The sequence below is a fragment of the Streptomyces sp. NPDC050546 genome (genome assembly GCF_044457425.1).
In the GTDB taxonomy this organism is placed as follows: domain Bacteria; phylum Actinomycetota; class Actinomycetes; order Streptomycetales; family Streptomycetaceae; genus Streptomyces.
The window spans coordinates 114692-172362 of the sequence record NZ_JBITGX010000015.1; the positions used below are offsets into that span (position 1 = coordinate 114692).

The window sequence follows — 57671 nt, forward strand, 5'->3', positions numbered from 1 at the left end:
CCTGGTCGTCGCCTGTCCGTGCGCACTGGGCCTCGCGACACCGACCGCGCTGATGGCCGCGACCGGCCGGGGCGCTCAGCTGGGCGTGCTGGTCACCGGCCCGCAGGCCCTGGAGGGGCTGCGGCATCTGGACGCCGTCGTGCTCGACAAGACCGGCACCCTCACCACCGGGCACATGACCGTCGCCCGGGTCACGGCCGTATCCGACGGGCTCGGGAGAACGGCGGCACTGCGGCTGGCGGGGGCGGTGGAACAGGGGTCGGAGCATCCGCTGGGGCGGGCCGTCCGCGCCTGCGCGCGGAAGGAACAGGACGGGCGGAGGCTGCCGGACGTGAGCGAGTTCCACGCGCTGCCGGGGCGCGGAGTGCGGGGGCGCGTCGAGGGACGGCTCGTCGAAGTCCTCGCTCCCGACGACGACTTGCTCGGCGCACTGGCGGATGCCCTGGCCGGGGCCGAGGCTGCCGCTCGTACGCCTGTGGTGGTCCGCGTGGACGGCACGGCCGAGGCCCTGATCGAGGTCGGGGACGTTCTGCGGCCCGGCAGCTACCGGGCCGTGGACCGGCTGCGGCACCTCGGCGTACGGCCCGTCCTGGCCACCGGCGACCGTGAGGCGCCCGCCCGGGCCGTCGCACAGGCACTCGGCATCGAGGAGGCGCACGCCCGCCGCAGCCCCGAGGACAAGGCCGCTCTCGTAAGGGACTTGAGGGAACAGGGGTACCGGGTCGCGGTCGTCGGTGACGGTGTGAACGACGCGGCCGCGCTGGCGGGTGCCGATCTGGGCATCGCCATGGGCGGCGGCACGGACGTGGCGGTCGGCGCCGCCGACGTCACGCTCGTGCGCGGCGACATCGAGGCCCTGGCGGACGCGGTCCGGCTCGCCCGGCGCACGCTGGCGACGATCCGCGCCAACCTGGTGTGGGCCTTCGGCTACAACGTCGTCACCGTGCCGCTCGCCATGGCGGGCCTGCTCAACCCGATGCTCGCCGCCGCGGCGATGTCGGCGAGCTCGGTGCTGGTCGTCGCCAACAGCCTGCGGCTGCGCGCCTGGCAGCCCTCGCGCTCAGCCTCCCCCGCCGCCCGGAGAGATGCCCGATGACCGGACAGCGCCCCTGGCGCCCGACCCGCCGCCTGCTCGCCGACAGCCTGCTCGCCGCGGTCGCACCCGTCGCCGCGTGCGGGCTCGCCCTCGGCGGACTGAGTGTCTGGACCGCCTACGGCAACGCCGGCACCCCGGCCTCGATCACGGTCACCGACGGCAAGGTGTTCGCGCCCACCGGTACCACCCCGGACACGGCGGCCTTCTTCCGCATCACCAACAGCGGAGGCTCACCGGACCGGCTGCTCAAGGTGACGACCGCCGAGGCCGGCGACCGCGGGCTTACCCTGAGCCGCCACGTCATGACCAGCTCCAACACGGCCTCCGACCGGACGGTGTCGTCGGTGGGAATCCCGGCCGGGAGGAGCCTCGCGATGTCACCGGCGGGCTTCGACGTGATCGTGCCGGTGAGGAAGGGCGGCTGGCGGGCCGGCGACCTCGTCGCCTTCACGCTGCACTTCGAACGCGGCGGGGCTGTGAAGACCCTCGCGGCGGTGGTCCGTCCGGGACAGGACAGAGGCTGAGTAGCCGGTATGACCGCTGGGTGGTGTGCGCGCACGGTGCGGGCCGCGGTGTTCGCGGCCGTCTGCGTGCTGCTCGCCGCCCTCGGGCATGCACTGATGTCGGGCGCCACCGCGCCGGGGCGGACACTGGCCGCCGGGTTCGCCGTCACGAGCGGCGTCGGCTGGGCACTGGCGGGCCGTGAGCGGGGCTTCCCACTGGTCGTGCTCGTGGTCGTCGTCGTCCAGGGGGCGCTCCACTCGGCCTTCTCATGGGGCCGGTCAGCGAGCCCGGTGGACATGGGCTCCCTGCACCTGGGCCACGCGGCACACACCGCGCACCTGGGCCACACGGCCCACGGCACGGGCGACACGTCGTCGCTCGGTATGCCCGCCGCTCACCTGCTGGCCGCACTGCTGACCGGTGTGTGGCTGGCGTTCGGTGAGCAGGCCGCGTTCCGACTTCTGCGGGCGGTCGCGGGCCGGCTGGCCGCTCCGCTGCGGCTGCCGCTGTCGCTGCCCGCCCCGCCCCGCGGGCCCCGTCTGCGGCCGGCGCGCGAGCGTGCGGAGCGGGTCCCGCGTCTGACCTTCGCGTACACGATCACCTCTCGGGGGCCTCCGGCCGGGACCGCTGTCCTCTGAGACAGCCGGATCCATCCCACCACCGTCCCGGGACCCTTCGGCCGTGGCGCGTTCACGCGTGCCGCGTCGCCGAACCGATCCCGGATCACCCGAGAAGGACACCAGGTGATCACTCCTGTCCGCGACGACCGTGCCACGGCCTGGGCTCTCGCCGCCCGGACCGGCGACCCCGACGCCGTCGACCGCTTCGTACGCGCACTCCATCCGGACGTCGTCCGCTACGTCACGTACCTCTCCGCCGACCGTCAGCTGGCCGACGACCTGACGCAGGACACGTTCCTGCGGGCGCTCGGCAGCCTGCACCGGTTCGAGGGGCGCTCGTCGGCGCGCACCTGGCTGCTGTCCATCGCGCGCCGCACGGTCGTCGACAGCCTGCGGTACGCCGCCACACGGCCGAAAGCGGCCGACGTCCACGACTGGACGGCATGGGCCGAACGCGCCCAGCCGACCGGCCTGCCCGGCTTCGACGACGGCGTGGCGCTGCTCGACCTGCTGGACGCACTGCCGGGCGAGCGCCGTGAGGCGTTCGTCCTCACCCAACTGGCAGGGCTGCCCTACGAGGACGCCGCGCAAGCCGGCGGCTGCCCCGTGGGCACGATCCGTTCGCGGGTGGCCCGGGCCCGGGCCACCCTCGTCGCGCTGCTGAACGAGGGAAATTGATCCGAAGAAGCGGGGAACTGGAGCCCGACCCCGACCGACTAATAGCCCGACAGAACAGTTCGAGGGCGCGGAGATCGGTGTGACACCAGAGATAGAGAATGCCCTCGCCGCCGTCAGAGCCGAATTCGGCGCGGAATCGATCACCCGTGTCGAACAGATGCTGGAGCCGGGCGGGGGCGGGCGGCATCCGCTGCAGAAGGCAGCCAAATGGATCATGCCGGGCCTCTCGTCCACGCCCTGGCACGATCCCTACGCCTACGCCGAACTGACCCCCATAGTCCAGGAGTTGGAGGCCCGTCACCGGACCATCAAGAGGGAGCTGCACACCGCATGGGAGGCACGCCGGGAGGCGTTCGCCGACTACGAGCACTATCTGACACGCCAGGAGAACTGGCAGGCCCTGTACCTCTACCGCAAGGGCGGCCTGGTCGAGGAATCCGCCAGCGCAGCTCCGACCGCCTATCAGGTAGTGAGGGAATTCGCCGTCGACACGGGCAGGATCTGCCCTCTCCTGGAATGCCACTTCTCCACCCTGTTGCCAGGCGCCGTCATCGAACCCCACTGCGATCTGTGGAACTTCAGCATCAATCTGCATTTCGCCGTGGACATCCCCGAAGGGTGCGGCATCACGGTCGCGGGGGAGACCCGCTCCTGGCAGGAGGGGAAATGCCTGCTCTTCGACTACTCCTTCGAGCATGAGGCACGTAACCACGGCACCAGGCCACGGACCTGCCTGCTCATCGATCTCTGGCACCCGGAGACGACCGTTCCGGAGCGTCGGGCGCTGGTCGCCCTCATCACCGAGATCCGCCGGCTCATGGGGGAGAGCGGGGGTGACCGATGACGGCCGCGACAGAACCCGGAAGGACCACGCCGCGAAAGCCGCTCGGGCTTCCTCTGCTCGTGCTGGCCTCGGCGCAGCTCGTCATCTCGCTCGACTACAACATCGTGTACGTCGCGCTGCCCCGCATCGGCACCGGGCTGGGCTTCTCCGGCCACGACCTGCAGTGGGTGGTGAGCGCCTATGTCGTGGCCACCGGGGGCTTCCTGCTGCTGGGTGGCCGGGCCGCGGATCTGCTCGGCCGACGCCGGATGTTCGTCCTGGCGGCTCTGCTGTACGCGGGATCCTCCCTCGTGGGCGGAGTCTCGGAGTCACCCGGCGTCCTGATCGCCGTCAGGGCGGTCCAGGGGATCGGCGGCTCTCTGCTGTTCCCGGCGACGCTGTCCCTGATCAACACCCTGTACGCCGAAGGACCGGACCGGAACCGCGCCCTGGCGGTATGGAGTGCCGCCGGCGCCGGCGGGCTCTGTTTCGGCTCGCTCCTCGGCGGGTTCCTGGTGGAGGCGTTCGGCTGGCCGGCCGTGTTCTTCGTCAATGTGCCGGTGGCCGGAGCCCTCGCGGTCGCCGCGTGGTCGCTCTTCCCCGGGGACGGCCCGCTCGACCGCTCGCGGCACTTCGACGCGGCGGGCGCGCTGACCGCGACGGGCGGGGTCACACTCCTGGTGTTCCTGCTGGTGCGGGCGCCGGTGGACGGCTGGGGCACTCCCACCGCCCTCACGGGCGCGGCGCTCTCGGCCGGTCTGCTGACGCTGTTCGCCGTCGTCGAGACGCGGTCCCGTGATCCGCTCATGCCGGCGAGACTGTTCGCCCGCCCCGGCCTGCTCACGGCCATGGGGGTGACCGCCCTGTTCGGCGCGACGTTCAGCTCGGTGCCGTACTTCCTGACCCTGTACTTCCAGACCGTCCACGGCTACAGCCCGGTCGCGACCGGGCTCGCGTTCCTCGTGCCCGCCGTGGTGGTCGCCCTCGGCACGCAGGCGGGCGAACGGGCCGTGTCCGCCTTCGGGACGCGCCGCATGCTGGTGGCCGGCCTGGCGCTGGGTGCCGTCGGGGCCGCGGCACTCGGCCTGGCGCTCACCTCGGACGGCTCGTATCCCGCGCTGCTGCCGGGGATCGTGCTGCTGGGACTCGGCCAGGGAGCCGCGTGGACGGGGATGTGGATCGCCGCGTCCGCCGGAGTGGCCCCCGAGGACCAGGGCATCGCCTCGGGGCTGGCGTCGACCACCCTCCAGGTGGGCGGGGCGGTCGGCCTCGCCGTACTGGTCGCCGTCGCCGGGGGAGTCGGGCAGAACGGATCCGGCCCCGGGCTCCTGGACGGCATCCGCACCGCTGTCTTCGTGACCGCGGGCGGTATCGGCTGCGGCGCGCTCGCGTTGCTCCTCCTCCGCAGGCCCACTGGCACCACCGCAGCCGTCTGAACCCACGGAAGGACACCCCGTCATGGAGATCAAGGAACAGCCCGGCGACGCGATGGGCGCGACGGTCGAGGGCTTCGACCACACCACCGCCTCGGACGCCGACATCGCGGCGCTCAAGGACACCGTCTACAGACAGAAGATCGCGATCCTGAAGGGCCAGGACCTCACCCCCGAGGAGTTCCTGGAACTCGGCGAGCGGCTCGGCAGGCCCGAGACGTACTACGAGCCGATGTACCGGCATCCGGAGGTCCCGGAGATATTCGTCTCCTCCAACGTGCCGGAGAACGGCAAACAGATCGGCGTACCGAAAACGGGCAAGTTCTGGCACGCCGACTACCAGTTCATGCCGGACCCCTTCGGAATCACCCTCATCCACCCCCAGGTCATTCCGCGGCAGAACCGCGGCACGTACTTCATCGACATGGGCCGGGCATACGAGAAACTGCCCGAGGACCTGAAGAAGGAGATCACCGGAACGTACTGCAGGCACTCCGTGCGCAAGTACTTCAAGATCCGGCCCGATGACGTCTACCGGCCGCTCTCCGAAATCATCGACGAGGTCGAACGGAAGACCCCGGCCGTCCGGCAGCCGACCACCTTCACCCACCCCATGACCGGCGAGACGGTCCTCTACATCAGTGAGGGCTTCACGGTCGGTATCGAGGACGAGAGCGGCCGGCCGCTCGACGAGGAGCTGCTGAAGCGGCTGTTCGACGCCACCGGCCAGCTCGACGAGGCCTTCGAGCACGAGAACATCCACCTGCAGGGCTTCGGAAAGGGCGACCTGCTGGTCTGGGACAACCGCAGCCTCGTCCACCGCGCCCGGCACACCACCACACCCGAGCCGACCGTCTCCCACCGCGTCACCGTGCACGACGAGCGCGGGCTCCACGCCGGGACGGAGGCGGCGGCATGACGGACGAAGCTCTGCTGGCCCAGGTACTGACGCCCTACAAGGAGCACTGCAAGTACCTGCGTTCGGCCGGCGTGACGGAAGCGGACGGCCGGGCTTTCGCCCGCTGCGAGTTCGAGATACCCGAGTCGTGCTACATCGACGACACCGGACACCTGAATTCCGTCGAGGTGAACATCTGTTACAACCAGATGATGTATTACCTCGTCGCCAAGTCCGTGAAAGAAGGAATCGGTACGGGGTTCGCATCCTGGACGCTGGACGACTTCTGGAAGCACCAGCTGCCGGACATTCTCATCGCCCGCTTCTCGGCGCGTTTCCGGCGCCCGGTCGACCCCCGTGCCTTCTCCGGGGAGATGGAGTTCCGGTCCGTCACCCGGCGCACCCGTGCCGACGGCACCCCGTTCCTGCACGCCGAGACCGCCTTCCGCTACCAGGACGCCGCATCGGGCCGCTGTGACGGCGAGGCGACCCTCGCGTTCGTCAACGTCCCCTGAACGCCGAAGGGTTCGACCATGAAGACGCTCGTCCAGACCACCCGGCACCACGCCGAGCGCCGACCGGACCACCCGGCGGTGCTCTGCGAGGGCCGCAGCCTGACCTACGCCGGACTCCACCGCGAGAGCAACCGCGTCGCCCACGCCCTGCGCGCCGCCGGGCTCACCCCCGGTGACCGGGTCGCCTACCTCGGCAAGGAGTCCGAGCACTACTACGAGATCCTCTTCGGCTGCGCCAAGAGCGGCACCGTCCTCGTCCCGGTCAACTGGCGGCTCACCGCACCCGAGGTCAGCCACATCCTCCAGGACTCCGGCACCCGGCTGCTGTTCGTGGAGGAGGAGTTCGCGGCGGCCGTCGAGTCGGAGCCCGAAACCGTCGTCCCCCTCGGCTCCTTGGAGGAATGGCGCGCACCGCACCCGCACCATGACACGGAGTTCGAGGCCACCTCCGACACCCCCGTCGCCCAGCTCTACACCAGCGGCACCACCGGACTGCCCAAGGGCGTCGTCCTCGCCCACCGCAGCTTCTTCGCGATCCGCGACGCCCTGGCGAGCGAGGGCCTGGACTGGATCGACTGGCGGGCCGGCGACATCGCCCTGATCGGCATCCCCGGATTCCACATCGGCGGACTGTGGTGGGCCACGCAGAACTTCAACGCCGGTACCACGGTCGTCGCGATGCGTGCCTTCGCCGCCCGCCCGGCCGTCGACCTCATCCGCGACCTCGGCGTCACCACCGCCTGCGTCGTGCCCGCCATGCTCCGCATGATGCTGACGGAACCCGGCGTCGGCGCCGAGGACTTCACCACCCTGCGCAAGACGGTCTACGGCGGCTCCCCGATCTCCGAGGCCCTGCTGGAGGAGAGCCTCGCCGTCCTCGACTGCGAGTTCGCCCAGATCTACGGCCTGACCGAGACCGGCAACACCGCCGTATGCCTGCCCCCGGCCGCCCACGTCCCCGGCAGTCCCCTCATGCAGGCCGCGGGCCGTCCCTACCCGGGAGTCCGCACCAAGGTGATCGACGGGGAAGGCCGCGCACTGCCGCCGGGCGCCCTCGGGGAGGTCTGCCTGGCCACGCCCGCGCACATGGTCGAGTACTGGGGACTGCCCGACAAGACCGCCGAAACGCTCGTCGACGGCTGGATCCACACCGGGGACGCCGGATACGTCGACGAGGACGGCTATCTCTTCATCCGCGACCGGATCAAGGACGCCGTCCTCGTCGCCGGGGAGAACGTCTACCCCGCCGAGATCGAGAACGTCCTGGAAAGCCACCCCGCGGTCGCCGAGGCGGTCGTCGTCGGCGCCCCCGACGAACGCTGGGGCGAGTACGTGCACGCCTTCGTCGTCCCGACGACCGGACAGCAGCCCAGGCCCCGCGACCTGCACGCCTTCCTCGTCCCGCGGCTGGCGAGCTTCAAGCTGCCCGCCCGCTACGAGTTCATCGACAGCGTCCCGCGCAACCCCAGCGGCAAGATCCTGCGCCGGGAACTGCGCGACCGCTTCTGGGGCGACTCCGTCCGCAAGGTCAACTGACCGGCCGCCACGGCCCATCGGCCCATCGGCCCATCGAAAGAGAACGACATGCCTGCTCCCCTCACGCTGGAGGGCTTCCGCGCCGACCTGGCGGAGTTCCTGCACCAGCGGCCCGACGAAGTCGACCTCGACGAGAACCCCTTCCACGCGGGACTGGACTCCCTGCGCGTCGTCACCCTCATCGAACGGTGGCGGGAGACCGGCGTGGACGTGACCTTCGTCGACCTCGCCGAGTGCACCTCCTTCGCCCAGTGGTGGCGACTGCTCTCCGTACCTCGGGGAGGAACCACGTGACAGCGGTGCGCCACCCGTTGCTCCCCGCACAGGAGGGCATCTGGACGGGTCAGCAGCTCGACGCGGCCAGTCCCGCCTGCAACACCGCCGAGTACGCGCACATCCACGGACCGGTGGACCCGTCCGTCTTCGACGCGGCGCTGCACCACGTGGTCGCGGAGACGGAGGCCCTGAACGCCGCCTTCGTCACCGACGACCAGGGCCGCCCCTGGCAGATCGACGCCCCGGCCGCCGACTGGCGTGCGCATACCGCGGACCTCACCGCCGAACCCGACCCGCACGCGGCCGCGCTGGCCTGGATGGACCAGGACATGGCCCGTCCCGTCGACCTGACGCACGGCCCTCTCTTCGGCCACGCCCTGCTCCGCGTCGCACCGGAGGAGTACCTCTGGTACCACCGCGTCCACCACATCGCCCTCGACGGCTTCGGCCTGTCCCTGGTCGCCCGCCGGGTCGCCCAGGTCTACACGGCCCTGACCGCGGGCCGGCCGGTCGAGGACAGCGGCTTCGGCACCCTGGCCTCGGTTCGGGACGAGGAGCGGACGTACCGCGCGTCACCCCGCTTCGCCCAGGACCGCGCCTACTGGACGGACCGCTACGCGGACAAGCCACCCGTGGCCACACCCGCCGGCCGCACGGCCCTGCCCGCGCGCACCTTCCACCGCCGGGTGGCCGACCTCGACGCCGCGCCCCTGCGTGCCGTCGCCCGCGACCTCGAGGTCACCTGGTCCGAAATCCTGCTGGCCGTGACCGCGGCCCACCTGCACCACGTGACCGGAGCCCCGGAGATCGTCCTCAGCCTGCCGGCGATGGGACGGCTCGGCTCCGTCTCGCTGCGCGTCCCCTGCATGGTGCGCAACATCCTTCCCCTGCGCGTCACCGTCACCCCCTCGGACAGCCTGCGCGACCTCGCCGCCCGGGTCTCCGCCGAACTCCGCACCGGACTGCCCCACCAGCGCTACCGCTACGAGCACCTGCGACGCGACCTCGGACTCGTCGGCGGACAGCGCCGGTTGTCCGGGCCGGGCGTCAACATCATGCCCTTCGCGTACGACCTGCGGTTCGCCGGACACCGCAGCACGGTCCACAACGTCTCCGCGGGCCCCGTCGACGACCTGTCCGTCAACGTCTACGACCGCTCCGAGGGCGGGTGCCCGCGCATCGCCGTGGACGCCAACCCCGGCCTCTACGACGAGGCGGACGTCACCGCGTTCCAGGAGGGACTGCTCTCCCTGCTCGGAGAAGCCGTCGCCGCCCCCGGCCGGCCGCTCGGGGAACTGCGTGCGCGCGAGGCGGTCCCGGTCCTGGACGGAGGGCCGCTGCCCCGCCCGGCACGTCCGGTCCTCGCCCTGATCGCCGACCACGCGGCCCGGAGCGGTGGATCCGTCGCCGTGGAGCATGACGGGCGCGGCATCACCTATGCGCAACTCCTCGACTCGGCAGACGCGCTCGCCTCCCGCCTGTCCGCTCGCGGGGTCGGCCAGGGTGACCTGGTGGCCATCGTTCTGCCGCGCGGCATCGAGGCCGTCACCGCCGTCCTGGGCGTCCTGGCGTCCGGAGCGGCCTACTGCCCGCTCGATCCGACGGCGCCCCCGGCGCGCCGGGCCGAGCTGCTGGACGACGCCCGCCCCACCCTCGTGGTGACGTCCGGCGCCCACGCCGGCGACTTCACGGACCGGACGACTCTGCGACTCGACCAGCCGGAACCCGAGTCCGCGGCCGCCTCGCCGACGACACCGGCACCGGCACCGGACGGCCTGGCCTACGTCATCCACACCTCGGGCTCCACCGGCCGCCCCAAGGGCGTGGAGATCGGCCACCGTGCCCTGGCGCACTTCGTGTCCGGCGCCACCCACCGCTACGGCCTCCACCGCGGGGACCGCGTCCTGCAGTTCGCCCCGCTCCACTTCGACACCAGCGTCGAGGAGCTCTTCCTCACCCTCTGTGCCGGCGCCACCCTCGTGGTCCGCACCGGCGACATCACCGAGTCGGTCCCCGGGTTCCTGGACGCCTGCGCCCGGCTGCGGATCAGCTTCCTCGACCTGCCGACGGCCTACTGGCACGAAGTCGCCTACGCCGTCTCGACCGGTGCCGCGACCCTGCCGGCCGAGGTATGCACCGTCGTCATCGGCGGGGAGCCGGCCCTGCCCGCCCGGGTCGACGGCTGGCGCGAGGCCGTGGGGACGTCGATCCGGCTGCTGAACACCTACGGCCCGACCGAGGCCACCGTGGTCGCCACCGTCGCCGACCTCCACGACCCCGCCCTCGCCCCGGGGGACGTCCCCATCGGTCTGCCGCTCCCCGGCACCCGTGCCGCGGTCGCCGACGGCGAACTGCATCTCCTGGGCGACAACCTGGCGCTCGGCTACCGAGGGGCACCGGTCCCGGACGCCTCCCGCTTCGCCTCCCTCGACCGGCTCCCCGGGGCGCCCCGCGCCTACCGCACCGGTGATCTGGTGCGGATCGGTGACGACGGGCAGCTGCGCCATCTGGGCCGTGCGGACGCCGAGTTCAAGATCAGCGGACACCGGGTGCACCCGGCCGAGGTCGAGAAGGTCCTGGTGACCCACCCGGGGATCCGTGACGCCGCTGTCGTCGGGCAGGTGCTGGGCGACGGAACACGGCGGCTGAGCGCGTACGTCGTCCCGGACGGGCCCGCCCCGGCCGTGGCCTCGATCCGGGACCGTCTGCGGGCGGTGCTGCCCGCCGCGATGATCCCGGGGGCCTTCGAGTTCCTGGACCGCCTGCCCCGGACGAGCTCGGGGAAGATCGACAGGAGGGCGCTCGCCACGCCCGGCGAGCAGCCGGCGCTGACCCACAGCTCGCTGGAGCGCACCATCGCCGCCGTCTGGCAGCACATGCTCGGCGGGGCCGCCGTAGCCGCACAGGACGATGTCTTCGACCTCGGCGCCCAGTCGCTCCAGGCCATCCAGGTCGCCAACCGCCTAGGAGTCGCCCTGCGCCGCGAGGTGAAGGTGGCCTGGCTGTTCCAGCATCCGACCCCGGCCGGGCTGGCCCGGTACCTGGAGGGGCAGGGGCAGCCAACGACCGCGGGTCTTCCGGCGGCCCTGCTCACCGACTCCGTCCTCGACCCGGACATCCGGCCCGGCGACGGCCCTCGGCCGTACGGCACACCCGACAGGGTGCTGCTCACCGGCGCCACCGGCTTCGTCGGCGTACACCTGCTGGCCGAACTCCTCACCGGCACCGACGCGGAGGTCGTCTGCACGGTCCGGGCCCCGAGTGCGGCCGAGGCCACCGCCCGCCTTCACCAGGCCCTGGAAGCCCACCTGATCCACCTCGGCGACCAGGCGCGGAAGCGCATCACGGCGGTGTGCGCGGACCTGGCCCGCCCCCGACTCGGCGTGGACGAAGAGACGTTCAGCGAACTAGCCCATACCTGCGGGGCGATCTTCCACAACGCGGCGACCGTCAGCATCATGCGCGAGTACGCCACCCTCAGCGCCGCCAACACCCGCTCCACGAAGGACCTGTTGCGCATGGCGGCCGTACGGTCGATCCCGCTGCACTTCGTTTCCACCCTCTCCGTCGCCCCGCCCCTCGCCCTCAGCCCCGAAGTGCCGGAGGAGTTCCTTCCGCCCCACCCCGGACTGCGCCACGGCTACCAGCAGTCCAAGTGGGCGGCCGAGCGCCTGCTCGAACAGGCCGCCGAGCGCGGTCTGCCGGTCACCGTGCACCGGCTGGGCCGCGTCGTCGGCCCCTCCGCCACCGGCTACGTCAACGACCGGGACTTCCTGTGGAGCGTGCTGAGCGCGGGGGTGCCCGCGGGCATCGTGCCCGACCTGTTCGAGGAGGAGGTCTGGACGCCGGCCGACCACGTCGCGAAGGCCCTGGTCCACCTCTGCCTCGGCCAACGACTCCCGGTCGCAACGGTGTTCAACCACGCCCACAGCGCCCCCGTGCGACTGGGCGATGTCTACGACTGGCTGGAGGAGTACGGCTACTCCCTGCGGAACATGCCGCTGGAGCAGTGGCGGGACGAGCTTCCCCGCACGTCCGGCGCCGCCGAGACCACGCTCGCCTTCTTCGACTCCTGGGACACTGAGCCCGACCTGCGCCTGGGGCGGGTCCGCGCCGACAACGTCGTGAGCGGCCTGCACGGCAGCGGCATCACCTGCCCGTCCGCCGACCGGGACCTCGTCTTCCGCTACCTCGATCACTGCGTCACCACCGGAGCGCTGCCCGCCCCGGTGGCTGGGCGGGGCCATCTCGCCGCCCCCGCAAAGTAGTCGGCCCCTTCGGGAACTCCGGGGCTCCGCCCCCCGACTACTGCACCAGAACCCACCACAGCTCACGAACTGCCCGCAACAAGGAGCAAGCATGTCGACGAAACGGCCGGTCGCCGTCGCCCTGGCCGGTGCCCTCTGCCTCATCACCACGGCTTGCGCCGGCTCCTCGACGGACAAGGACGGCGCCACAGGCGGCAACGCGGCCGCCGCGCGGTCCGGCTACCCCGTGACCCTCGACAACTGCGGGGTGTCCCAGAAGTTCACCCAGGCCCCCGGCCGCGTCGTTGTCATGAACGGAGCCTCGGTCGCCGAGGTCTCCACCCTGCTCGCCCTGGGCCTCGGCGACAAGATCGTCGCCAACCAGCAGAGCTACGGCATGTCCGAGGTCCCGGGGCGAGCCAAGGCGATCAAGTCGCTGCCCAACGGGGACGTCAAGCTCAACGACGCCTACGACATCCCGCGTGAGGCGATGATCGGGCTGCGCCCCGACCTGGTGCTGTCCACGACCTCCTACGGCTTCGACGAGAAGAACGGCTTCGCCACCCGCGAGCAGCTCGACCAGGTGGGCGCCAACACCTACGTGTCCCCGCAGGGGTGCGACCAGGACACCTCCAAGATGACCATCGCCGACAGCTACACGCTGCTGCGCGACATGGGCAAGGTCTTCGGCAGAAGCGACCGGGCCGAGAAGCTGATCGCCGCCTCGGAGAAGAACATCGCCGGCGTCTCCGCCAAGGTGAAGGGGGAGAAGAAGCCCAAGGTCATGGTCCTGTTCTCCAACATGGCCATGGGCGGAAACGACTTCAGCTCGGTCGTCGCCAAGGGCATCTACAACGACATCCTCGCCAAGGCCGGCGGCTCCAACGCCTTCCAGAACGCCTCCAAGACCTCCTTCGCCGACCTGAGCAAGGAGAAGGTCGCCGCCACCGACGTCGACGCCCTCGTCGTCATCGGCTACAACGACCCGAACCCGGCGGCCTACGCCGAGAAACTGCTGAAGGAGTTCCCCCAGTGGCCGGCCGCGAAGAACAAGAAGTACGTGGCGCTGTCGGACTCGATGTACCTCGGCCCGAGCAACGACCTGGCCGTGGAGAAGATCGCCGAGATGCTGCACCCCGGCAAGGTCTGAGCGGCCCGCGGTTGTACCTGGCCGTCGGCGCGCTGCTGGTGGTGCTCGTCGCCGTCATGGTGGTGGCGGTGAGCATCGGGGCGGTCAACATCCCGGTGGCCGACGTGTGGCGGATCCTCCTGCACCACGTCACCGGGCAGGGCGCCACCGCCGACCCGGCGACGGACCAGATCGTCTGGAGCTTCCGGGCCCCGCGCGTCGCCCTGGCCGCCCTGGTGGGCGCGGGCCTCGCCATCGCCGGGGCGGTCCTGCAGACCCTGGTCTCCAACCCGCTCGCCGACCCGATCGTCCTGGGCTTCTCCTACGGTGCCTCGCTCGGGGCCGTACTGGTCATCACCCTCGGCGGTGCCGCACTCGGCGGGCTCGCCGGCCTCGGGGTGTCGGGTGCCGCGTTCGTCGGTGCCCTGGCGGCCGGGGCCCTGGTCTTCGCCCTCGGACAGCGGCGGGGCCGCCTGGCCCCCACCCGCCTGGTCCTGGCCGGAGTCGCCGTCGGCTACGTCCTGCTGTCGATGACCAGCTTCGTCCAACTGCTGGCCACACCCACCGAGTTGCGGACCGTGATGTTCTGGATGCTGGGCAGCGTCGCGGGCGCCCAGTGGGACCAACTGCCCACAGTGACGGTCGTGGTCCTGACGAGCACCGTCGTACTGACCCTGTTCGGACGGCGGCTCAACGCCCTGCTGGCCGGCGACGAGTCCGCCACCGCGCTCGGCGTGGACGTCAACCGGCTGCGCGCCGTCCTGCTGGTCATCAGCGCGCTGCTCACCGGCACCGTCATCGCCGTCGCCGGCGGCATCGGCTTCGTCGGCCTGATGATCCCCCACCTGGTCCGCCTCACCGTGGGCGCCGACCACCGCAGGCTGCTGCCCCTGACCGCACTCCTAGGAGCCGTCTACCTGGTCGTGGTGGACCTGCTCTCCCGCACCGTCAACCGCCCCAACGAACTGCCGCTGGGCATCCTCACCGCCCTGTTGGGCGCCCCCTTCTTCCTGTGGCTGCTGCGCCGCGACAAGGGCCTGGACACCGTATGAAACTGACCGTGGACAACCTCCACATCACCCTGGACCGCAAGCCGATCCTCCGCGAGGTGAGTCTGGAGGCCGCCAAGGGCGACATCGTCGGGCTCGTGGGGCCCAACGGCAGCGGCAAGTCCACCCTGCTCCGCGCGGTCTACCGCTCACTGCGCCCGGCGGACGGCGTGGTCAGGGTGGGGGACGACGACGTCTGGGAGCTGTCCGCGCGCACCGCCGCCCGCCGCACGGCGGCCGTGCTCCAGGACGCCGGTACCACCACCGGCCTGACCGTGACCGAGATCGTCGCCCTGGGCCGCACACCGCACCACGGCCTCATGGGCCGGGACGGCACCGAGGACCGCCGGGCCGTGACCGAGGCGGTCGACCGCTGCGGCGTCGCACCCTTCGCGGACCGCGACTACGCCACCCTCTCCGGAGGCGAACGCCAACGCGTCCTCCTGGCCCGCGCCCTCGCCCAGCGCCCGCACCTCCTGGTCCTGGACGAACTCACCAACCACCTCGACATCCGTGCCCGTTTCGAACTCCTGGACCTGATCCGCAGCACCGGGGTCACCACGCTGGCGGTCCTGCACGACCTCGACCTCGCCGCCCGGCTCTGCGACCACCTCGTCGTCCTCCACGAGGGCGAGGTGGTGGCGGCAGGACCCGTACTGGAGGTCCTGACGCCGGACATCCTGCGCGGTGTCTTCGGCGTACTGGGCAGGACCGAGCGGCACGAAGACGGCGTCGTCCGCATCACGTACGCGGCCCGGCCGCTTGCTCCCGGCCGCCCGTCCGGAACGGCGTACCCCCAGGCCCCGGCCCCTGGCGTCAGGGATCCGTCAGCATCGGCCCCCTCGCCGTCAGCGTCGCGTCATGAAGGGTCGGAGCACCCCGCGAGCCGGGCATAGCCTCACCGGAGAGCCCCGGTACGCGTCCCGCACCGGGGTGTCCGTCACCCGGCACCTTCCAGGAGGCGTCCCATGCCAGAAGTCTTGCCCGGTGAAGACCCGGAGCCTTCCGATCGCCTCCCGGCCGGACCTCTGTTCGTGCCCGTCCGGCCGGGACCAGGCGGGTGCGTGGCCCGTCTCTTCCGCACACCACTCGGTGAGCGCACGAGCGTCGGATTCACGTCCCGGCGCGCACTGGCCGAGACGCTCGGCCCCGGCCAGGAGTGGATCAGGCTCGCCGAGCCCGCGCTGCGCGCGCTGACCGCACCGCTCGGCGTCACCAGCCTCACGGTCGACCCGCAGCTCTGCGCACCGGCCCCCGCACGGACCGGCACCCGTGCCCCTGCCGGCGCACCGGCGCAGTCCATGGCCGCGCCGCCGCGCCCGCAGGCCGCCGAGCCGCCACTGGCACTGTTGATCGCGGGAGAGGGGATCACCCGATGACGACCGTCCACGAACCCGCGGTCACCGCCGGCACCGCCGCCGGCCTGTCGGTGTGGCCCGCCTCCACCACCGAGCCCCGCCCGGGCGACCTGACCGTCGGCGGCATACCCCTCGCGCAGCTGGCGGACCGCTTCGGCACCCCCGTCTACGTCCTGGACGAGAGCGAGGTCCGCGACCGCTGCCGCACCTACCGGACCGCCTTCCCCGACGCCGAAATCCTCTACGCGGCCAAGGCGTTCCTGTGCCGGGCCATGGTCCACTGGATGGAGGAGGAAGGCCTGGGCCTGGACGTCTGCTCGGCCGGTGAGCTGGAACTCGCGGTCACCACGGGCTTCCCGCCCGAGCGGATCGTCCTGCACGGCAACGCCAAGTCGCCGCGCGACCTGGAGACCGCCCTGCGCCTCGGCGCCGGACGGATCGTCATCGACAGCCCCTCGGAGATCGCCCGGCTGGCGGCCGCGGTCGGACCCGGCGCCATCAGAAGGTCATGGTCCGGGTGGTGCCCGGCATCAGCGCCGGCGGCCACGCCAAGGTCCGTACCGGCACGGACGACCAGAAGTTCGGCCTGTCGATCTCCGACGGCTACACCCAGCACGCCATCGCCCGCATCCTCGACCAGCCCCAGCTCGAACTGACGGGCCTGCACTGCCATCTGGGTTCACAGATCACCGGCGTCAAGCCCTACCTCTCCGCCGTACGCCGCATGGTGGGGCTGATGGCCCGGCTGCACGAGCAGCACGGCCTGGTCCTGCCGGAGCTCGACCTCGGCGGCGGCCACGGCATCGCCTACCGCCCCGGCGACGAGGCCCTCGACCTCACCACCCTGGCCCGCAAGGTCCGCGCGGAGCTGGCCGAGGCGTGCGCGTCGGCCGGCCTCACCGTGCCGCGCCTGATCATCGAGCCGGGCCGGGCCATCGCCGGCCCGGCGGGCATCGCGCTGTACCACGTCCTGTCCGTCAAGCGCACCGGCGGCCACACCTTCGTGGCGGTCGACGGCGGCATGAGCGACAACCCCCGCCCGGCGCTGTACGGGGTGCGGTACGCGCCCCGCCTGATCGGCCGGCGCGGCAGTGCGTCCCCGGCCCTGGTGACCGTCGTCGGGCGGCACTGCGAGGCCGGTGACGTGATCGCCGCCGACGTCCCGCTGCCCGACGACGTACGCCCCGGGGACCTCCTCGCCGTGCCCGTCGCCGGCGCCTACCACCTGTCGATGGCCAGCGGCTACAACCTGGTCGGCCGCCCGCCGGTGGCCGCCGTGCGGGACGGCCGTGCCCGGCTCCTCGTACGCCGGGAGTCCTTGGACGACATCCGCAGCCGGGACGTGGGCCTCTAGCCCGGCCCCCGCCCCCCGCCCACCACCTTCGGGCGAGCCTCGGCCCCGGCCCTCGCCCGGAGGTGACCAGCCTGCCCTGGCCTCCCCGCCCCGGATGCTCGTCCCGCTCCTCGTCCCAGGACGCTGTTCACGCTTCCGTGCAAAGGTGGTAGTCGCGGCACGCGCGAACACCCGCGTCCCGCAAGGAGGTGAGCCATGACGGCCCACGACACGCCTCGGCAAGAGATCCCCGTCGTCGACTGTGCCCTGTACGAGTACGGGCGTCGCAGGCCCGGACGGCTGGCGCTGGACGAGGCCATGGAGGCCACCCGCACCACCCCTGGCGGATTCGTCTGGATCGGCCTGCACGCCCCGACCGCCGGACAGCTCCAGATCGTCGCCCGGGCCTTCGGCCTGCACCCGCTCGCCGTCGAGGACGCCCTCAACGCCCACCAGCGTCCCAAGCTGGAGCGCTACGACGACACCCTCTTCCTCGTCCTGCGCACCGCGGTCTATCTCGAACACGAGGAACTGACACCCACCACCGACATCGTCGGCACCGGCGAGATCATGGCCTTCGTCGGCCGCGACTTCATCGTCGTCGTACGCCATGATCCCGCCCGGCACCTGGGCGGTGTCCGCACCGGTCTGGAAGCCGACCCCGGTCGTCTGGCCCACGGACCCGGCGCGGTGCTGCACGCGATCGCGGACACGGTCGTCGACCAGTACCTCGACGTCGTCGCCGCCCTGGAGGGAGACGTCGACCAGGTCGAGTTCGACGCCTTCTCCCCGGACGCCAGACGCGACGTCGGCCGCGTCTACCAGCTCAAACGCGAGCTTCTCGAACTGCGTCGCACCGTCACGCCGCTGGCCCAGCCCCTGGGCGAGCTCGCCGAGCGCCGTGTCCCCGGCGTGGACCGGGAGCTGGCCGCGTACTTCCGTGACGTCGCCGACCACCTGGCCCAGGCCGCCGAGCGGGTCACCGTGCTCACCGAACTCGTCGACAACGCCCTGACCATGGCCCTCGCGCAGACGAGCGTCCAGCAGAACCACGACGTGCGCCGCATCAGCGCGGCCGCCGCCCTGATCGCCGTCCCCGTCGCCATAGCGGCCGTCTACGGCATGAACTTCGACCACATGCCCGAGCTGCGATGGCTGTTCGGCTACCCGGCGGTGCTGATCACCACCGCGGCCCTGGTCACCCTCGTCTACCTGGTCTTCCGCAAGAAGCGCTGGCTCTGACCGGACGCTCTCCGGCACGTCCTCGGCGGGACGCGGAGGGCCTTCAGCCGACGTCGAAGAGATTCGGCAGCCGGAGGCGGTAGCGGGTGCGGTCGTGCCGCTTGAGCGCCTCCAACTCCGGAGCCCGGTACAACGGGGTCACGGTGCACCTCTCGGCGGTCGACCCGATCCGTTCCAGCAGGGCGTTCACGGCCTGCCGGGCCGAGCAGTTGGCGCCCTCCATGGTGGCGAGATCGATGGGCACGGCCACGTAGTCGCCGGCCAGGAAGAGGTTGGGGATCTTCGTGGCCGATCTCGGGCGGTGGTGGTAGGTCCCCACCGGGTGGATGAGCAGTTGTTCCTCGTTGACCGGGTTCGGGGTGCCCAGTCCGTCCACGGCCGGATCGAGGAACCAGGAGTGCAGCACGGAGTCCTTCAGGACCGTACGGCCGCTGTCGTTGAGCGCCGCCTTCAACTGTGCCCACACCTCGCGGGCGACTTCGGCACGGGTGCATTGCTTGGCCGTCTTGCCGTACAGGATGCCCGGCCGGTCCCACTCCGAGACGTCCACGGACAGGCAGTCCGCGACCGTGCCGTCGCCGAAGTCGGCGGGGAAGTCGTGGCCCGGCCAGTGCTGGGCCTGGGCGATCGCGGTCAGCGACCACGGGGAGTCGATGAGGTTGAGGTGGCCGTGCAGGATCGGCGTACGTTCGGTCAGATAGAACTGGATGCCGGTCATCCAGTCCGTCTCCAGCCGGTCGCACTCGGCCAGTTGGGGGTCGGCGGCGCGTACGGCGGAGTTCCAGGTGCGGCGGGCGTGCTCGACCGGCATCGCCGAGATGTAGTGGTCGGCGGTGACGGTCCGGCGCGCGCCATCCGGGTCCTCCACGACGGCTCCGGTGATCGCACCCCCGCCCAGGGTCAGGTCACGTACGGTCCAGCCGACGCGGAACTCCACCCCGAGTGACCTCAGATATGTCACCCACGGGTCGATCCAGGCCTCGTTGGTGGGCGCGTTGAGGATCCGGTCCAGTGGTCCGTCCGCGCCCCGCCCGAGGAGGTTGAAGACGAAGGCCTCCATCAGGGTGGCGACCGTACGGGTGCTGGCCTCCTCCGCCTTGGTGGCCACGATGTTGCGGGTGATGCCGACGGCGAGGATCCGCTGGTAGTCGTCGGACATCTGTCCGGCCCGTACGAACTCCCACCACGGCGTCCGCTCCCATACGTCGTCGCGGCGCTCGTCGCAGCTGGTCAGGAAGACCAGGAAGCGGTTGGCGAAGTAGAGGGCCTCGTGGAGGGGGAGGTTGAAGGCCGTGTCCAGCACCCCGGTGAGGGCGCGGCGGATCTCGTCGGGGGTGAGTTCGGCCGGGGCGTCACCGTGCCCGGGCAGCGGGAGCCGGATGTCCTCGCGGCCGCCCGACCGGGCGAACAGCATCTCCTTCGGGGCGACGAGGTTGTCGTGCACACCGTTGGGGTTGCCGGGGAACGGGATGCGCCGCATGGTGTCGGGCAAGTTGTGGTAGATGCCGGGGATGAAGCGGAAGCCGTGCTCTCCTGGCAGGGGTCTGCGGCCGCCCGTGCCGCTGTCCGGCACGTCCATGCTGCGGGCCTTGCCGCCCAGCGCCTTGCGTTCGTAGACCGTGACCCGGAAGCCGCGCTCGGCGAGTTCGTGAGCGGCCGTGAGCCCGGCGACGCCCCCGCCCAGCACGGCCACGGTCCGCGCCGCCGCGCCGCTCTCGGCCGAAGCCCGCTGCGGGGTTCCGAGAGCGACCCCACCGCCGGCGGCCGCGGCAGTGCCCAGGAAGTCTCTGCGCGTGGTGCCGCTCATCGCCATCCCTTACCGTCGGTAACATCGGCGCCCGAGGATATGAGCGGGGCGACGATCCCGGAAGACGGCGGACACGACTTTGGCTTGATGCCGCATCACACGACGCTGCGGTTGCGGCCGACGAGGGCGACGGACTGCTCCGCCGCGCGGTCGGGACGGCACGCGGCTGCCTCGCGCCACGCGCGCCGCCCGGACCGGGCCGACCCGGCGTTTCGCCGCTCTCCAGTGGGCCGAACGGGCGGCACGCCGAACCTATTCGCCACTCACCCCCGGTCCCTTCGTACGGATGAAGGGCCGGGCATTTCATGTCCGGCCTGCGACAGCACCTCTGACGATGGGTCTGTCCTCGCGCCGCTCACAGTCCTTCAGTCCGCCTCCGGAGCGGGCTGCTGTGCCATGCGCGCGCACGGAAGGAGACGACCTTGTCCGAGCAGGAGCAGGCCGAGCGGACCGTCGGGGAGTTCACTCTCGCCGCCCCCGTGAGTGCCGAGCCGTCGGCCCCACTGCCGTATCCGGTCCCGGAGCCCGACGAGCAGTGGGAACTGCCGAACGGATTCGTCCATGTCGTCTACGGCGAAGGCAACCGAGGCATCACCCGGCCGGTGATCATGGCCGACGGCTTCAACCTCGGCAAGAGCGACCTGAAGTCGCTGTACGCCGGTCTCGACCGCGACCACCCCCTCCTGAGCGAACTGCGCCGCCGGGGCCGCGACGTCATCCTGCTCGGATTCGACGAGCGCTCCGCCTCGGTCCCGGACAACGCCGAAGCCGCGATGGCCGCCATCATGCGAACCTCCGCCGAGCAACTGGGCGACGCGCCGCTGACCGTGGGCGGCTTCAGCATGGGCGGGCTGGTCACCCGCTATGCCCTCGCCAAGATGGAGATGCTGCGGATGGACCACCGCACCCGCCTGTACTTCTCCTACGACAGCCCGCACCGCGGCGCTTTCGTGCCCATCGGCCTCCAGGCGTTCGCACACTTCATCCCGGTCCCGAACCCCTTCGCCCGGCAGATGAACAGCCCGGCCGCCCGGCAGATGCTCTGGCGGCACTACGACCCGGGGACCGGGGAGATCGGGATCGCGCCCGAGCGCGAACAGTTCCTGGAGGAACTGGCGCGGATCGGCGGCTGGCCGTCCATCCCTCGCAGGCTGGCTCTCGCCAACGGCCGTGGTGACGGCACGGGCCTGACGATCCCGCCCGGCGAGAGCGCGCTGAAGGTCGGGCGGATCTACCCGGGCACGACCTTCTACACCCAGGCCCAGGGCAAGGACGTCATCGTCGCCGAGCTGAAGCGGAGGTTCCCCCCGGCCGAGAAGACGATCACGACGAACGACTTCCCCGAACTGGACGGCGCCCCCGGCGGCACCCTCCGCTCGTACGGCATCCTCGCCGACACGCTGAAGAAGGCCGGAGCCGAGGTCGATCCGCGGCACGAGAGTGTCTGCTTCGTCCCCTCGGTCAGCGCGGTCGCGATCCGCGACATCGACCAGCAGAAGGACCTCTACGCGAACATCGACGACCTGCCGCCGGAGGAGAGCGAGTTCGACGACTTCATCTGCTCCTCGGCCACGACCGCGCACACGGCCATCACCCAGGAACTCGGCGAGTGGCTGCTGGACCGGCTGCCTGACTGATCCTTCTTGACGGGGGCTGCCGTCCGCGGCGGGTCTCTCCCGGTGTGCCGTGCTCATTTCAGGGCGTAGATGAGCCCGTTCGGTCCGAGCCGGTACCGGTGCAGAGCCGCCCGGGCGGCATTGGCTCCCGGGGCGCCATGGACCCGCCACCCGGATGGGCGGAGGCGGAGGCGGAGGCGAGATTGAGACGACCCACGGGTGTCTCTGGACTGCCGGTGCCGGGGACGGGGCGGAACACGAGCTGCTGGTGGAGGGCCGCGGTGCCGCCGTTGAGGACGCCTCCGTGCGGATGGCCGTCGAGCGACTGGAGCGTGGGCGGCGCCAGGACGCGCCGCGCGCGGATACGGGAGCGGAAGCCGGGAGCGAACCGCTCGACCTGGCGCTCGATCCGGTCGGCCATCACGTCCTGCTCCGAGCTGGTCCAAGCACTGTTCCAGCCCGCCGGCCGAAGCCTCCGCTGCCCGCGGCCTCCGGTGCGAGGTCGGCGTGCAGCGCGTTCCCGGCGAGCAGCGTTTGCCGCTCTCGCCGCGGAACTCCTCGTCGCCCATGCGGCGCACCGGCGGGATGGGGGTGAAGTGCTCGCCCCAGGGGAGGAGCTCGAGGGCGATCCGTGCCGTCCCCAGGGCTCCTGCCCGGGCGGGTGAGGCTCAGGTGGCGAACGTTTGCCCGGAGGCGGTCATCGGCACTTTCGTCCGGTGTTGATGCACTGCACCATCCGGTTCATCAGCGTCTCGTCGAAGACATTGATGAAGTCACCGTGGTCCGTGATCGGCTTGTGCATCTGCTCAGGGAAACCGTCCACCGCATAGAACGGGCTGGACGCTCCGTTGTCGTTGAGGCTGGGCGCGTCCACGTCGTAGACCAGACGCTGGACCAGCTGCGGAATGGCCTTGAAACCGTTCGGGCAGCTGCCGGTCCTGGGGTCGGCGAAGGCGACGTGTGACCGGTGGTTCGCGCTGTCGACGTCCCGGCCGTCCCAGCAGCTCTGGAACTTGGAGGTACGGACCAGGCTGCTGCCTTCGGGACAGACCGGGTACTTGTCCGTCAGTTGCCGGTTCTCGAAGCCGGTGCAGCTCCAAGACGCGTTGGCGTTGGCGGTGCCGTTCGTGAACGCCTTGGCGTCACCGGTGATGATGCGCAGGAACCTGGGCATGGCCACGACCCTGCCCCTTGGGCTGCCCACGAAGTTCAAGGTGACCCGCGAGGCCGTCAGAATGCGGCCGGTGTTGCCCTCGGCTCCGCCGCCGGGCTTCCCTGCGTCGAACTCCTGGGTGCCGTCCTGGAGACGGAGCACCGGCCAGTAGTACGTGGACTTGTCCCCCTTGTTGCGGCAACTGGTCCCGGCAGCGGCGAACTCCTCGTTGCCGGCGAAGGCGTTGTTGCCCTGATTGCCGACGTAGTCGTGCGTATGGTGCGCGCCGTTTCCGACACCCGGGGCGACGATGACGTTGTCGGAGTTGTACAGCTTGTTCGCGTTGACGCCGCACTGTGTGGTGAAGACGCCTCGGGAAGCGCCACGCGTCTTGCGGGGGTTCCTCACATTCGGCTGGACCGTGGTGATGTCCACGAAGTCGGCGGCCACGGGGCCATTGCCGCTTTGTCCGCTGTTGCCGTCCTGGCCGGTGCCCTGCTGGTTGCCCGAGGCGCGCAGCGTACAGGCGGCCAGGGAGTCGAGGCCCTGCGGCCTCGTTCCCGTCCTGCCGATGGCGATCGCGATCCGGTCGATCGTTGCGACCCGCTTGTCCTTCAACGGCCCCATGATCGCGTTGTCGGCGAAGCTGCTGTCCTTCTGGATCGCCTGCGCCGAGTTCTGCAGCCGCTGGTACGCCTCGGCCACTTGTCCGTCGAGGAGCGCGAGTTCCTTGTCCACCTGTGCCCTGGCCTGGTTGGGGACCGAGGTCAGCTTGGCCCCGACGTCCGGGCAGCTGATGGTGGCGGTTCCGGCGGCGAGCGCTTGCGTCCGGCCCGTCGAGGAGCGCTTCGTCGAGTTGCCGGTTCCGCTCTCGTCGGCTGAGGCGTACATGTTGATCGATATCAGCCCTCCTGCCCCCAGGGCCAAGCCTGCTATGGCGGCAATGGCTCGATTGGTTGACTTGGACCGCTTGGGTGTGTGGTGGCGCATGGGGCTCCTATGAGCTTTTCGAATCGAGGGGGGCGTCGTGTGTGTGGCGGCACCGCGGTGAACGCGATGGGGGAGGATCCCTGCCGGCGAGAGCGGGTGGACGGACGCGCTACCTTGCCGTGAACTGCTCGTCCTTCGTCACCGCAAGGTCGATGACTCCTAGCTGACCACTCGACGGTGTGTCAGTTTCTGTCCCTGGACGTGGAAGGAGGTCACGCCGCGGCAACCGCGAGGACTCCCGCTCCGGCGACGGTCAGTCGAGCCTGCGACGGTGACGTGCGCCTTGTATGCCTGCTCATGCGCTGTTCCTCAACTCTCTCTCCGCCACCCGCCTTGGGTGAGCAGCGGAGCCAGCATCGCCACTTGGGCAGTTGAGGCGACAGAGATTTCGACCCCACGTCAGACTCTCGTAAGGCGTGACCGTGGTTCCGACTGCCGTGAGCCACCGCGGAGTTCGGGGCGGCGCACCGTAGCGAGGCGAGTGCACTGCCTCATCTGCCTCGGCAGCTCACCAGGCCGCGTCCTCCCACTGGTCCAGCACGCCGTCGGCCGACATCTCGTCCGTGTCGCCCGCCGGCGCCCGGGTGGACTGCTCGGTCCAGATCACCTTGCCGCGGGCTGTGTAGCGGGTGCCCCAGCGCTGTGCGAACTGGGCGACGAGGAACAGGCCCCGGCCGCCCTCGTCGGTGGTGGCGGCACGGCGCAGGTGGGGTGAGGTGCTGCTGCCGTCGGCGACCTCGCAGATGAGGCTGTCGTCGTCGTGCAGTACGCGGAGCCGGATCGGTTCTGTGCCGTAGCGGATGGCGTTGGTGACCAGCTCGCTGATGATCAGCTCGGTGGTGAAGGGCATGTCTTCCAGCTCCCAGGCCTGCAGCCGCCGGGCGACGTCCGCCCGGACGCCGGCGACCACTGCCGGGTCGCTGGGCACGTCCCACTCGGCGACCTGGGAGGGGCTCAGCAGGCGGGTGCGGGCGACGAGCAGGGCGATGTCGTCGCTGGACCGGGCGGGGAGTACGGCGTCGAGGACGTCCTGGCAGGTTTCCTCCGGTGTCCGGTCCCGGTGCGCCAGGGCGGCGCGCAGCGCGTCGAGGCCGGCGTCCATGCCGCGTTGCCGGTCCTCGATCAGGCCGTCGGTGTAGAGAACGAGGCGGGAGCCTTCGGGCAGGGTGAGTTCGGTGGTCTCGAAGGGCAGGCCGCCGCCGAGGCCGAGTGGCGGTGATCCGGGTACCCGAACGTATTCCACGGTGCCGTCGAGGCGGACGAGAGCGGGCTCCGGGTGTCCCGCGCGGGCGAATGCGCACGCGCCGGATGCCGGGTCGTAGATCGCGTAGAGGCATGTGGCGCCCGAGACGCTCTCATGGTCCCGGTCGGCGTTCTCGTCGCTGTCGATCCGGGCGACCAGCTCGTCCAGATGCCCGAGGAGCTCGTCCGGGGGCAGGTCGAGGGAGGAGAAGTTGTGCACCGCGGTGCGCAGCCGGCCCATGGTGGCCGCGGCGTGCAGACCATGGCCCACCACGTCGCCGACCACCAGGGCGACCCGGGCGCCGGGCAGGGGGATCACGTCGAACCAGTCGCCGCCCACACCCTCCTGGGCGGGGAGATAGCGGTGGGCGACCTCCACGGCCGAGTGGTGGGGCAGGGAGCCGGGCAGCAGGCTGCGCTGGAGCGACTCGGCCAGGGTGTGTTCGCGGGTGTAGCGGCGGGCGTTGTCGACGGCGACGGCGGCGCGGGCGGCGAGTTCCTCGGCGAAGGCCAGGTCCTCCTGGCCGAAGGGATCGGCGTCCGAGCGCCAGAAGTTCGCCATGCCCAGCACCACACCGCGGGCCTGGAGCGGCACCGTGATCAGGGAGTGGAAGCCGAGCTCCAGCAGGCGCCGGGCACGGTCCGGGTCCTGGTCGGCCATCCAGCCGCCGGAGCTGGTCAGATCGGCGTCCAGGACCGCACGGCCCCGCTCGGCGCCGACGGCGACCGGAGAAGTGGGAACAAAGCGGATCAGCTCCCCCACGGGGTAGAGGGAGCGGGCACCGCCGTCGCCGTGTACGGCCACCCGGCGCATCTCGGGACCCGGCCCCGCCGACACGGCACCCCGCAGGATCGGATCGAGCAGGTCGACCGTCGCCGCGTCGGCGAACCTCGGTACCGCCACCTCGGCGAGTTCCTGCGCGGTGCGCACGACGTCCAGCGTGGTGCCGATCCGTACCCCGGCCTCGTACAGCAGCCCGAGCCGTTCCCGGGCCACCTCCGCCCTGCCCGCCAGGGCGCGCAGCTCGGTCGAGTCACGAAGGGTGACCACGGTTCCAGAGGGTCGGCCATGGGGGTCGACGGGCCGGATGTTGATGGCCAGGAGCCGGTCGCCGGCAAGGTGCACCACGTCGGTGATCTCCCGGGCCGAGCACAGGAGCCCGGCGGTGTCCGCCGCCAAGCCGAGATCGGTGACCCTGCGGTTCTCGGCGTCCGCGGGCAGGTCGAGCAGCCGCCGCGCCTCGTCGTTGGCGAGCAGCAGCCGGGCGTCACCGCTGATGATCAGTACGCCCTCGCGCACGGCGTGCAGCACCGCGTCGTGGTGCTCGTACATCCGGGTCATCTCGGAGGGGTCCAGCCCGCGCGTCTGCCGCCTCAGCCGCCAGGAGACCAGTGCTGTACCGACGGCGGACACCGCGAGGGCGGCGCCGGCGAAGCCCAGCAGCTGCGGCAGCTGGTCCTGCACCACGTCATCGACGCTCGCGACGGTCACCCCGACCGACACGAAGCCGACGATCGTGGTGCCGTTGGTGTCACGGACCGGGACGGTCGTGTCCACGGCGAGGCCCAGACTGCCCTCGAACGTCTTGGTGAAGGGCCGGTCGGCGGCAGCGCCCTCGCGCAGGGCGAAGATGTGCTTCCCGATCAGCTTCGGATCGGGATGGGTCCAGCGAAAGCCCTGTGGATCGAACGCGACGACGTAGTCGACCCCGGTGTTCTTCCGGGCCTCCTCCGCGCGCGGCTGAAGCAGGACCGTGGGGTCGCCGGACTTCATGGCCGCCAGCGTGCCCGGGGCCTGCGCGAAGGACTCCGCGACGCCCATCGACAGTTGCCGGGCCTCCTGTGTGCTCGATTTGCGGGCCTGCACCACGAGAGCCCCGCTCGCGGCGGCGGCGAACAGCACCATGATCACGAGCTGGAGCAGAAACACCTGGCCGGCGACACTGCGCACCCTCGGCAGGGCCCTCCGGAGTCTCCCCGGAGGCCGGCTGTCGGTCTCCCACTGCGGAAGTTCCCCGGAACGCTCCGGGGACGGTCGGGGACGCTCACCGCCCAGAGCGTGGGACCTCAAGGCCGAGAGCCGGCCGAGGTGCTTGACCATACTGACTCTTTACCATGAGTGCACGTATACAGCCACATGGCCGCATTTGGTCAGTCACGTACGCACCCATTGCTCCCAGCGTTTGGTCACGTCGTGCTGGTGTTCGAACCACCACTCGATGTCCAAGTCGAAGCCCGTCAGCAGATTCCCGGGAGTGCTGGCCAGATTCACGGCCACGGCCTCGGTGAGATATCCGTACGCGGCGGGGACCACGGGTCCATCGAGGTAGAGCCGGGCCATATGGGCCTGCACTTCGGGTCGCAGCGCAAAATCAATGAGCCGATAGGCGGCGTCGGGGTTCGAGGAGCCTTTCGGGATTCCGTAGCCGTTGCTCTGCCTGCGGGCGCCGTTCCATTCGTAGGCGAGCGGAGACCCCCGCTCGATCACATTCCGGAGGCGGCCGGCCCAGGTGCTGGAGGCCACGACCGTGTCGCGATCGAGCAGTTCACCGGGCTCCGCGCCGTACTCCCAGAAGCTCCGCACAGAGCCCTTGATCTCATCGAGGACCTTGAAGGCGCGGTCCACGTCGAGCGGGTACAGCCCGTCGAGCCGCACACCGTCGGCAAGCAGGGCGAACTCCAGCTCCGGCAGGTCCACTGTGCCCTGCAGGGACCGGCTGCCAGGGAAGTTTCCGTGATTCCAGAAATCCGCCCATGACTCGAGCTCCCGCCCGTCGAAGGCGTCGGTGCGGTAGGCCAGGACGCTGGCCCAGTAGCTCTTGCCCACGCCGTAGGGGGTGAGCAGGGACTCCGCGATTCCCGCGTTCTTCGTGTTCTTCAGCCGGCCGTAGTCCAGTTCCTCCGAGGCGCCTTCGTGATCGAAGCGCACCAGGTTGGACATGTCGATGTCCATGACGTCGAACTGCGGACGGCCTTCCTTGATCTGCGCGAGTATCTGGGTGTGCCCGAAGTTGACCACCTTGATCCGGACGTCGGATTCCCTGGTGAACGGGTCGTAGATGGCTTTTCGGTTTGCTGTGCCGTAGGCGCCGCCGAAGTCACGGACCACGAGCACTTTGCTGTTGTCGTCGGAGCTGCGGTCCGTGCGCGTGTCACATGCGGTGAGTGACCCGGCAGCCATACCCGCCGCGAGTCCGCCGACCCCGCTCAGGAAGGCTCTGCGGTCAATTCCGATGTCGCTCACCGGCTGCCTCCAGAGCGTCTGTGCGGTTTAAGTCAGTGTTTACCAGGATAGGTCCTGCTCCTGTGGCTACCGTGTCGGCTCAGACGTGACGCTCGGGGCAGTCATGCGCGAGCGAGCCGCTCCAGCCGCTGGTGCAGCTCCTCGACGTAGGTCTCGGACTCGGGCTTCATGAGCACACTGCGCAGGATCCGTGCGCCGTCGGCGTCGGCGGTGACTCCCGGATGGCGGGCGGTGAAGCGGTCGGCACCCACCCGGAGCGTGCTGAGGAAGAGCGGATCCAGGGTGTCGGTCATCCCTTCCTTCAGGATCCGGCCGCCGGCCGCGTCGATCTGCGACAGGCGGGTGCCGGCGGTCACGGGGAAGTAGCTGACGATGTCGAGCTCCGGGGGCTGGTAGAGCTCCAGGTGCTCGGAACCCTCGATCAGCCCGGCCCAGCGCACCGCCGCCCGCCGTCCGGCCCCCAGGACCTGGCCCAGTCCGTCCGGGGTGGGCGGCAGCAGCTGGAAGGTCAGCCACAGCGCGGCGGCCGCCGCACCCGCGCGGGAGCACTCCAGGCTGATCTCGCCCAGGTGCAGGTCCTCGGAGGTGAAGTACGTGTACGGCGAGTCGTGCAGGTAGAAACGGCCGACCGCGGGATCGCGGAACAGGACGGCACCGCAGCCGTAGGGCTGGAGGCCGTGCTTGTGCGGGTCCACCACGATGGAGTCGGCCTGGGCGATGGCCCGCCACGGCTCGGCCGGCAGCCCCTCCGGGCCGTCCGCTCCGGCCAGCAGGGTGAAGAACCCGCCGTAAGCGCCGTCGACGTGGATGCGCACCCCGTAGCGCTCGCGCAGGGCCAGCGCCTCGTGCACCGGCTCGACGGCGCCGAGCCCGGTCGTGCCGGTGGTGAGTACGACGGTGCCGACCTGTCCGCCGCGCAGCAGCTCCTCCAGCGCGTCGAGGTCCATGCGGCCGAGGTCGTCGGTGGCAACGGGGAAGCCTTCCACGCCGAGAACGCCGCACATCCGGCCGTGCGTGTAGTGGGCCTCCGTGCTGTAGGCGATCCCCTTGCCGGGGTGCAGTTCCCTGGCCACGAAGAGGGCCTCGAGGTTGGCGATGGTGCCGCTGGTGGTCAGGTGCCCGAGGTGGGTCTCGTAGCCGAACATCGTGGCCAGCTGCTGGACGACCTCACGCTCCATCGCGGCGGTGGCGGGGCCGCCGTCGAGTGCGTGGTTGTTGGGGTTGATCAGCATCGCGGTCAGGTAGCCGACGACGGCCGCCGGGTGCGGGGGCTTGAGCATCTGGCCCGCGTAGCGGGGGTGGAAGAAGGGGTAGTTGTCCTTCAACCGCTCGGTGAAGGTCTCGAACGCTGCGGCGAAGCGGTCGTCGTCCACGGCCAGCGCCGGGTGCGGATCGAAGGAGCCGAAGGTCTTCGCCCACACGGTGTTCGACGCGACCGCCGCGGTCAGCCACTTGGTCAGATCCATCTCGTCACTCCCCTTCTCCATGTTGTTTGAGCCCAAATAAATGCCTGGAGTGTGGAACGGTCAAGGGGGCCGGAGAAGATTCTTGAAACCTTGACCTTCCGCCTCCCCTCCCCGGGCGGCAGCGGTGCGTGGTTCAGAACGCTGTGTAGCCCCCGTCCACGGGCAGGACGGCGCCGGTGATGTACGACGACTCCCGGCAGGCGAGGAACAGAACCGCGTCAGCGACCTCTTCAGGGGTGGCGAGCCGGCCGATCGGGATGGAGTCCTCCCTGGTGCGCCGGTAGGCGGCGGGGTCGGGTCGTCGCTGGAACGACGCCTCGATGACGGGCGTCACGGTCAGGCCGGGCGCCACCACGTTGACACGGATGTTGCGGTCCGCCCATTCGATGGCAGCGCCACGCGCGAGCGCGATGAGGCCGCCCTTGGCCGCGGAGTACATGGTCTGGTTCGGCATGCCGACCATGCCGAGACGCGAACTGACGCACACCATCGACGCCCCCGCTTCCGGAGCCAGCGGCATGAAGTGCTTCATGACCAGGAATGAGCTCAGGAGGTTACTGTGCAGCACCTCGCGGGCGTCGTCGTAGTTCATGTCGGCAATGGGGCTGGACGCCTGGAAGCCGTGGCAGAGGACGACCACCTGGACCTCCCCCAGGTGGTCCGCCGCGCGCTCGGAGAGTTCGGAGACGAAGGACTCGTCGTTGAGATCGCCCGGGAGGTAGAGGTCATCCGGATCGTCTTCGGGCAACTCGGGGCGCCGTCCCGTGAGCAGGAGGCTTGCGCCCTCGCGGCGGAAATGGGAGGCGACTGCCTGACCGATCCCGCTCGACGCTCCGGTGATCACTGCATTGACGTTCTGGAGTCTCATGCTTGCCCTCGGCGGGTTGCGGGTCGGTTGAACGGGCGAGCGTTGCTCTCGACTCGTGGTGCCTGTCCTTGACATCCCAGCGGCCCGACCAGTCCTGGGGCTGCACGACGACGTCGCCGGCGGAGATCTCGAAAGTCTCGCCCGTCGCGGCGTCGGTGACGACCGCGCGGCCGCTCAGGATGTAGCAGGTCTCGGTGTCCTCGCGCTACGCCCGCCTGCGGAAAAGGCAGTGCCGCCGGCGCCGTCATGCCACGGGGACGGCGATGTACTTGTACTCGAGGAACTCGCCGATGCCGACACGGCCGCCTTCGCGGCCGAGGCCGGACTGCTTGACGCCGCCGAAGGGGGCCGCGGGGTTGGAGACAATGCCGGTGTTGAGGCCGATCATGCCGCTTTCGAGGCTATCGCTGACGCGCAGGGCACGGTCGAGATTCTGGGTGAACAGGAAGGCGGCCAGGCCGAACTCGGTGTCGTTGGCAGCGGTGACGGCCTCGTCCTCGGTGTCGAAGGTGAGGATGGCGGCGACGGGGCCGAAGACCTCGGTGTCCATGATCGAAGCCTCGGCGGCGATGCCGGTGAGCACGGTGGGCGGGTAGAAGCAGCCCGGACCCTCGGGGAGCTCGCCGCCGGTGAGGACGGTGGCCCCGCGCTTGACGGCGTCGCGGACGACGTCGTGGGCCTTGCTCTGGCCCGCCCGGTCGATGAGGGGGCCGACGTCAGTGCCGGGCTCGGTGCCGTCGCCGACCGTCAGGGCGCCCATACGGGCGGCGAGACGGGAGGCGAACTCCTCGGCGATGGAGGAGTGGACGTAGATGCGGTTGGCGGCGCAGCAGGATTCGCCCATGTTGCGCATCTTGGCGACCATGGTGCCTTCGACGGCGGTGTCGAGGTCGGCGTCGTCGAAGACGATGAGGGGTGCGTTGCCGCCCAGTTCCATGGAGGTGCGGATGACCGCGTCGGCGCACTGGGCGAGCAGGATCCGGCCGACGCCGGTGGAGCCGGTGAAGGACAGCTTGCGGATCTGCCCGCCGCGCAGGAGGGGTTCGACGACGCCGGCGGCGTCGGTGGTGACCACGATGTTCAGGACGCCGTCGGGCAGGCCGGCTTCCTTGAGGATGGCGGCCAGGGCCAGGGTGGTCAGGGGGGTCTGGGGGGCGGGTTTGAGGAGCATGGTGCAGCCGGCGGCGATGGCGGGGCCGATCTTGCGGGTTCCCATGGCCAGGGGGAAGTTCCAGGGTGTGATGAGCAGGCAGGGGCCGACGGGCCGGCGGGTGACCAGGAGGCGGTTCCTGCCGTCGGGGGAGGTCATCATGCCGCCGTCGATGCGGACGGCTTCCTCGGAGAACCAGCGGAAGAACTCGGCGCCGTAGGCGACTTCGGAGCGGGCTTCTGCCAGGGGCTTGCCCATCTCCAGGGTCATCAGCAGAGCGAGGTCCTCGGTCCGCGCGATGATCAGGTCGTAGGCGCGGCGCAGGATCTCACTGCGCACACGCGGCGGGGTGGAGGCCCAGGCGGGCTGTGCGGCGACCGCTGCCTCGGCCGCCCGTCTGCCGTCGGCGGGGGTCGCGTCGGCGACCTGGCAGAGTTCCTCACCGGTGGCCGGGTTGTCGACGGACAGTGTCCGGCCGGACTCCGCGTCCCGCCAACTGCCGCCGATGAAGAGCTGCTTGGGAACGTCACGGATGACGGTCGTGGTCATGGCTGGCTTCTCCTATGAACTGAAACAGACGGTGTTGTCGACGGGCGGCCGGTGTTTCGGGACACCGACCGGGAAGCGGGCCCGGGGAGCACGCACAGGCAAGGAGCGGCGCTGCGGCTCGCCGGCCCTTTGACCGGGCAGCGCTTCGCGGGGATGTCCGGGCGGAAGCACGGGGCCCACCGGGGGGAGAGGGCCCCATGCTTCGCCGGCGGACGTGATGCACGTCCGAGGATGGGCACCACACCTGCGACGGGGAGGGGACAGGGGGTGCCGCTGTCGGGGTGGAAGCGGGCCGAGCACCGGGCAAGGGTGCCGGGCCCCGCCGGCTCAGCAGCCCAGCAGCTCGGGCAGCTTGCTCAGGTCCGGGAGCTCCTCGTAGTCGTAGGCGGGGGAGCCCGGCTGGTTGCGGCGGTTGATCCACACCAGGCGCTTGAAGCCCAGGTCGTGGCCCGGGATGATGTCGTACTCCCAGCCCATGGCGACGTGGATGATCTCTTCCGGCCTGGCGCCGATCTTCTGGAACGCGCACTCGAAGGCCTGGCGGTCCGGTTTGTACGCGCCGGCCTGCTCGGCGGTGATGACGTGATCGAACTCGACGCCCATGATCTCGATGTTCTTCGCGATGAAGCCATCCTGGGTGTTGGAGATGATCGCGATCTCGTAGCGGTTCTTCAGGCGGCGCAGTGCGTCGGGAACCTCCGGGAAGGGGCCGAACGTCGGGATGAGGGCGACGACGGCGTCACCGTCGGAGTCCTGGTAGCGCAGCCCGTGTCGGCGCATGGCGTTCCTCAGGCTGGAGCGCAGCACCTCCGCGTAGGGGCGGTAGGGCTCCACCACCGCCTGGAAGCGCATGATGTTGAAAGTGCCGAGGAACTCCTGGGCGTCGACGCCGACTTCGGCGATGCGGTCCTTCAGCAGCTCCACAGTGGGGGCGTTGAGCTTGAAGTCGACGAGGGTGCCGTAGGCGTCGAAGGTGATGATTTCGCGCACGGAGATCTCCGTTCGAGGGGGGGCGCCGCAGCGGCGGACATGGAACAGGGAGGGCTCGCGGATCAGGTGAGGGGTTCCGTCGGCAGGAGGCCGCCGCCCTGCTGGTTGCGGTGGCCGCCGAGTCTGCGGACGAGGGCGACCAGGGCGAGGGCCACGATCGCGAGTGCGATGAGGACGGCGCTGACGGCGGTGACGGTGGGGTCGACGTCGAACTGGAGGGCGTTGAAGACGAGGACCGGCAGGGTGCGGGTGTCGGGGGTGGAGAGGAACTGGGCGATGAAGAACTCGTCGAAGCTGGTGATGAAGGAGAAGATGGCTGCGGCGATCAGGCCGGGGGTGGCCAGGGGGAAGGTGATGCGGCGGGCGATGGTCATGCGGCTGGCGCCCATGCTGGCGGCGGCGTCTTCGAGGCGTTCGTCGATGCCCTTCAGCGTGGAGATCATGATGAGGATGGCGATGGGCGCGGCCAGGACCGTGTGGCCGAGGGCGATCGCCAGGGGGCTGCCGAGCAAGCCGGCGGGTTCGAAGAACAGGAACAGGCCGAGTGCGATGACCACTTGGGGGATGAGCATCGGGGCCAGGACCAGCCCGTAGACGGCCGCGTGCAGGGGGAGCCGGCCGCGGGCCAGTGCGGTGGCGGCTGTGACGCCCAGTATCAGGGAGAAGACGGTGGTGAGTGCGGCCACCAGGCTGGACAGGGCGATGGAGGTGGCCCAGTTGCCTTCGGGTGCGGCCATCTGCTGGTACCAGCGAGTGCTGTAGTCCTCCGGCGGGAAGGTGCCGATGCCGTCGGCGCCGAACGAGGTGACCAGGATGATGACGATGGGCATGGCAAGGAACAGCAGGATGGCGGTGGCGCTCGTCGCGCGGCCGATGTGTCCGGCCCGGGTGGCGGGCAGTTCCATCATGAGCCGCCACCCCCTCCACGTTCGGTCTTCTTGCGGCGGAGTCCGGCCAGGCCGAGTACGCCCAGGCCGGCGAAGGTGAGCAGGAGCAGGATGACGCCGAAGGCGGCGGCGCTGTTCCACTGGTCCTGCTTCATCACCTGCTGGTCGATCAGCGCCGCCACCACCGTCTGTTTGTCGCCGCCCATCAGGGCGGGGGTGATGTAGTAGCCCAGGCAGAGGATGAAGCTGAGCAGGCCTGCTGTGCCGATACCGGGGGCGACCAGCGGCAGGTAGATCCTGAAGAAGATGGTCGGGCGGGAGGCCCCGAACCCGGCCGCTGCGGCGAGCAGCCTGCGGTCCACGCCCCGCATGACGCCCTGGAGGACCAGGACGGTGTAGGGGAGCATCACCGAGGTGGTGCCGATGACGACACCGATCTCGTTGTAGAGCAGGTCATAGGGTGCGCCCGGCGCGTGCAGCGAGGTGGCCAGCGTGTTGATCAGGCCGTGCTCGCCGAGCATGATGATCCAGCCGTAGGTGCGCACCAGGGCGCTGATGAAGTGCGGCACGACCACGATCAGCATCGCGAGCGCCGCGAACACCGGCCGCATGCGGGCGATGGCGTGCGCGAGGACGAAGCCGACCAGCAGGCTGAGTACGGCCGTCTCGGCGGAGATCCGCAGCGTCGACATCAGCACGGAGAGGTTCGCGCCGCTGAGGGCGTCGGTGTACCAGTGCAGGGTGAACCCGCCGGCGTCGCCCTCCAGGCTCAGCGAGAGGACGCCGATGATCGGGTAGACGAACAGAACCAGCAGGAACACCGTGACGGGGACGGCGTTGACCAGTGCGATGCGGGAGCGGTGCCCCCGTATCGGGGACGTTCTCACACGCACCTTGCCGGGTGCGAGAGCGGTTCCGGCCACGGGGTCACCCCCCGTCCGTCGCGTCGAAGACACTCACGTCCTCGGGGTCGGCGGTGACACAGACCCGCTCACCGGTGCGCGGCGGAGTGTGAGCGGTCTCGATGCGCAGCGGCGGCGTCCCCGGAGCGGCACCGTCCAGACGCACCGTGATCCGCGTCAGCGAACCGACGTAGACGGCCATCTCGACCGTGCCCGTACAACAGCTCTCCTCCGGGGCGACCAGGCGCAGCTTGCCCGGCCGGACCGCGGCGCGGACCATCTGCCCCGGCGTGACGGCATGCGCGCGGGCCTTCAGGATGCCGCCGGTGTCCAGACGCACCGGGGTGCATCCGTCGGCGGTCGTCTCCTCCGCCTTGCCCGACAGGAAGTTGGCGGAGCCGAGGAAGTCCGCGACGAACGGCGTGCACGGGCGTTCGAACAGGCCGCGGGGCGTGTCGAACTGCTCGATCCGGCCGTCCTTCATGATGGCGATCCGGTCGGAGAGGACCAGGGCTTCCTCTTGGTCGTGCGTCACATATACGACGGTCAGGCCCAGTTCACGCTGGATGGACTTGATCTCGGTCTGCATCTGGTCGCGCAACTTCTTGTCCAGCGCGCCCAGCGGTTCGTCCATCAGCACGATGGGCGGGCGGTAGACCAGGACCCGGCACAGCGCGACGCGCTGCTGCTGACCACCGGACAGCTCACGGGGCTTGCGGCCGGCGAACTTCGACAGGCCCGCCGCCTCCAGGGTCTCGCCCACCCGGCGGCGGATCTCCGCCTTCGGCACGCCCCGCAGTTGGAGGGGGAAGGCGACGTTCTCGGTGACAGTCATGTGCGGGAAGAGCAGGTACTGCTGGAAGACGAACCCGAAGTCCCGCTTGCCGGGGTTGAGATGGGTGATGTCGTGGCCGTCGACGGTGATGGTGCCGGAGTCGGGCTCGGTGAACCCGGCCAGCATCATCAGCGTGGTGGTCTTGCCCGAGCCGGAGGAGCCGAGGAAGGTGATGAACTCACCCGCCGCGATCTCCATGTCCACACCGTCGACCACCGTCGTCCCGCTGTAGGACTTTCGCAGCCCCGTGACCGACAGCGACTTGCCGGTCTGCGCGTTGGACCGTGGAGCCAGGGCCGCGGCGAGGTCGTCCGCCGACAGCTTCCCGGTGCTGATCGTGTTGGTCCGCTCAGGCATCCGCCCACTCCTGCCAGCGCTTGGTGACAGCGTCACGGTTCTTGTCCCACCAGGCGACATCGGCGTCGAAGCCGGTCTTCAGGTTCTGCGGGGAGGTCGGCAGGGTGGCCAGGACGTCGTCCGAGAGCAGCTTGATGGCGCCGGGGACGACCGGGCCGCCGGGGTAGAGCTTGGCGAACGCCGCCTGCACCTCGGGACGCAGCGAGAAGTCGATCAGCTTGTAGGCCGCGTCCGTGTTGTCCGCGCCCTTCGGGATGCCCCAGCCGTTGGTGAGCCGTCGGGCCCCGTTCCACTGGTAGGTGACCGGCTGTCCCTGCTTGATCAGCTCGTCCGCGCGACCGCCGTAGAGGCTGGTCGCGACGACCTCCTTGCGGCCGATCAGGACGGCCGGCAGGGCGCCGGTGTTCCAGAACTTCTTCACGCCGCCGCGGATCCGCGACATCGCCTTGAAGGCCCGGTCCACATCCAGCGGGTACAGCTTGTCCAGTGGCACACCGTCGGCCAGCAGCGCGAACTCAAGCTCCGGGATGTCGACTTCCGCGCTCTGCAGGGAGCGAGGGCCGGGGAAGGAGCCGGTGTTCCAGAAGTCCGCCCAGCTCTTCGGAGCGCGCTTCAGGCTGTCGGTGCGGTACGCCATCAGGCTGCACCACACGTTCTTGCCGACCGCGTGCTCCGGCAGTTGGTGCTCCGGAATACCGGCCCCCTTGACGCTCTTCAGCCGGTCGTGGTCCATCACCTCCAGACACTCCAGGCGCGCCATCTTCTGGAAGACCAGCAACGAGTTGTCCATCAGGTCGACCTGTGGCCGGCCCTGCTTCACCTGGGCGATGACCTGCGCCGACTGGTAGTTCACGGTGGTGACCGTGATACCGGTCTCCTTGGCGAACGGCTCGTACATCGCCTTCGTCAGAGCATCGTTGTAGGCGCCGCCGCTGTTGCTGACGACGATCCGCTTCTTGCCTCCGCCCGACGAGCGGCTCTCACTGCTGCCCATGAGGGTGCCGCAGCCGGCCACCGAGGTGGCGGTGGCCAGAGCGCCTGCGGTGCGGAGTACGGTTCTGCGTCCTATCCGGTTGCCTTCCATGGCGGTGCCTCCTGGAGATCGCTGGGATACGGTGAATCCGTTTGAGCTGGAAACTGCGTCAGATGCCGAGCATGGTGTTGAGGTCGTCGAGGGACTTGACGGTGACGTAGTCGTAGCCGTGGGTGACGGGGTCGTAGCCGCGGTCCAGGAGGATCAGGTTGCGGAAGCCCATGTCGTGCATCGGCATCAGGTCGTAGCGGGTGTGCGAGGAGACGTGCACGAAGTCCTCGGGTGAGGCGCCGAGCTGGTCGAGCATGTACTCGAAGGCGGCATAGCGGGGCTTGTAGTAGCCGGCCTGTTCCGCGGTGTAGACGGCGTGGAAGTCGGTCCCGAGGCGGGGCACACTCTCCTCGAGGAAGGAGTCGTCGGCGTTGGAGAGGATGACGAGCTTGTAGTTGTCGCCCATCTTCTTCAGCGGCTCGGGGACGTCGGTGTGCGGTCCCCAGCTGCGGACGCCGTCGGCGAAGCGCTTGCCCGCGTCCGGGGCGGCCTTCAGGCCCCATCGGTTGCAGATCCGCTCGAAGGAATCGTGCAGCACCTGCTCGTAGGAGTAGTAGGTGCCGCGGATCTGGTCGTAGCGGTAACCGCGGAACTCCTTCACGAACTGGTCCCACCGCTCGGCGGGAACCTGGTCGCCGACCAGCTCACGCGTGATGGGGGTGATCTGGTAGTTGATCAGCGTGCCGTAGCAGTCGAACGACACGTACTTCGGGCGGAACTGCAACGAGGGGATCTTGCTCATGAAAGAGCTCCATTCTTTTTCTGTGGAAACCGGAACGGGGCGGTGGGCTTTCAGGCATGCCCAGGGCGGGCTTCCTTGAGCTGCGCGACGACGTCGTCCAGGCCTACGGCCAAGGCGCGCTCGATATTGACCCAGTCGTCCTTGGCGTGGCCGAGGAGATACTCGCGTCGTTCGGGTGCGCGCTCCGCTCGCCAGTTCGTGAGGAGCGCGCGCAGGGTGAGCCGTGCCAGTGCCGCGACCGGAAGCAGGGGGATTTCCGAGGCCTTGATCGGTCTCTCCCGCTGATAGCCGACGACGAACGCGCAGGCATCCCGCCAGGGCTGGTACGACGTTCGTCCGAGCAGGTTCGCCATGGGCACGGCGGGGTCGAAGATCAAGGCGCTGCGCACGGTGTCGCCGAAGTCGATGACTCCGGTGACGTAGTCGTCACTCTTCGGATCCACCACGATGTTGTACGGGCTGAAATCGCCGTGGATCACCTGCGTCTCGAGATCATTCAGCCTCGGGACGACGGATTCGGCGAAGCGCCAGAAGACCTCACGGGCCAGACGGCGGTGCTCGGGATCCGGTGTGTACTGGACCAGGCTGGTCAGCTGGTGGAAGTGCCGGATGTCCCAGACCAGACCGCGTCGGTCTGCCGGGTGTGAGAACGCCTTCAGCGCCTTGTCGACCCGCCCCAGCATCTCGCCGGCCTTGGCGAGCTGTTCGGGGTCCGGGGTCGTCTGGGCCAGGACCGGACCGGCGACGAAGTCGAACACGCGCAGAATGCGGGTGCCGCCGTCGTTCAACGGGACGGCCACGCTGTCGTCGCCGTCGACGGTGAGTCTCACTCGCTGGACGGGAAGATGAGGGGCGGCGCTTTCGAGAAAGCGCATCGCGGCGGTCTGGAAATGGACGATCATTTCCGCCTCGTCCGGGGGTGAGACCTTCACGAGGAAGTCGCCGGTCTCGGTGCTGAGCCTGAACGTGTCGTCCTTCTCGGTGGCCAGTCGCCCGAGGCGTCCGCTCAGGCGATAGTGCCTCTCGAGAGAGATACTCACCAGCACTACGTCGATGGGCTCGTGGGACGAGGTCAGGCCGCTCTCCTCGAAGAGCCGTCGGGCAAAGTCGGTAGCCGGTGAGGTGCTCACGGTCGATCCCTTCGGGCCAGCCTGTTACAGACGGTTTTTCGCGACCTCGGCGAAGGTCTCCAGGAATCGGGTCACATCGGCGGAGTCGAAGGCCAGCGGAGGGCGGATCTTCAGGGTGTTCGCCGACTTTCCCGTGCCGTTGATGAGAATCCGGCGGTCGCGCATGTCGTTGATGACGTCTTCGGTCAGCAGGCGGTCCGGCTCAAGGGTTTCCCGGTCCTTGACGATCTCCACGCCGACGTACAGACCGGCGCCGCGGACTTCGGCGACACGGGGAGAGTTCCTGGTGATCTCCCGAAGTCCCGCGCGCAGCGCGTTGCCGCTCTCCAGGACTCGCTGCTGCACGTTCTCCTTCTCGATGACGTCCAGCACGGCCGCGCCGGCAGCCACGGGGATCGAGCTGCCACCGAAGGTGTTGAAGTAGCGGACGTTGCGCCCGAACTCCTCGCTGACTTCGGGACGGAAGACCACGCCCGAGATCGGCATGCCGTTGCCCATCGGCTTGCCCATGGTGACGATGTCCGGCAGGACGCCGTGGCGGGTGAAGCCCCACATCGACTCTCCGAGCCGGGCGAACCCGGACTGCACCTCGTCCGCGATGTAGACACCGCCGGCCGCGTGCACCTCCTCGACGACGCCCGGCATGTAGTCGACAGGGTCCGTGAAGATCCCGTCGCTGGTGTAGGCGCAGTCGGTGATCAGCGCGGCGAGCCGGTAGCCGTGGCGCTCCAGGTCATCGATCGCGCCGCGTACCTGCTTCCGCATGTGCTCGGCGAGCGTGGTGCCCGGCGCGGCGAGGCGCGGGTCCGGCGGGTCGATGAGCCGGACGTTCGGGCCCAGCGGCGACCCGGCGCCCAGGTGCGGCGAGAAGCTCGCAACCTCCCTGGTGATGCCGTGGTAGGCCCAGCGGGTGACGATGATGCCCTCGCCGCCCGTGTGGAACCTCGCCACTCGGACCGCGAGGTCGTTCGCCTCCGAGCCGCTGCACGCGATGCTCAGCTTCGACAGTTCCCCGGGGAAGGTCGCCAGAAGCCGCTCCGCGTAGTCGACCAGGGCTTCCTGGACATAGCGCGTGTTGGTGTTCACCGCCGTCATCTGGCGGGCGACCGCCTCGGCCACATGAGGGTGGGCGTGCCCGACGCACGGGACGTTGTTGTAGGCGTCGAGGTAGTCGTTGCCGTCCCGGTCGATCAGGTGGGCCCCGTGACCGGAGACGAACTCGACCGGCTCCTTGTAGATGAGTGTGTATCCGGGACCCAGCACTTCGTCCCGGCGCCGAATGGTGTCCCGGAGATGTTCGGGGAGTTCGCTCAGTACCCCCGGGTCGAACCGGTTGGGGTAGTTGGCGATTGCCCGACTAAGAGTCGAATTCATCTGCAGGCACACCTTCAGTCTTGTTTCGTCGAGGTTTGCTCGCTGCTGTGGCTGAGACCATACCATCGTTCGTTCCAGTTCCAACCTGAAACTAGAAAGTTTTTGGCTGGATCTGCGACTGGGGTCGCGGCTGGATCTCGGCGGCTCGTCGGCGTCCTGCGCAGGGGCTGACGGCGCCCGCGCTTACTGATGACCGATGCCCCGCGCCTGGCGGGGGTCTCGTTCAGCTGGTCGCGGAGCCGGACCATCGGCTCACGCGCGGCGGGCGGAAGGCCGGCGCTCCGCAGGGGGCGGGACGCGATTCAGCGCCCGGTATCTCGGTCATGAGGCCTCGCCCGGTCAGGAGTGGGGTCGAGGAGTTCGGCGAGGTGCCGGGCGTGGATGTTCTGGTCCGCGGCGAGGTGGTCGATCTGGGTGGCGCAGCTGAAGCCGTCGGCGACGACGGGGCGTCCGTCGAGACGCGGGGTGAGGGCGAGGCCGGCTACGGCGATGGAGGTGTCGTAGTGCTGGGCCTCGAAGCCGAAGTTGCCGGCCAGTCCACAGCAGCCCTCGGCCTCGTCGACGCTCTTCACGCCCAGGCGGCGCAGCAGGTCGGCGGGGCGGTGGCTCCTGAAGGTGGCGTACTCGTGGCAGTGCGTCTGGAGCACGACGTTCTCGGGCAGGGCCGGCGGGCTCCAGTGCGGGTCGGCGAGGTCGGTGAGGGCCCCGGCGAAGGTCTGCACCCGGTCCGCCACACGCTGTGCGGCCTGGGTGCCCAGCAGTTCGGGCACGTCCCGCTTGAGGGCGGCGGCACAACTGGGCTCCGCCACGATGATCGGCCGGTCGTCGCCGTCGTCCAGGGCGGCGACCGTACGGGCCATGACCCTGCGGGCCGTGGACAGCTGGCCGGTGCTGACCCAGGTCAGACCACAGCACAGGCCGTCGCGCGGTGTGCTGGGGATGCCCGCGTCAGCCAGGACACGGCTTGCCGCGCCCGCGACCTGGGGGCGAAAAGCGCGGGTGAAGCTGTCCACGAAGAGCACGGCCTTCGTCGGCCCGGTGGCTCTGGCCCCGCGCAGGGTCTTGCGCAGGGCGCGGCGGGAGGCGAACGCGGGAATCCTCCGCTGCGTGGTCACCCCGCCGAGGTGCGCGAGGAGCCTGCCGAACGGCCCGCGCAGCAGCGCGTTGACGGGGCTGGCCGCGTATCCGGCGAGTGCGGAGGTCCTGGGCAGCCAGCCGAGCGAGTAGTGGGAGCGGGGCCTGAGCCTGCCCTTGTAGTGCTGGTGCAGGAACTCCGCCTTGTAGGTCGCCATGTCGACGCCCACCGGACAGTCGCTGGAGCAGGCCTTGCACGACAGGCACAGATCCAGAGCGTCACGGACCTCCGTGGAGCGCCAGCCGTCCGTGACGGCCTCGCCGCGCACCATTTCCTGGAGCATGCGGGCCCGGCCACGGGTGGAGTCGTTCTCCTCCCCCGTGGCCCGGTAGCTCGGACACATCACCCCGCCCACGTCACTGCGGCAACGGCCCACACCCACACAGCGGCGCACCGCACCAGCGAATCCGTCCTCGTCGTGCGGGAAGGTGAACGACGTGTCCACGAGCGGGAGTTCACGCAACGCGAGGTCGGCGTCCAGGGGGGCCGGGGCGACGATCACCCCGGGGTTGAGCAGCCCGAGGTGACCGTGGCTCGCGGCCGGGCGATCAGGAGGACCTCACGGCGCTCCACCCATGTGCTCAGCATCTCTGTCCCGCGCCTACTTGATGACGTCGAGGAACTTGTAGAAGCCGCCTGCGAAGGGCAGGAACCAGGGCGGGCCGAAGTGGCCCGGGATCCGCTTGAAGGGCAGGTTGCTCCAGGGGTTGGCGCCCGTGTCCCCGTTCATGTACTCGGCCATCTGCTTACCCATGTGCGTCGCCATCTGGACGCCGTGGCCGGAGTAGCCGAGCGAGTAGAACAGTCCGTTCTCTTCGCCCGCGTGCACCATGCGGTCCATGCTCATGTCGACCAGGCCGCCCCAGCAGTAGTCGACGCGCGCGTTGGTGAGCTGGGGGAAGACCTCGGTCATCGTCTTGTGCAGGATGCGTCCGCTCTTCGCGTCCGACTGCTGGTTGGACCCGGCGAACCGGGCGCGGCCACCGAACAGCAGCCGGTGGTCCGGAGTGATCCGGAAGTAGTTCAGCAGGTTCAGGGAGGTCGATGCCATCCGCCGGTTCGGCAGCAGCATGTCGCAGACGTCTTTGCCCAGCGGCTCGGTCACGATGATGAAACTGCCGACGGGAGCGATCCTGACCTGCTGCCAGCGGAACGGCCGGCGGGTGTGGCCGCTGGTCGCGACGAACACCTGGTCGGCCTGGACGGTGCCGCGCGGGGTGACCAGCTCGTGCTTGGTGCCACCCAACCGCTTGATCTGCTCGACCGGAGCCTTCTCGTGAAGGGTGGCGCCCAGACGTGCTGCCGCCTCGGCAAGGCCCCTGGTGAACTTGCCGACGTGCAGACCGGCGCTCCTGGCGTCGACCATTCCGCCGTGGTAGAGGTCGGTGCCGATCTCGGTGTGGAGCTCGCTCTTGGAGATCATCCGGGTCTCGATCCCGAGTCGGCCGGACATGATCTCGTGGGTCTTGCGCAGACCCTCGAGGTGAGCGGGCTTGGAGGCCAGGTTCAGCTTGCCGGTGCGGGCGAAGTCGCAGTCGATGCCCTCTTCCTTCACGAGATCCTCGATGGTGTCGACCGCGTCGTGGTAGGCCAGCAGATACCGCTTTGCGGTGTCGAAGCCGTAGCGGGAGACCGCGGAGCGGAATCCGATCGACATACCCAGGGTGGCCATACCGCCGTTGCGCCCCGACGCGCCGAATCCGACCGTCTCCTTCTCGAAGACCTGCACGTCGGCGCCCTTGCGCGCCAGGTGCAGTGCAGTCGAGAGGCCGGTCAGGCCGGCGCCGATGATCGCCACGTCCACGCGTCCGCCGATCTGGGTCCGGGAACGGTCCGGACCCTGGGGAGCGGTGTCGAGCCAGTAGGGGGTGAACTTCATATCGCTGCTCTCTCTCCTGCCAGTGCCGTCAGCCGCTCTGAACGCACGTGAGTCAGGCTGTCGAGATGCGCCGGATCCATTGATCCCGGCCACCGTTCGACGACTCGCTGATCTGTCGGGGTGTCGGAAGGGGGCTCGCTGCTGCGCTCCGACCCTACCACTCCTTGTTCCAGTTCCAATCTGAAACTAGAAACTTTGCCGTTCGGTGATCGGCTGGATGGAAGGCGGTGGACGTGGCCGGCCTGTCACGGTCGGCGGGGGATCGATCCCGCTCATCTCGCCTCAATCTAGACAGCGAGCGGGTGGTCCACCAGGGCCAGGAACAGAGAGGGGCTTCCCCCAGAGGGGGCGTACGTCGACGGAAAGGCGCTGATCCTGGGTGGTAGCCTGGCCGACCTGCGGTCAAGTCGTCCTGAACACAGGCCGATCCGCCCGGTGGCGTCAACGACGCCGCAGTGGCTTACCGCGGAGGGGTCCACCGTCTGAACGATGCTCGCTGCCGACAGTCAGTTGGTCATCGACCCCCGGTCTCCTGGTCGCGCCGCCCTGCGGCGATGTTGTCCAGGAGTGCTTCGGGGACCCTTCGGAGTGCATCACAGATGAGCCGAGATCCTTCGCCTCGCATCACCGGGTCGCAGCCCACGATCATCACGCCCAAGCCGGTCCCGGCCCGGTCGGCGTACCGGGCTCGCTATGGTCATCACGTGACCACCAATCCAACCTCTCGCGACTACAACAAGGCGTCGGTCCTCGACGTGCTCCTCTCTCACGCGCCCCTGACACGGAACAAGCTCATCGAGCTGACGGGCCTGAGCAAGGCCACGGTGTCCAGAGCTGTGGAGGAGCTGCGGGCCGATGGCTTCGTCGTCGACGGCGGGGTCGACGAGGTCACCGGCCGAGGCCGCCGGTCCACCTATCTGGATCTGCCCGGCACGACCGGACACGTCGTCGGGGTCAGCTTCGGCGTGCAGACAACCGGTGTGCTGGTGACCGATCTGAGGGGCCGCGAGATCCGCCGTATGACCGCTCCCACAGCCGACCTCCACGAGGTCGGGGGCGCGGCACGATGGCTGGTCGACCTGATCGAGCAGGCCACCGCCTCCGCGCTGGGCCCGCTGCGCCAGGTCGTCGCCGCGGTGCCGGGACGGGTCCGCAACGGGACGGAGATCTTCGGCCCTGCGGAGTCGATGAAGATCTTCGCGGGGGCTGACCTCCATCGAGCCATCGAGGACCTGGTCGAGGCCCCCGTGCTCCTCGACAGTGATGCCAACGCGTCCCTGCTCGGGATCCTCACGAACGATGCCACCATCACCAACGCCGCGCTCTTCAGCGTCAGCACCATACTCAACTTCGCCAGCTGCACCGAGCATGAGCTCGCCCGGGGGAGCACGCCCGCCTTCGGTGACATCGGTGTCCTCGCCTCCGGGGCCGGTGACGAGATCCTCGACGAGCTGCTGAGCACCCGAGGGCTTCTCCGGTTCGCCCGTGCGCGGGGGCTCGACTTGGAGCGCGTCGAGGATCTCTGGGAGGAACAGCATGACGAGGCGTCGCGCGCCGAGGTGCTGGAGGCCTTCACCACGGCGATCGTGACCGCTGTCAGCGTTGTCGCCGTGACGCTGGACCCCGAGTCCGTCTACCTCGTGGGTCGTCTGCGGCCGCTCGTCGACGAGGTGCTCCCCGAGGTGCGCGGGCGACTCGACCGGAGCCTTCCGGCAGTTCCGGAGATCAGGACGGTGCCACACCTGATCGGTCTGTCGACGGCACAGGGAGCGGTGTACGCGTGCCTGACGATGGCTCAGGAGCGGCTGCGGGACGCCGTACTCGGAGCGCGGAGCCAGAACCAGCCCGCCGAACAGTCCGCACCGGCCTTCTGAGCCGCCGGCACGAGAGTGGAGGACATCGCCGATCAGGTCGGCAGAAGGATCTTCTCCGACTCCAGGGCCTTGGAGCTCCCTACCTCGCGCCGGCCGACGACGTAGTGGCCGCAGTCGCTGCACCAGCGCGCCCCCGGCACCCTATGGGTTTGGAGGCCAACGGGGCGCTGGTCTTCCTCGACGCCGAGGGCGTCTACTCCGATGCCGCCTGGGGACGCCATGTGCCGTCGAGCGGGATGCCTGCGGCTGCCGCGATCCGGTCGCGCGATTCCAGCAGTCGGGTCCTCAGCGCAGGCAGGTCCACGTCCACCAGCGCGCCGTCGCGCTTGACCACGCGGCCGGCGACCAGGACGGTGTCCACCAGCCCGGGATGGCCGGCGCTGACGACGGTGCCGACCGGGTCGGTGACCGGGAAGACGGTCAGGTCGTCGGTGCGCAGCAGGATGATGTCGGCGTCCTTGCCGGGCGTGAGGCTGCCCGTGCGGGCGTCGAGCCCGCAGGAGTGGGCGGCATCGACGGTGGCGAACTCCAGCAGGTCCCGGGAGTGCAGACCTCCGTCCATGCCGCGCTGCGCGGCGAAGGCGGTGCGCAGGGTGGAGAACATGTCGCCGCCGACCGAGGGGACGTCGTCGATGGACAGTGTCGGGCGCAGGCCCGCGGCCAGGGCGCGGCCGGTCAGCAGCGATCCGAACCCCATCTTCAGCTCGACGTCCGGGCTGATCGACAGCGAGCTGCCCGCGTCGGCGAGCATGCGCAGCTCTTCGTCGCTGATGCCGTTGCCGTGCACGAACGTGGTGGTGTCCCGCAGCAGGCCGCGCTCGCGCAGATCGGCGACCGGGCGCTGGGTGCCGTCGGAGAGGATGTGCAGGCTGGTGCGCAGGCCGAGTTCGGCCGCCAGTTTCAGTTCCTCGGCGACCATGTCCATGCCGGTGTCGTCGGGGCCGCGCAGTCCCCAGGCCATGGTGACCAGGCCGCTGTCCCCGGACAGGTCGGAGCGGACGCGGCGGATGTCGGCGTCGACGGGGTCGGGGGTGGCCCATCCGGCGCCGAGGCAGAAGATCGACCGGCCAGGCGCGTCCCGCAGGGCGGCGACGGCGGCGTCCTCATGCGCGTGGCTCTGCGCGACGTGGTACCAGTCCAGCATCGTCGTCACACCGGAGTGCAGGGCTTCCAGGCGGCCGAGCAGGGTGCCCACATAGACGTCTTCGGGCTGGTAGTGGGGCTTGGCCGTGCCGTGCATGGCCGCCGCCCACTCGGGGAACGTCCAGTCCGCGCCGGCACCTCGGAACGCGGTCTGCCAGCTGTGGCGGTGGTTGTCGACGAAGCCGGGCATGACGATCCGGTCGGTCGCGTCGATCACCTCGGCGTCCGGCGCTTCGACGCGCTCGGCCACCTCGACGATCACGCCGTCCTCGACCAGCACGTCACCGCGGGTGAGATCGCCGACAGCCGGATCCATGCTGACCACGGTGCCGCCGGTGAGCAGGGTCTTCATCGGATGAACTCCTTCACAGACGCTTTCGGATGGTTCGAGATCAAGCCGCATCGGCCGCCGCGAGCACGTCGGCGACCAGGTCGTCCGTGTCCTCGGTGCCCGTGGCCAGCCTCACCAGGCCCAGGGGAACCGACTCGGCGATCTGTTCCTCGCTGAGCATCCCGCGCCACATGGACGCAGGGTGCACGGCCAGCGATTCCACGCCGCCGAGGCTCGCCGAGCGGCGGGGGTAGCGCAGCCGGCCGAGGAAGGCGTCGGCCGTCTCGAACCCGCCCGCGAACTCGACGCCGAGCACTCCGCCGAAACCGCTCATCTGGTCGGCGGCCAGCTTGTGCTGGGGATGGGTCGACAGGCCGGGGTAGTACACCCGGCTCACGGCCGGATGGTCTTGCAGCGCCTCGGCGACGGCCTGGCCGTTGGCGTTGTGCCGTGGCACGCGCAGCGGCAGGGTGCGCATGCCGCGCAGCAGCAGCCACGCGTCGACCGGGCCCAGCGTGGCGCCCGTGAGCAGACCGACGTCCCAGATCCGGTTCAGGATCTCCGCAGGTCCGGCCAGTACTCCGGCGGACACGTCGGAATGGCCGTTGAGGTACTTGGTCGCGCTGTGCCAGACCAGGTCGACGCCGAAGTCCACGGGCCGCTGGTTGAGCGGGGTGGCGAAGGTGTTGTCCGCGACGGTCAGCACGTTGTGGGCGCGGGCCAGCTCAGCGACGGCGCGCAGGTCGGTGATCTGCAGCAGCGGATTGCTCGGCGTTTCCACGAGGATCAGCCGGGTCTTGGGGGTCAGGGCCTTCGCGAACGCCGCCGGGTCGGTCTGGTCGACCAGGGTGGTGGACACGCCGAGGCGCGGCAGCAGGTTCAGCAGCACCGAGGCCGTGCCCCCGTAGGTGGACTTCTGCCCGATGACGTGGTCACCGGCGGAGACCAGGGCCAGCACGGTGGTGGTGAGTGCGGCCATCCCGGACGCGGTGACCATGGCCGCCTCGGTGCCCTCCAGCTCCGCGACGACGGCCGCGACCTGTGCGTGGTTCGGGTTGCCGAAGCGGGTGTAGAAGTCCTTGCCCCGCGGTTCGACGGCGCCCTGCGCGAACGTCTCGCCGTCCTCGGCCGAGAACGCCGCCGTCTGGTAGATGGGCGGAGCCACAGAACGGCTCGGGTGGATTTCGCGATCGGCGTGGACGGTGATGGTGCTCTTGCCCGGCATGTCTGCCCTCCCGTGGACCAGCGGTGTGACTCCATCGAGCATGGCCGACCCGTGCCCCGAACTGACCGGATCTGGGCAATCTTGGCAGCAAATTGCGCTCTGAGTGGGCTTGTGATTGTGGTAGACAAGCTCTGAGAGCAATAATCTGCTGCCATGGATGACGTGGACCGGTCGATTCTGGCCGTGCTCGAACAGGACGGGCGCATCAGCAACGCGGAGCTCGCCGCCCGGGTCGGGCTGTCGCCGTCGCCCTGCCTGCGGCGCGTGCGCCAGCTGGAGGAAGCCGGAGTCATCCGCGGCTACCGGGCGCTGATCGACCCCGCCGCTGTCGGCCGCGGTCTACGGGTCTTCGCGGGGGTGCGACTGGTGCGGCACGTCCGCGCGGACGTCGTCGCGTTCGAACGCGAGGTCACCAGGCTCACCGAGGTGGTCGCCTGCCATCACATCACCGGCAACTTCGACTACCTGCTCCAGGTCGAGGTGGCCGACCTGCCTGCCTACGAGGACTTCCACGCCAACCAGCTGGCCACCCTGCCCGGCGTGGCCACGGTGACCAGCTACGTCGCCATGAAGACGCTCTCCGCCGACTCCGCCTGACGGAACCGCCCCGACGACGCTCAGAGGGTGATGGTGCCGCGGACGCAGACGGTGGCGGCGCCGCTGACCCAGACGGTGCCGTCCGTGTCGGCGGTGATCTCGATGGTGGCGGCCCGTCCGAGCCTCGCGCCCTGGGAGACACGGTAGGTGCGGGGCGCGGCGCCGGTGGCGGTGAGCCACTGCCCGACGCCGGCGTTCATGCTGCCGCACGCTGGGTCCTCGGGCACACCGGCGCCGGGGGCGAAAGTACGCATCTCGAAGTGGTGCTCGGATCCCTCGGGGTGGGCGCCGATCGCACCGACCATCGCGGCCGGGATGAGGGACAGGTCGGGTTCGAGGGCCAGGACCTCCTCGGCGGTGGCCAGCTGGACCACGGCCCAGCCGGGTCCGTTGTCCACCCACTGGTGGGCCAGGACCTGCTCACGCGTGATTCCGAACGCGGCGACGATCCGGGTCAGGTAGGCGTCGTCGAGTGAACCGTCGCGGACCCGTGGCGGGGCGGCGAAGGACAGGGTGTCCTCGCCGCGGCGCACGGTGACTAGTCCGGCGGCGCACTCCTGTACGACGCGATCGGCGTGCTGGGGCGCTCCGCCGCCGTCCAGCCAGGCGCGCGCGGAGCCGAGGGTGGGGTGCCCGGCGAACGGCAGCTCACTGTCCGGCGTGAAGATCCGCAGCCGGTAGTCCGCCTCCGGCGTCGTCGGGGGCAGGACGAACGTGGTCTCGGACAGGTTCGTCCAGCGCGCCAGGCGCTGCATCTCCTCGTCTGCCAGGTCCGTCCCGTCCAGGACCACCGCGACCGGGTTGCCGCGATAGGGGAGTGTGGAGAAGACGTCGACCTGCACGAACGAGCGGGTACGCGGCATGGTCATCGAGGGCCTTTCGACAGCGACGGCAGCGGATGCGGCGCCCCCGTTCATCGGGGCGGCCGGTCCATCCCAACCGGCGCCCGCGGGGCCAGGACAGGGCCACTCCTCACCCAGTGGATTGATTTGGCGGGAGCTCGGCCAGATCTGCGCGTGGGCACGGGTGAAGGACGCCCGCCGTTCCAGGAGTGCGTGGTCAGGTGAACCAGCGCCTGCCCTGTCCGGTGAGGACGCGGCCGAATTCCAGTTCGGGGAAGTGTGTGCCGACGCCGATGGTCGCGTCGTCCTCCAGCTCGCGGAAGAGCCGTTCGCGCACGGTCTGTGCGAGGTCGGGATCGACGTCACCCCTCGAGCGCCAGGTGGGCTCGTCCAGCTGGACCGGGCAGACCATCGAGTCGCCGAGCAGGATGGCGCGCCGGCCCTGGGAGGCGACGATGACGCACAGGTGCCCGGGGGTGTGCCCGGGGGTGGGTGTCAGGCTGACACCGGGCGCGACGGTGGTGTCCTGGTCGACGAGTCGCAGGCGGTCATCGCGTTCGGCGGTGTCCTGGAGCCCCTGGCGGATGTGGTCGGCCATGCCTCCCTGTCCCTTGCCGACGAAGTGGTCCCAGTCGCCGGAGCCGAACCAGATGGTGGCCCGATGAACAGGTGCTCGTGGCCCTCGGGTCGGGCGTGGTCGCCGAAGTATGCGGGCGAGGCTCGGAACGTTCCGTCGGTGAGGGGGTGGATGGTGATGTCGCCGATCCGCATGGCTCTTCTCCCTGGGGAAGTCTTGGGATGGGGATCTTGACCTGGTGCAACCAATGCCTATATTGGTTGTATCTGGTTCCGTTTGGCTTCGATTGGCATGTTAGGTCCGCTGGCTTGCCTGCGTCCATCTGGGCGTGATGGGCTACGATTGGTTCAGATTGGTTGCGTATACGGGAGAAGGCAGGCATGACAGAGCGGACAGGCGGCAGACGCCCCGCGGACACGAGCGGGCAAGTACGTGCCCTGATCGAGGACGGGCTGCGCAGCGGAGAGTTCGTGCCCGGCAGCAGGCTGCCCACCGAGCGGGCCCTCGCCGCCGACCTCGACACATCCCGCGCGGCCGTCCGGCAGGCCCTCGGCGTCCTGGAGAGGGATGGGGTCATCACGCGTCATGTCGGACGCGGAACCTTCGTCGCCGGGCCGGCGAGCCGCGAGGAGGCGGGCACTCTCCAGACCAGCCCGGCCGAGATCATGGCCGCCCGGCTTCTGATCGAGCCGGAGATCGCCTTCCTCGCCGCGCATCACGCGACACCGGCGGATCTCACCCGGATTCAGCGGGGGCTGAGTCGCGGCTGCGCGGCCGGCACGCGTGAGGAGTTCGAGTCCTGGGACTCCGTGCTGCACCGCGCGATCGCGCAAGCCGCTCACAACGGCCTGCTGTTGGAGATGTTCGACACGATGAACGCCGCCCGCGACCTGCCGGTATGGGGCAACATCAAGCGCCGCTCGGCCAGCCCCGAACGGCGTGCCCGCTATGAGCGCGGTCACGAACAGATCGTGGCGGCACTCAACGACCGCGACCCCGACGCCGCCCGCCGGCACATGCGCGCTCATCTGGTCGACGTCCGCACCAACCTCCTCGGGCCGTCCTGACGGATGGGTCCGTGGCGGCCGACGCCTACGTCGTCGCCTGGTCGTTGGCCGCTGTGACAGCACCCACTGATCCTCGCTGTGGCCGGGGGAAGATCACCCGGAGCGTCTGGACCTTCCGGTTCTGGCGGACCATGAGCCAGGTGAGGGTCGGCCAAGTCGGAGCTACTCTGCCTCCGATGGTGACGTCCATCTCCCAGATGGTGATGTCACGGCTGGCCACCACGTGACGCAGCTGCTGGCGCACGCCGTCGTCCAGGCTCTTGCGCATGGCCCGGAAGGGGTGGGTGCGTTCTCCCGGTGTGCTGAGCGTGCCGAGGAGTTCGGCCTCCGCGGGCCACAACTCGGCTATGTCGCCGGGCAGGTTGCCGCGCGCGGCGCCCTCCAGTGTCGTCAGGGCCTCCTGCCTGCTGTCCTCGGTGACGGTGAAGGCGTCGTCGTGCGCCTGTGTGGAGGTCGCCAGCAGCACCTCGGCCAGCTTCGCCCTGGCCTGACTGAGTCGGCTGCGCACCGTGCCGACCGGTACCTCACAGACGTCGGCGATCTCCTGGTAGGCGGTGACGGGGCTGAAGTGCCGGAGCATCAGGGCCAGTCGGAGCTGCTTCGGCAGCTCCTCCATCGCGTCCCAGATCCAGTCGCGCATCGCGTGCTGCTCGACGATCCGCTCCGGGTGCGAGGACCCGTGGTCGGGAAGGCGCAGGTGGTCGAGGCAGTCGAGGCCGGGTGTCTCCCGGGTGGCGCGCAGCCGCATGCGGGAGGCGTTGCGCACGATCGCCCGCAGCCACGCTCCCACGGCCGCGGGATCCCGTACGTCGCCGATGCGCCGCAAGGCGGTCAGGGCGGCGTCCTGCACGGCGTCCTCCGCGTCGGGGCCGTTGCCGAGCAGGCTCAGCGCCACCGCGCGCATCGGCGCCTGGTGGCGGGCCAGCAGCAGCCCCAGGGCTTCGATCTCGCCGGCCTGGGCCCTGCGGGTGAGTTCCTCGTCCGTGGTCGGGCTGAGGGGTGCCATGTCTGTACGCCTCCGTGGCGACGTGTCACGATCCGTGGGCTGAGAGGGTCTTCCGCCCCTGGTCAGGCCGGAAGACCCTTGGTCGGCCGAAGCCTTCAGACGCGCCGATACCGCATCATGCCGCGGTCATCGCTGGTCCGGCAGCCAGCTTCCGTGGAAGCCCGCCGGAACAGCGTGAGGCAGTTCCACCACGGCCTGGACGGAGAGCTCCGCGGCGTCCAGGACGAGCAGTTCCCCGGCCGCACCGTCGTCGTCCGAGACGAGCGAGAGGAGCCAGCCCTCGTCCTCGCCGGTGCCGTCCGCGGCCGGTACGAAGACCGCCTCGCCGGCGTAGCGGGTGCCGGGCGTCTTGTGAGTGTGCGTGGTGTGCCGCGCGAGGTCGTGCTTGGTGATGCCGTCGTCGGAGACGGTGTACAGGTAGCGGTGGGGGCGGCCGGTGAGGCTCTCGTTGTGGGTCGGGAACTCGGCCGCGCGGTCGTCCAGCGGGGACTCGGTGATGCGGCCCGCGACCGGGTCCAGCGTCCAGCGGTGCAGGACGGAAGGGGGTCGCCGGAGGCCTGGCTTCGGCCCGCCGCCCGGGCCGCTCGGTGACGTGTACCCACCGATGTCCGACCAGCTGTGCCGGAAGCCGTCGCGGTCGTAGCGCACCGCGTCCAGCACGATCCGACCCTGTCCGTCCTCATGGGCGTTGCCGACGTGGAAGACGTAGCAGGGATCGACGTCGTACCACCGCACGTCCGTGCTGCCCGGTGTCCGGGGCATGACCCCGAGCCGTGCGCCGTACCCGTCGTCCCACCTGTAGGGCAGGCCGCCGCGTCCTGCGAGCGTGGGGTCGAAGACGACGGGGAGGTCCATCCAGACGATGTGGTGCTCGGTGATGGCGAAGTCGTGCATCATCGTCGGGCCCGGCACGGCGACCGGCCGGCTGTCGAGGAGCACTCCCTCCGCGGTGACCCGGTGATACGTGAGGTACGGCGGGGCGAACCCGGTTCCGAACAGGTGCAGTTCGCCGGTGACCGGGTCCTCCTTGGGGTGTGCGGTCATCGCGGTGGTCAGCCGACCGCCGAAGTCGTACGGCCCGACGGTCTCCAGCGACGGGGTGACCCAGTAGGGAAGTCCCACCTCACACAGGGCCAGGACGGTGCCGGCGTGCCGGATCACGTGGGTGTTGGCGGGGTTCGCCGTCAGGTCGACGTTGAGATCCTCGCGGATGAACGGATGTCCCTCCAACTCCCGTGTGCGGACCCAACGGTTGCGGTACCACTCGGCGCGGCCGTCGCGCAGCCGGATGCCGTGGAGCATGCCGGGCCCGGTGAACCAGTGCCCCTTGTCCTCGCCGGGCAGCGGGTTGGGGCCGTTGCGCAGATAGCGGCCGTCCAGCTCGGGCGGCAGGGAACCGCGCACGGTGAGATCGGCGGCCGAGTGCTCGTCGGGGACCGGGGCGAAGCGGTCGCGGAGATACAGGGGGAGGGGTCCCTCGTGGGTTACGTCGGTCATGTCGCTTTCCTTGCCGGGCCCTGCGGATCCCGTGCGGGGGAGGCACGGGATCCGCAGGGAGACGGGGGCCTACGCGGTGATTCCCGCGGCGGCCTGCTTGACGAGCTCGGCGACCTCGCCGGGCTTGGAGACGTGGAGGGCGTGGCTGCCGCCGGTCTCGGTCACCGTCGCGCCTGCCCGCTCGGTCAGCGATGGATGTTGTTCACGAGGCGTCAGCCCCTTGGTGAGGCGGCATCACGGCCCCCTGGGCCGCCTCCAGGCGCGCCTGGGCCCGGGCGGGGTGGACCTTCGTGAAGAGGGCGGGGCCCGCGAGGCCGACGACATGGGCGGTGATGCCCATCCAGGCCGGGGCGTCCACCGCGTTGCAGATCGCCAGGCTGACGCCGATGAAGGTGAACCCGGAGCCCCAGGCGATGGTGATGTTGTTGTTGACCCGGATGAACTCCGGCATGTCCCAGTACTCGCGCGGAGTCTGGCGCTTGGCGATGCCCAGGGTGAAGGGGCGCCGGATCGCCAGGGTTCCCCAGGCGGTGGCGGCGAGCCACGCGAAGGAGACGACGTCGGTGTGGTCCGCGAGGGCCGAGTCCGGACTGGCGACGGCCACGGAGCCGACCACCGCGAAGTAGACGATGGTGCTGATCTCCAGGATCAGGGCGTCCAGGCCGACGCCGCGGCGCTGGTCCTGCCACAGGAGCAGCAGCCCCGAGACGAGACCGCTGATGGCGCCCCAGCGCCAGTCGAAGGAGGAGACGACGCCCGCGATGATCCAGGGGATGAATCCGCGCATGTAACCCATTGAGTATTCCTAGATGGCACGAAATGGACGGCTGCGGAAGGAGGGGGCTCCGCAGCCGCTCGGGAACCGACGCCGACTAGATGCGCGGGGGATGTCGAAGTTCGAAGCCTGGCCTGTGATGCCCGTCACAGGAGTGTGGGTCGGTCGGTCAGATCTCAGCCGAAGTGTCGGATGCGGGTGGCGGTCGCCGGGGCGTAGGGCAGCCAGTCACGGGCCGTACCGGCGGTGACGAACTCGGCGACAGCGGTCGCGAACTCGCGGCCCAGGGCCCGCTGCGCGGCACCGTCCCCGGCGAGGACGGGGCTGTCGGGGTAAGCGTCGAAGGTGTTGAAGAGGAAGGGCAGTTCGGCGCAGTGGGTGGCGCCCAGGGCGTCCGGGTCCTCGGTGGGGGCGTAGTCGAACTCGTAGACGTAGGTGGTGGTGCCGCCCGCCGCGTGATGGTCGGCGATCTGAAGCGAGCCGTCGCGGAAGAGCCCGTCGGTCTGCACCGCGGTGAAGATCTGCGCGGGCGTCGCCTGCGGGAGGCGGGCGGCGTGCTGCCGGTAGACATCCTGGGCGGCCTGCCGGCCCACCTGTGCGGTGAGTACGTCCAAGGCGCCTGAGGTGGTGAGGTCCTGGATGCGGGGGTCGAAGGCGAAGAAGGCCGTCGCCTCGTCGCGGGTGGTGCCGATCAGCAGCGGCCTGCCCTCCAGCGCGCCGTCCGCGAGCGCCTGTGGCCAGGTGCGGGGCATGCCGGGGGCGCCGAGGACCGGGTACATCGGCGGGGCCGCGCTGCCCGGAGTCGCGAGCTGTACGGAGAGGCTGCCGTAGGCGTCCAGCAGTTGCTCGACCGGCAGGGCGCGCAGGGCCTTCGCGGTGTCCGTGCCCTCCGGGATGCCCAGCAGGCGCAGATACGCACCGGCGTTCTCGGCGGCCCGGTGCGCGTCCTGCGGATCCAGGCCGAAGGGGCCGCTCTGCAGCAGCACCCGGGTGATGGATCCGTTCGTCGCGGGGTCGAGGGCGAGCATCAGCGAGGAGTAGGCCCCGGCGGACTGACCGCCGACGGTCACGGTCCGCGGATCCCCGCCGAAGGAGGCGATGTTGTCCTGGACCCAGCGCAGTACGGCTGCCTGGTCCTGGGGGCCGAGGTTGGCGGCGCCGATCTCCGGCAGATAGAGGTAACCCAGCGGCCCCACACGGTAGTTGGCCGTGACGACCACGATGTCGCCCAGAGCGGCCAGGCGGGCGCCGTCGTACCAGTCCCAGCCGCCGGAGCCGCTGGTGAAGCCGCCCCCGTGCCACCAGACCAGGACCGGCCGGGCCACTCCGTCCCCCAGTGCCCGGCGCGGGGTGAAGACGTTGACGGTCAGGCTGCCGTCCTCGTTCCAGTCCGGAACGCGCTGTCCCTGCACCTTCTCCAGCCGGGAGGCCGCCTGCGGCACGGAAGGCCCGGCCGTCGCCGCCTCCCGCACGTCCGTCCAGCCCGGGTGGGGCTGCGGCGGCGCGAACCGCAGCTCGCCCACCGGCGACGCGGCGTACGGGATGCCCCGGAAGGAGACCGCCTCGCCCTCCACCATTCCCCTGACCTTGCCCCGGTCGGTGTCCACGATCGCGTGCTCGATACCGGTGGTCATCGTGCTCACCTGCTTTCTCTCGTCTCGGTTGCTCTGAGACCTTTCTAAGCCAGGGTGAAAACGTTGAGCCAGAAACGACCATATGAATCAAGGAAAAAGGACATAGGATCTTGAATCATGGAGGAAGTGCGTCATCGCTTAAACGACACGGACAGTCGGATCGCCGCCGCGATGCTGGCCGCCCCACGCGCCTCGTGGCGCACGGTCGGCCGTGTTCTCGGCATCTCGGAACGCACCGTCGTACGCCGAGCCGCGCCGCTGTTCGGTGACGGGACCCTGCGCGCGACGGCCGTACGCAACCCCGTGCACTTCCCCGAGTTGATCCCGCTGGCCCTGCGCATCCGCTGCAAGCCCAACCGGATCAGCACCATCGCCGCCACCCTGGCCCGCCGGCCCGACACCGTCTGGGTGGACGTCCTCGGCGGCGGAGACGAGATCTGCGCCATCCTGTTCCTGGACGGGCCGGACGCCCGCAACGATCTGCTGCTGCGTGATCTCCCCGCCACCCCCGCGGTCCTGTCGTGGACCTCGCACGTCCTGCTGCGGGTCTTCCCAGCCGCCTTCGACTGGAGCGGCGGCCTGCTGACGGACACCGAACTGGACGGCCTGCGCCCGGACCTGCCCGCGGCACCCGCGCGCCCCGCCCTCCAGCCCTTGGACCACCAGCTGATCAGCGCGCTGATCGAGGACGGCCGGACCTCCTACACCGACCTCGCCCACCGTGCCGGCACCACGGCCCTCACCGCCCGCCGACGGGTGGAGGCACTCGTCGGGGGTCAGGTCCTCCGGCTCGCGACCGAGGTCGATCTCGCCCGGCTGGGCATCCGCGCCGAGGCGCTCCTGTGGATCGCCACAACCCCCGGCGGGTTGGAGGAAACGGGCCGGCAGCTCAGCCGCCACCCCCAGGTCCGCTTCGCCTCCGCCACCACCGGCCGCGCCAACCTGCTCGTGGCTGTCGCGGCAGCA

Annotated in this window: 45 protein-coding genes and 4 pseudogenes (2 of these 49 running past the window's edge); 22 read left to right on the forward strand and 27 right to left on the reverse strand. The window is 70.0% G+C overall.

Translation table 11 applies throughout. The annotated features are described in order from the left end of the window. The 17 genes and pseudogenes from ACIBK5_RS32285 to ACIBK5_RS32365 form a co-directional block, all read left to right on the forward strand. Positions 1-1096, forward strand: partial view of a heavy metal translocating P-type ATPase gene (locus tag ACIBK5_RS32285; RefSeq protein WP_399025097.1) — the final stretch only. 1184 nt of this gene lie to the left of the window's left edge; 1096 of the gene's 2280 nt are visible here — the last part of the coding sequence; its start codon lies off the left edge, out of view; its stop codon occupies positions 1094-1096. Beyond that, a complete protein-coding gene (locus tag ACIBK5_RS32290) occupies positions 1093-1620 on the forward strand; it encodes a copper chaperone PCu(A)C (protein WP_399025099.1) in 528 nt (175 codons plus the stop codon). The genes ACIBK5_RS32285 and ACIBK5_RS32290 overlap by 4 nt, the downstream gene beginning before the upstream one ends. A gap of 9 nt (positions 1621-1629) precedes the next feature. After that, the gene (locus ACIBK5_RS32295) at positions 1630-2238 is read left to right on the forward strand and encodes a hypothetical protein (protein WP_399025101.1); all 609 of its coding nucleotides are present in this window, start codon (positions 1630-1632) and stop codon (positions 2236-2238) included. A gap of 105 nt (positions 2239-2343) precedes the next feature. Then, positions 2344-2898, forward strand: a complete 555-nt coding sequence (locus ACIBK5_RS32300; RefSeq protein WP_399025103.1) for a sigma-70 family RNA polymerase sigma factor — start codon at positions 2344-2346, stop codon at positions 2896-2898. 79 nt (positions 2899-2977) lie between these two features. Then, positions 2978-3742: an aspartyl/asparaginyl beta-hydroxylase domain-containing protein gene (locus ACIBK5_RS32305; RefSeq protein ID WP_399025105.1), complete on the forward strand. Its 765-nt coding sequence runs from the start codon at positions 2978-2980 to the stop codon at positions 3740-3742. Further along, on the forward strand, positions 3739-5157 hold the full coding sequence (locus ACIBK5_RS32310) for an MFS transporter (protein ID WP_399025107.1): 1419 nt from the start codon (positions 3739-3741) through the stop codon (positions 5155-5157). The genes ACIBK5_RS32305 and ACIBK5_RS32310 overlap by 4 nt, the downstream gene beginning before the upstream one ends. A gap of 22 nt (positions 5158-5179) precedes the next feature. Further along, a complete protein-coding gene (locus ACIBK5_RS32315; RefSeq protein ID WP_399025109.1) occupies positions 5180-6073 on the forward strand; it encodes a TauD/TfdA dioxygenase family protein in 894 nt (297 codons plus the stop codon). Continuing rightward, on the forward strand, positions 6070-6567 hold the full coding sequence (locus tag ACIBK5_RS32320; RefSeq protein ID WP_399025111.1) for an FcoT family thioesterase: 498 nt from the start codon (positions 6070-6072) through the stop codon (positions 6565-6567). Before ACIBK5_RS32315 ends, ACIBK5_RS32320 begins: the two co-directional genes overlap by 4 nt. Before the next feature lie 18 nt (positions 6568-6585). After that, a complete protein-coding gene (locus ACIBK5_RS32325; RefSeq protein WP_399025113.1) occupies positions 6586-8103 on the forward strand; it encodes a long-chain-fatty-acid--CoA ligase in 1518 nt (505 codons plus the stop codon). 48 nt (positions 8104-8151) lie between these two features. Beyond that, entirely contained in the window at positions 8152-8397 is a 246-nt protein-coding gene (locus ACIBK5_RS32330; RefSeq protein WP_399025115.1) for a phosphopantetheine-binding protein, read from the forward strand. Further along, a complete protein-coding gene (locus ACIBK5_RS32335; protein ID WP_399025117.1) occupies positions 8394-12647 on the forward strand; it encodes an amino acid adenylation domain-containing protein in 4254 nt (1417 codons plus the stop codon). Before ACIBK5_RS32330 ends, ACIBK5_RS32335 begins: the two co-directional genes overlap by 4 nt. Positions 12648-12738: 91 nt before the next feature. Then, positions 12739-13776 carry an ABC transporter substrate-binding protein gene (locus ACIBK5_RS32340; RefSeq protein WP_399025119.1) on the forward strand — a complete coding sequence of 346 codons (1038 nt, stop codon included), beginning with the start codon at positions 12739-12741 and terminating at the stop codon, positions 13774-13776. Positions 13777-13832: 56 nt separating this feature from the next. Further along, positions 13833-14807, forward strand: coding sequence for a FecCD family ABC transporter permease (locus tag ACIBK5_RS32345; RefSeq protein WP_399025306.1), 975 nt, complete (start codon positions 13833-13835; stop codon positions 14805-14807). Further along, positions 14804-15700 (forward strand): ABC transporter ATP-binding protein, encoded by an 897-nt coding sequence (locus ACIBK5_RS32350; protein ID WP_399025121.1) that lies wholly within the window; start codon positions 14804-14806, stop codon positions 15698-15700. The genes ACIBK5_RS32345 and ACIBK5_RS32350 overlap by 4 nt, the downstream gene beginning before the upstream one ends. Before the next feature lie 168 nt (positions 15701-15868). After that, entirely contained in the window at positions 15869-16183 is a 315-nt protein-coding gene (locus ACIBK5_RS32355) for an SAV_915 family protein (RefSeq protein ID WP_399025123.1), read from the forward strand. After that, positions 16180-17516 (forward strand): annotated as a pseudogene (lysA, locus tag ACIBK5_RS32360) (diaminopimelate decarboxylase). Before ACIBK5_RS32355 ends, lysA begins: the two are co-directional and overlap by 4 nt. A gap of 195 nt (positions 17517-17711) precedes the next feature. Next, on the forward strand, positions 17712-18737 hold the full coding sequence (locus ACIBK5_RS32365) for a magnesium and cobalt transport protein CorA (protein ID WP_399025126.1): 1026 nt from the start codon (positions 17712-17714) through the stop codon (positions 18735-18737). A 43-nt stretch (positions 18738-18780) separates the two neighbouring features. On the opposite strand, the gene ACIBK5_RS32370 is transcribed toward ACIBK5_RS32365, so the two are convergent. Continuing rightward, entirely contained in the window at positions 18781-20544 is a 1764-nt protein-coding gene (locus ACIBK5_RS32370; RefSeq protein ID WP_399025128.1) for an FAD-dependent oxidoreductase, read from the reverse strand. 422 nt (positions 20545-20966) lie between these two features. On the opposite strand from ACIBK5_RS32370, the gene ACIBK5_RS32375 reads away from it, so the two are divergent. Next, positions 20967-22181 (forward strand): esterase/lipase family protein, encoded by a 1215-nt coding sequence (locus tag ACIBK5_RS32375; RefSeq protein ID WP_399025130.1) that lies wholly within the window; start codon positions 20967-20969, stop codon positions 22179-22181. A gap of 53 nt (positions 22182-22234) precedes the next feature. On the opposite strand, the pseudogene ACIBK5_RS32380 reads toward ACIBK5_RS32375, so the two are convergent. The 18 genes and pseudogenes from ACIBK5_RS32380 to ACIBK5_RS32465 form a co-directional block, all read right to left on the reverse strand. After that, positions 22235-22593 (reverse strand): annotated as a pseudogene (locus tag ACIBK5_RS32380) (NAD(P)/FAD-dependent oxidoreductase); the annotation flags it as partial. Positions 22594-22857: 264 nt separating this feature from the next. Continuing rightward, positions 22858-24303: a DUF1996 domain-containing protein gene (locus ACIBK5_RS32385; protein WP_399025132.1), complete on the reverse strand. Its 1446-nt coding sequence runs from the start codon at positions 24301-24303 to the stop codon at positions 22858-22860. 508 nt (positions 24304-24811) lie between these two features. Next, positions 24812-27646 (reverse strand): SpoIIE family protein phosphatase, encoded by a 2835-nt coding sequence (locus ACIBK5_RS32390; RefSeq protein WP_399025134.1) that lies wholly within the window; start codon positions 27644-27646, stop codon positions 24812-24814. Between the two features lie 54 nt (positions 27647-27700). After that, positions 27701-28789 carry an ABC transporter substrate-binding protein gene (locus ACIBK5_RS32395; protein ID WP_399025136.1) on the reverse strand — a complete coding sequence of 363 codons (1089 nt, stop codon included), beginning with the start codon at positions 28787-28789 and terminating at the stop codon, positions 27701-27703. Positions 28790-28890: 101 nt separating this feature from the next. Then, positions 28891-30255 carry a pyridoxal phosphate-dependent decarboxylase family protein gene (locus ACIBK5_RS32400; protein WP_399025138.1) on the reverse strand — a complete coding sequence of 455 codons (1365 nt, stop codon included), beginning with the start codon at positions 30253-30255 and terminating at the stop codon, positions 28891-28893. A 133-nt stretch (positions 30256-30388) separates the two neighbouring features. Continuing rightward, a complete protein-coding gene (locus ACIBK5_RS32405) occupies positions 30389-31099 on the reverse strand; it encodes an SDR family NAD(P)-dependent oxidoreductase (protein ID WP_399025307.1) in 711 nt (236 codons plus the stop codon). Continuing rightward, positions 30981-31310, reverse strand: a pseudogene (locus ACIBK5_RS32410) (cupin domain-containing protein); the annotation flags it as partial. The pseudogene ACIBK5_RS32410 and the gene ACIBK5_RS32405, both read right to left, overlap by 119 nt. 57 nt (positions 31311-31367) lie before the next feature. Further along, complete coding sequence (locus ACIBK5_RS32415) at positions 31368-32822, reverse strand: NAD-dependent succinate-semialdehyde dehydrogenase (protein WP_399025140.1); 1455 nt, start codon at positions 32820-32822, stop codon at positions 31368-31370. A 327-nt stretch (positions 32823-33149) separates the two neighbouring features. After that, positions 33150-33812, reverse strand: coding sequence for a haloacid dehalogenase type II (locus ACIBK5_RS32420; protein WP_399025142.1), 663 nt, complete (start codon positions 33810-33812; stop codon positions 33150-33152). Positions 33813-33874: 62 nt separating this feature from the next. Further along, positions 33875-34717 (reverse strand): ABC transporter permease, encoded by an 843-nt coding sequence (locus tag ACIBK5_RS32425; protein WP_399025309.1) that lies wholly within the window; start codon positions 34715-34717, stop codon positions 33875-33877. After that, positions 34717-35586 carry an ABC transporter permease gene (locus ACIBK5_RS32430; protein WP_399025144.1) on the reverse strand — a complete coding sequence of 290 codons (870 nt, stop codon included), beginning with the start codon at positions 35584-35586 and terminating at the stop codon, positions 34717-34719. Before ACIBK5_RS32430 ends, ACIBK5_RS32425 begins: the two co-directional genes overlap by 1 nt. A 40-nt stretch (positions 35587-35626) precedes the next feature. Continuing rightward, the gene (locus ACIBK5_RS32435; protein ID WP_399025147.1) at positions 35627-36793 is read right to left on the reverse strand and encodes an ABC transporter ATP-binding protein; all 1167 of its coding nucleotides are present in this window, start codon (positions 36791-36793) and stop codon (positions 35627-35629) included. Beyond that, complete coding sequence (locus ACIBK5_RS32440; protein ID WP_399025149.1) at positions 36786-37877, reverse strand: extracellular solute-binding protein; 1092 nt, start codon at positions 37875-37877, stop codon at positions 36786-36788. The genes ACIBK5_RS32435 and ACIBK5_RS32440 overlap by 8 nt, the downstream gene beginning before the upstream one ends. Positions 37878-37935: 58 nt before the next feature. Then, positions 37936-38619 (reverse strand): haloacid dehalogenase type II, encoded by a 684-nt coding sequence (locus tag ACIBK5_RS32445; RefSeq protein ID WP_399025151.1) that lies wholly within the window; start codon positions 38617-38619, stop codon positions 37936-37938. Positions 38620-38669: 50 nt separating this feature from the next. After that, a complete protein-coding gene (locus ACIBK5_RS32450) occupies positions 38670-39749 on the reverse strand; it encodes a phosphotransferase (RefSeq protein WP_399025153.1) in 1080 nt (359 codons plus the stop codon). Positions 39750-39773: 24 nt separating this feature from the next. Beyond that, positions 39774-41123, reverse strand: a complete 1350-nt coding sequence (locus ACIBK5_RS32455) for an aspartate aminotransferase family protein (RefSeq protein ID WP_399025156.1) — start codon at positions 41121-41123, stop codon at positions 39774-39776. A 302-nt stretch (positions 41124-41425) separates the two neighbouring features. Next, positions 41426-42778 (reverse strand): annotated as a pseudogene (locus tag ACIBK5_RS32460) ((Fe-S)-binding protein); the annotation flags it as partial. An 81-nt stretch (positions 42779-42859) separates the two neighbouring features. Beyond that, a complete protein-coding gene (locus tag ACIBK5_RS32465) occupies positions 42860-44137 on the reverse strand; it encodes an NAD(P)/FAD-dependent oxidoreductase (protein ID WP_399025158.1) in 1278 nt (425 codons plus the stop codon). Between the two features lie 704 nt (positions 44138-44841). Here ACIBK5_RS32465 and ACIBK5_RS32470 point away from each other — a divergent pair. Beyond that, positions 44842-46011 carry an ROK family transcriptional regulator gene (locus ACIBK5_RS32470; RefSeq protein ID WP_399025160.1) on the forward strand — a complete coding sequence of 390 codons (1170 nt, stop codon included), beginning with the start codon at positions 44842-44844 and terminating at the stop codon, positions 46009-46011. 193 nt (positions 46012-46204) lie between these two features. On the opposite strand, the gene ACIBK5_RS32475 is transcribed toward ACIBK5_RS32470, so the two are convergent. Both ACIBK5_RS32475 and ACIBK5_RS32480 read right to left on the reverse strand, forming a co-directional pair. Continuing rightward, the gene (locus ACIBK5_RS32475; protein ID WP_399025162.1) at positions 46205-47506 is read right to left on the reverse strand and encodes an amidohydrolase family protein; all 1302 of its coding nucleotides are present in this window, start codon (positions 47504-47506) and stop codon (positions 46205-46207) included. A gap of 40 nt (positions 47507-47546) precedes the next feature. Then, positions 47547-48710, reverse strand: a complete 1164-nt coding sequence (locus tag ACIBK5_RS32480) for a trans-sulfuration enzyme family protein (RefSeq protein ID WP_399025164.1) — start codon at positions 48708-48710, stop codon at positions 47547-47549. Positions 48711-48863: 153 nt separating this feature from the next. Between ACIBK5_RS32480 and ACIBK5_RS32485 the strand changes: the two genes are divergently transcribed. Beyond that, complete coding sequence (locus ACIBK5_RS32485; protein ID WP_399025166.1) at positions 48864-49307, forward strand: Lrp/AsnC family transcriptional regulator; 444 nt, start codon at positions 48864-48866, stop codon at positions 49305-49307. Between the two features lie 20 nt (positions 49308-49327). Here ACIBK5_RS32485 and ACIBK5_RS32490 read toward each other — a convergent pair whose 3' ends face one another. Together ACIBK5_RS32490 and ACIBK5_RS32495 are read right to left on the reverse strand one after the other, a co-directional pair. Further along, positions 49328-50176, reverse strand: a complete 849-nt coding sequence (locus ACIBK5_RS32490; protein WP_399025168.1) for a PhzF family phenazine biosynthesis protein — start codon at positions 50174-50176, stop codon at positions 49328-49330. Positions 50177-50366: 190 nt separating this feature from the next. Beyond that, positions 50367-50747: an MBL fold metallo-hydrolase gene (locus ACIBK5_RS32495; protein WP_399025170.1), complete on the reverse strand. Its 381-nt coding sequence runs from the start codon at positions 50745-50747 to the stop codon at positions 50367-50369. Positions 50748-51106: 359 nt separating this feature from the next. Here ACIBK5_RS32495 and ACIBK5_RS32500 point away from each other — a divergent pair, with 359 nt between their 5' ends. Continuing rightward, a complete protein-coding gene (locus ACIBK5_RS32500; RefSeq protein ID WP_399025172.1) occupies positions 51107-51793 on the forward strand; it encodes a FadR/GntR family transcriptional regulator in 687 nt (228 codons plus the stop codon). Positions 51794-51818: 25 nt separating this feature from the next. Here ACIBK5_RS32500 and ACIBK5_RS32505 read toward each other — a convergent pair whose 3' ends face one another. The 4 genes from ACIBK5_RS32505 to ACIBK5_RS32520 all read right to left on the reverse strand — a co-directional run bounded on the left by ACIBK5_RS32505 (position 51819) and on the right by ACIBK5_RS32520 (position 56705). Further along, complete coding sequence (locus ACIBK5_RS32505; protein WP_399025174.1) at positions 51819-52799, reverse strand: RNA polymerase sigma factor; 981 nt, start codon at positions 52797-52799, stop codon at positions 51819-51821. A gap of 126 nt (positions 52800-52925) precedes the next feature. After that, positions 52926-54296, reverse strand: a complete 1371-nt coding sequence (locus ACIBK5_RS32510) for a carotenoid oxygenase family protein (protein WP_399025176.1) — start codon at positions 54294-54296, stop codon at positions 52926-52928. Between the two features lie 202 nt (positions 54297-54498). Beyond that, the gene (locus ACIBK5_RS32515) at positions 54499-55083 is read right to left on the reverse strand and encodes a hypothetical protein (RefSeq protein ID WP_399025178.1); all 585 of its coding nucleotides are present in this window, start codon (positions 55081-55083) and stop codon (positions 54499-54501) included. 164 nt (positions 55084-55247) lie between these two features. Further along, positions 55248-56705 carry a carboxylesterase/lipase family protein gene (locus tag ACIBK5_RS32520; protein ID WP_399025180.1) on the reverse strand — a complete coding sequence of 486 codons (1458 nt, stop codon included), beginning with the start codon at positions 56703-56705 and terminating at the stop codon, positions 55248-55250. Positions 56706-56822: 117 nt separating this feature from the next. Here ACIBK5_RS32520 and ACIBK5_RS32525 point away from each other — a divergent pair, with 117 nt between their 5' ends. Next, positions 56823-57671, forward strand: the 5' portion of a protein-coding gene (locus tag ACIBK5_RS32525) for an AsnC family transcriptional regulator (protein WP_399025182.1). The gene runs 129 nt beyond the window's last position; the window shows 849 of its 978 coding nt (coding positions 1-849); the start codon lies at positions 56823-56825; the stop codon falls past the right edge of the window.

Coding starts and splice junctions, on each gene's coding strand:
- ACIBK5_RS32290 (WP_399025099.1), top strand. CDS start 1,093: ATGACCGGACAGCGCCCCTGGCGCCCGACCCGCCGCCTGCTCGCCGAC.
- ACIBK5_RS32295 (WP_399025101.1), top strand. CDS start 1,630: ATGACCGCTGGGTGGTGTGCGCGCACGGTGCGGGCCGCGGTGTTCGCG.
- ACIBK5_RS32310 (WP_399025107.1), top strand. CDS start 3,739: ATGACGGCCGCGACAGAACCCGGAAGGACCACGCCGCGAAAGCCGCTC.
- ACIBK5_RS32315 (WP_399025109.1), top strand. CDS start 5,180: ATGGAGATCAAGGAACAGCCCGGCGACGCGATGGGCGCGACGGTCGAG.
- ACIBK5_RS32320 (WP_399025111.1), top strand. CDS start 6,070: ATGACGGACGAAGCTCTGCTGGCCCAGGTACTGACGCCCTACAAGGAG.
- ACIBK5_RS32325 (WP_399025113.1), top strand. CDS start 6,586: ATGAAGACGCTCGTCCAGACCACCCGGCACCACGCCGAGCGCCGACCG.
- ACIBK5_RS32330 (WP_399025115.1), top strand. CDS start 8,152: ATGCCTGCTCCCCTCACGCTGGAGGGCTTCCGCGCCGACCTGGCGGAG.
- ACIBK5_RS32340 (WP_399025119.1), top strand. CDS start 12,739: ATGTCGACGAAACGGCCGGTCGCCGTCGCCCTGGCCGGTGCCCTCTGC.
- ACIBK5_RS32345 (WP_399025306.1), top strand. CDS start 13,833: ATGGTGGTGGCGGTGAGCATCGGGGCGGTCAACATCCCGGTGGCCGAC.
- ACIBK5_RS32350 (WP_399025121.1), top strand. CDS start 14,804: ATGAAACTGACCGTGGACAACCTCCACATCACCCTGGACCGCAAGCCG.
- ACIBK5_RS32365 (WP_399025126.1), top strand. CDS start 17,712: ATGACGGCCCACGACACGCCTCGGCAAGAGATCCCCGTCGTCGACTGT.
- ACIBK5_RS32370 (WP_399025128.1), bottom strand. CDS start 20,544: ATGAGCGGCACCACGCGCAGAGACTTCCTGGGCACTGCCGCGGCCGCC.
- ACIBK5_RS32385 (WP_399025132.1), bottom strand. CDS start 24,303: ATGCGCCACCACACACCCAAGCGGTCCAAGTCAACCAATCGAGCCATT.
- ACIBK5_RS32390 (WP_399025134.1), bottom strand. CDS start 27,646: ATGGTCAAGCACCTCGGCCGGCTCTCGGCCTTGAGGTCCCACGCTCTG.
- ACIBK5_RS32400 (WP_399025138.1), bottom strand. CDS start 30,255: ATGGATCTGACCAAGTGGCTGACCGCGGCGGTCGCGTCGAACACCGTG.
- ACIBK5_RS32415 (WP_399025140.1), bottom strand. CDS start 32,822: ATGACCACGACCGTCATCCGTGACGTTCCCAAGCAGCTCTTCATCGGC.
- ACIBK5_RS32425 (WP_399025309.1), bottom strand. CDS start 34,717: ATGGAACTGCCCGCCACCCGGGCCGGACACATCGGCCGCGCGACGAGC.
- ACIBK5_RS32435 (WP_399025147.1), bottom strand. CDS start 36,793: ATGCCTGAGCGGACCAACACGATCAGCACCGGGAAGCTGTCGGCGGAC.
- ACIBK5_RS32440 (WP_399025149.1), bottom strand. CDS start 37,877: ATGGAAGGCAACCGGATAGGACGCAGAACCGTACTCCGCACCGCAGGC.
- ACIBK5_RS32445 (WP_399025151.1), bottom strand. CDS start 38,619: ATGAGCAAGATCCCCTCGTTGCAGTTCCGCCCGAAGTACGTGTCGTTC.
- ACIBK5_RS32455 (WP_399025156.1), bottom strand. CDS start 41,123: ATGAATTCGACTCTTAGTCGGGCAATCGCCAACTACCCCAACCGGTTC.
- ACIBK5_RS32465 (WP_399025158.1), bottom strand. CDS start 44,137: ATGAAGTTCACCCCCTACTGGCTCGACACCGCTCCCCAGGGTCCGGAC.
- ACIBK5_RS32475 (WP_399025162.1), bottom strand. CDS start 47,506: ATGAAGACCCTGCTCACCGGCGGCACCGTGGTCAGCATGGATCCGGCT.
- ACIBK5_RS32480 (WP_399025164.1), bottom strand. CDS start 48,710: ATGCCGGGCAAGAGCACCATCACCGTCCACGCCGATCGCGAAATCCAC.
- ACIBK5_RS32485 (WP_399025166.1), top strand. CDS start 48,864: ATGGATGACGTGGACCGGTCGATTCTGGCCGTGCTCGAACAGGACGGG.
- ACIBK5_RS32490 (WP_399025168.1), bottom strand. CDS start 50,176: ATGACCATGCCGCGTACCCGCTCGTTCGTGCAGGTCGACGTCTTCTCC.
- ACIBK5_RS32495 (WP_399025170.1), bottom strand. CDS start 50,747: ATGGCCGACCACATCCGCCAGGGGCTCCAGGACACCGCCGAACGCGAT.
- ACIBK5_RS32500 (WP_399025172.1), top strand. CDS start 51,107: ATGACAGAGCGGACAGGCGGCAGACGCCCCGCGGACACGAGCGGGCAA.
- ACIBK5_RS32505 (WP_399025174.1), bottom strand. CDS start 52,799: ATGGCACCCCTCAGCCCGACCACGGACGAGGAACTCACCCGCAGGGCC.
- ACIBK5_RS32510 (WP_399025176.1), bottom strand. CDS start 54,296: ATGACCGACGTAACCCACGAGGGACCCCTCCCCCTGTATCTCCGCGAC.
- ACIBK5_RS32515 (WP_399025178.1), bottom strand. CDS start 55,083: ATGCGCGGATTCATCCCCTGGATCATCGCGGGCGTCGTCTCCTCCTTC.
- ACIBK5_RS32520 (WP_399025180.1), bottom strand. CDS start 56,705: ATGACCACCGGTATCGAGCACGCGATCGTGGACACCGACCGGGGCAAG.